The organism is bacterium (assembly GCA_016699995.1).
Classification (GTDB): domain Bacteria; phylum Patescibacteriota; class Doudnabacteria; order UBA920; family UBA920; genus UBA920.
Window position 1 is genome coordinate 1 of record CP064996.1, and the last position, 57,671, is coordinate 57,671.

Sequence of the window (57,671 nt, forward strand, 5' to 3'; positions counted from 1 at the left end):
CAAGTTCCTGGTGATACTATTGTACTTACTTTTAGTGCCGACTTTACCCTAGCTGCAGAAGCTGCCGCGAACTTTGACTTCGCTGTTGGTAACAGCGGCAACTGTACTACAGCATCTTTTACAGAAGAAACCTTAGCCCTTACTGCCAGCGCTACTGAATGGGGTGTGGATGTAACCGGTGATGTAGTAACTTTTTCGCCTGAGACTGATGATACTCACTCTGGTGGCTTGTGCTACCGAATTCGGATGGGTACTGTAGCTACTAGCGGTGGTACTGGTGCTGCCAACACCGTTCAGAACGGCGGCTTAGATGATGATGATACCATAGTGTTTTCCGGCGGCTTTGGTGATACCGGTACAATTTCTTTAGATATCATCAGCAACGATCAAGTTACGATTACCGCTACGGTTGATCCGACAATAACTTTTACTATCGACGATAATGCTGTAGGGTTTGGAACACTGTCTTCTTCTACAGGAAGATGGGCTACTGCCGATGCCACTGGTACAAACGCCTCAGGTACTACTCCAACTGCAGCTAACGTCTTAACGATTGCGACTAATGCCGCAAGCGGATATGCTTTGACCTATAACGGAGCCACCTTGACTTCTTCTGGCGGAACTATTAACGTAGCATCTGTTACTAATGACAGCGACGGAACCCCTGGCACAGAGCAATTTGGGTTATCTATTTCTACTAGCGGCAACGCTACAATCGCCTCGGGTTACCAAAGAGATTCTACGGCAGACTTCGCATTCGTAGCCTCTACAACTACAACTATCGCTTCCGAGACTACCCCTACAGCCACAGAAACCTTTAGCGTTTCGTATCTTGCGAACATCGCTGGAGATACAGAGGCTGGAGCTTATTCAACCACTCTAACCTACATAGCTACTGGTACTTTCTAAACTGGCCACACTCTTCTGGCAAGGATCCGAAGATCAAATTTACCCATATTTAAGCCCCTTTGATAGGGGCTTTTGTTATCATTGTGATATAATAAATCAATGAAAACCCTATGTAATAGATGGAAAACTTCGATTTTATTGTTGCCAATTGGTCTGGTGGTTATGGGTTTTTTATTTTCTCCAACTTTTGCACAAGCCCTCACAGTTACCCCTCGATTGGAGCTAAATGGCGACCCTGGCCAGACTTTACTCACTTTATTAAAAATCACTAACGAAGAACGCCAGTCGAAGACTTTTTATTTACGTACGGAAAATTTTAATGCCCAGGATGAAACGGGGAATCCTAGTTTTAATACCCGAAGAGAAGGGCTTTCGACCTGGATCAATGCACCGTTGTCGGTAACTCTAGGACCAGGGCAAAGTATTGATTTGCCAATGCAGGTTTCTATCCCGGAGGCCGCAGACCCAGGCGGGCACTATGCAGCGATCTTTTTTTTAACCGAACCGCCTGATATCGCCGAAAATGGGTCTTTAGGGATTAGCGCTAAGCTGGGTACTTTGATTTTGCTGCGCGTCAACGGCGATTTTGTATCTGATGCTAACATACTGGAATTTGCAACCGTTGATAAGAAGAGGTTTTTTACTGGTTTGCCTGTTCAATTTTATTACCGTTTTCAAAATACAGGAGATGATCACGTTAAGCCGCAAGGCGATATTGTAATCACTAATATATTTGGTGGCAAAACCAAAATACTTAGTGCCAACACAGTTGATGGCAGTGTGCTTCCTAAGAGCGTAAGAAAATTTTTCTCTACTTGGACTGAGAGAACTGGAGAGCAGAGGCAAGAGCCGGTCATTGATCCTCCTAAGAGCGAACCCCTGCCGTATTGGGACTCTGTGAATTACCAAGCCAGAAATTTTGTAATGGGTAGATACAAGGCAGAGTTAGGGGTGGCATTCGGTTCTCAGGGGCTTAAAAGCGATAGTGAAAAGTTTGTCTTCTACGTGATCCCATGGCAGCTATTAACGGTTGCAATACCTGCTTTGTTGGTGGTTCTGTTTATTTTACGATTCATTTTGAAGCGATATAACCGGTACATTATAAAAAAGGCTCAAAGACAGCTACAAAACGCACAGAGGCGTTAAGACTTACAATATGAAAGCCAATTTAATTGCAATCCTGATGATTTTGTTCCTGCCCACCTTGGCGCTGGCGCAAAACATGAATAGTACCAACTACCAAGTCGAAGGTGGTACTTTTGACGGGGGTGGAGAAAGTAGCAGCTCAACTAATTACACTTCTCGGGAGTCGATTGGAGACTTATCCAGCGAAGGCAGCAACTCGACAAATTTTAATATATTTGCCGGATTTATCCGTCCAGCTTACCCGGGTGTACCAGGTACGCCTACTTTAGTTAATACCGGAGGCACCATGTATGACAGTTTAGATTTTGTTGTCTCCACCGGAGTTGGCCAGCAATCGGATACAATGTATGCAATTGCTATTTCTACCGATGACTTTGCGACAACGAATTTTATTCAGGCCGACGACACTGTCGGGCCAAATGAAGCATGGCAGACCTATACCAGCTGGGGAGGTGGCAGTGGAGAAACTGTTGTTGGGCTTACTCCAGGTTTAACGTACAAAATTAAAGTTAAAGCCAGCTATGGTTCTGGGAGCGATGCCGGCGATACCGAAACTGGTTATTCTCAAACTGCCAGCGCAACTACAGCAGGGCCTAACCTTAGTATTACTTTTTTGGCTGTAGGTGCACCAGATACCGTCGATAGCATTAGCGTCGATACAGATTCCACTACTAATGCCATTGCCTATGGTTCTTTATCGGTAAATGTTCCAAAGATTGCCGCACACGGAATCACTGTAACCACTAATGCAACCGCCGGGTATGCGACGACTCTATTGCAGGATGGCCATTTACGCACTGGCTCAGGGTTGGATATCTCAGCAGTTTCTGGCACTAATGCATCTCCAGCGGCCTGGCCGGGAAGCGTAACAACTGGTGCATTTGGCTATCATGCCAGCGACGACACATTATGTACAGGAACTTCCGGCCGTTTTGTTACTACCAACACGTATGCTGCCCTTACAACGTCTCCAGAGGAGGTGGCATGCAGTGCCGGCCCGGTCACCAGTGAAACTAATTATGTAATTTTTAAATTAGAAATTGGCAATATTCAGCCATCCGGCAATTATCAGAATATTGTCACATATATTACAACTGCCCAATTTTAATCATGAAGAGATATTTACTAGCCTTTATAATATTTTCCCTTACGATGGTTTTGTCATTGCCTAGTATTTTTTTAAATTCAGTTTGGGCGCAATCTGGATCATTGCTCGAAGTTCAGGGATTGCGAATAGATCCTTTTTTAATAGAAGTCGATATGCAGCCTGGCCAATCGCATACCCAGACCATCAATTTATCCAACACTACAGACAGTAACTTAACTTTCGACGTCAGTATTAATGACTTTGTGCCAAAAGAGAATACGGGGCAGCCAATATTTCTAGATAGTGACGAAGAAAGCGATCCCAGGTTTTCGCTTAGCAGCTGGGTATCAGTAACCCAGCAGCCCGAGTTTACAATTCCGGCAAAGGGTACCACTAAAGTGGTCTTTACAATCACGGTTCCAGAGGATGCAGAACCAGGCACTCATTATGGAGGAATCTTATTTGGGCAGTTGGCAGGGGATTTGAATGTTTCGGGATCTGCTGTGGAGCACAAAGCAGGGAGTATAATTCTGGTGAGGTTGGGGAAGTCCCAGGAGCAGATTGCACTGTCTAAATTTTATACAAATAAAAATCTCTATTTAACCGGTCCGGTAGAGTTCGTGGCTAATTTGAGCAACGTCGGCAATGTTCATTCCAAAGCTAAAGGCGACATAGTGATACGCAATATGTGGGGAAAGCATATTGTAGATGTTCCCGTGAATAAAAACGCTCATGTAATCTTACCCCAAAGCACTAGGGAGTATATCCAGGAGTGGCCAGTTCGGTTTGGCTTTGGGCGTTATACCGCAGAGATGGTTTTGTATTATGGGAATCCGAAAATCGAACTCAGGGCTACCACGGCTTTTTGGGTTTTCCCAGTGAAGGGTCTAATTTTAGGGGTGCTGAGCTTGGTTATTTTAGGTATAATAGTAAATATAGGTTTACGTAAGTATAATAATTACATTATTAAGCGTTCTAGGAATGAAAACTAAGAATCTAGCTGTGTTTGCGGTATTAGCGGGTTTGATGCTCGGTCTTATCCCTCAGAGTCTAGCCAGAGCGGTTACCATGTCGCCTGTCAGAATAGAATTGGCGGCTGATCCAGGAAAAGAAACAACAGGTATCATCAAAGTTTACAACGACGATACAGTTGCAAGAACCTTTTACTTAACTGCTGCGAAATTTGAAAATAAGGATGAAAGCGGTGAGCCTTTGTTTGTAGAAGGCAAAGATGGAATCGTGTCTTGGATAAGCATGCAGCCTACAGTCGCAGTTCCTTCTAAGGAGTCGCGTGAAATTACATTTACGGTTAATGTTCCTGTTGGCGCCGATCCCGGAGGATACTACGCAGCGATTTTTGCTTCTGTCCTCCCTCCTGATCCTGGTGCAGGCGATGTAGCTTTAAGGAGTGATGTAGGAACTTTAGTTCTGTTCCGGGTTAATGGACTTTTTGAAGAAGGTGAGACAATATTAGAATTTAATACTAAAGACAAGAAGAAAATCTTTAATCACTTGCCGATCGAGTTTTACTATCGATTTCAAAATGATGGAAAAGATCGAGCTCTCCCAGTAGGGGATATTACAATTCGCAACACCTTTGGTGGTCTCACGAAAATCATTGCTGCTAACCAAGGCAAGGGAAACGCATTGCCAGAGAGTGTCCGTAAATACGAGGTCGCTTGGATTACAGCTGGCGGAGAGGATGTAGAGACCAACTACGAAAAGGCTGTTTACCCGGAGTTCAAGAATTTTGGTGAAGCTGTAAAATATCAATGGGACAATTTCGCTTTAGGCAGATACTCGGCCGATCTGCAGGTGACCGTTAATAACGACTCCAGCCGATCATACGCTCAGTCTACATCTTTCTGGGTAATACCATGGCAGTTATTGGTAGTTATACTGGCAGTGATCGTTCTCTTCTTGCTCTCATTATTGCTTCTCCTGTTCGTCATTTACATGTACTGGAAGCGCAGTCGTCGCAGGGATTACCAGCGGTAATTATAATAAAACTTATAACAAAAACACCGTCAAAATACTGGCGGTTTTTTTTGCAATTTGGCAATTTTTGTTGTTAAGTTATGTTAAATTGTGTTGACAAAAGGCAAATTTTTTGCTATACTAGTTATAAGAAAGGTTGAGAAAAATATATCTCTCCTTCACTAAAGTCGAAACAAAAATACAACTCAATACTAGAAACGAACCTGCCATTTGTGCAGGTTCGAATCATATTTGGGCCAATACACTTTTTTTACGCCGACAAGTGCATAAAGAAAGTCGAAAACAAAAATTAAAACCAAAGTCTGTTACTTTTTATAACTAACGGACGACCAATAATATGACATACAATTCCGAAGATAATGGGTTGCTAACGATCAAACAAGCTGCGAGCTTGATTAATGTTCATCCTAACACCCTCCGCAACTGGGAAAAGGAAGGCAAGATCACTGCCGTGCGCATTGGCAGCCGCCGCGATCGTCGCTACCCAAAACAGCTCATTTGGCAAATGTGTCAGCTCTCCGCACCGTCACTAGCATAAGACCGGTGTTTTTGTGTTTTTAGGGAGCTAAATAGCTATCCGGCAACCATACTGCCATCAAAAAGTGTGGGTGCCACACGTTCGAAACAAAATAACAATTCATGTTCAGTAAACAAAAATTCAAATCAATGATTGCGTACCTGCATATCGGAAAGACTCTCTTTGCGGTCGTTTTGGTATGCGCATACGCAATCGCTTTGAGTTTGTTTACTGGAAATCAGAATACAGCAGAAGCTGCAATCCCTAAGATTATCAACTTCCAGGGAAAGCTGACCGCTGTGTCTAATGGCAATAACGTCGCTAATGGCAGTTATACAGTTGAGTTTAAATTGTACGCGGCCAGCAGTGGCGGCTCGCCGTTATGGACGGAAACCTGGGACGGCTCTCCCGCTCAGTGTCCGGAGCTAACTGTTACCAACGGCGTGTTTAACGCCAAGCTGGGAGAGTGTGAGCCATTAACTTCTGTAGACTTTACTACTGGCAGTTTGTATTTAACAATCAACGTAGAAGGGGATGGAGAAATGTCACCTCGCAAACAGCTAGTGTCTTCCGCTTACTCATTTGTTGCAAATGGAGTGAGTGGCGATGGTCGTGTTAATGTGATTCCTGGGCAATCCTCAATAGCCTTAACTGTTGCGCGTAGCGGTACAGATTACGCATTGCAAGTTGATACAAACACCGCCAGTTCTGTGACTGGTTTGAAAGTTACATCTGCAGCAGCTGGCAATGGTTTGGCTCTAGCGACAATATCCTCCGGTACAAACGAAAATATTTCTATTGATGCAAAAGGCAGTGGCACAGTCTCGATAAATAATACTGCGACTGGAGACGTGCTGTTCGCTGGGGGTAGCGGTTCTACCGGCTGTACCGTCACCAACAGCAATGGTAATTTTACATGTAGCGCCATTGTTCAAGGTTCGACCATCAACGGCACATCTGCTATCCAGCTCAATGGCACAGACATTAACACAGCCGGCACATTAACCAACGTAGCTTATGAGAATCAGGCTAATGTGTTCACTCTGCAAAATCAATTTGCTTCCGGTTCTACTGGTGCACCCGGAATTGCTTTTTCCGTAAACAGCGGCACACAAGGTTTTACAACATACCAATCAGGTACTACTGCAAATGATGCCGTTAAGGCTATGGCTAATAATCTTGGTGCTGGTTTTGGTGTACAGAACTTAAATGGCTCTGGTTTTTCAGGTGTTGAGTATATTGATAACAGCGGTAGTGTTGCTGTATTCACTGGCTATAATAACGGCAGCCCTGGAGAATTTAGATTTAACAATATTGCTTCTGGTGGATTTATAGCCTTTAAGATCGCAGGAACAAACAGATTAGTAATAAATAATACTGGCACCATTACTTTGTCTAGTTTAGCTGGCGGCGGCACACAGTGTGTTAATGTAGACAACTCTGGCGTATTAGGCGTAACTACATGTAGTACAGCCTACTCTCTTTGGACATCCGATACCGACGCAGACGGTTATGACCTTCGTGATCTCTCTAACTTAGAGTTCCAAGGAACAACCGGCGCTCCAGCGGGCAGTGTAGTAGCCATTTTCTCAGACAACACAGGGGACTTGAACATCAACTCCTTAACCGGCAAATCTACAAATATCCAAGTTAACGGTACAGATGAATACAACTTCTCATCTACTACTTTGAACATGAATAGTAATACCATCACTAATGCTGGTACGATCAATGGCTTGCAGATCACAGCTAACACCGGTGTCATTACTACCGGTACTTGGCAGGGAACAGCGGTAGCTGACACCTATGTAGCAGACACCCTAACAATTGACTCATCTTCTTCTGTTCACTGGAATGCTCTAAACAACTATCCAGCAGCATGTAGTGCAGGAAGTGCCATCTCTCAGCTTGCTGACACCACTAACACCTGTACTGCTTTTAACACAGACACTTCCATTACTCTGCAAGATGCCTACGATGCAACAAGTGGTAATACTATTACCACCACCACTGCTCGCAACGTAGCTATTACCTTAGCAGATGTAGCTACTCCTACATCCTTTACTATCGAAAACCAGGATACAGCAGCAACTTCTGCTCAGCGTATCTTTAACTCCATTGCAACAGGCACTGCTACCAACGGACTTCTCATCGAACAAACCGGTGCAGGCACCATGACCAATGCTATCCAGATCGCAGAAACAGCTGGAACTATTACCGATGGTATCTTAATTACCGGTACTCTTGGCAATATCTTAAACTCAAGCTCCATCGACATTACTGGTGCAGGAGCTATTACTGGGGCTACTGGCTTTAATGGTCTAGTTATTACTCCGAATACAGGCGTAGTTACCACTGGTACCTGGAACGCTACTGCCATCGGCGCTCAGTATGGCGGTACTGGCATTAACACTTCTGCCTCGACAGGAGTTCCTTCTATCTCTTCTGGTACATGGTCTGTTAATGCTCAGCTAGGTGTAGCTCTTGGCGGAACTGGAGCAGCTACCCTAACAACCAACGGTGTTCTTTACGGCAACGGCACTTCTGCCATTCAAGCTACTGCTCAAGGCGGAGCTAACACCGTCTTAGTTGCCAATGGCGGTGCTCCTTCCTTCTCTGCTGCTATTACTGTTGGGACTAGTGTTACTTCGCCATCACTAGTAGCAACTACTGCCGTGACAACCCCATCTATTATTACTTCTTCTGGTGCTTTAGGTATTACCCCTGCAGCAGGATCTGGCGTGAACATTTCTCTGTCTACAACAGGGGATTTTGCAGTTAATACTGATGATCTGGTCGTTGATACTAGCGCAGGTAAAGTCGGAATTGGAACTGCATCCCCACATACAAGTGCGTTATTGGATGTAGTAGGCAATGTAGGTATTACAGGGATTGTTGATGTATCCGACACTACACGTTACTTTGACAACAATGTACTCTTTAGTGGCGCTTCTGCTTCCAGAACATGGCTGTTTAACTTTTATGATGGCGGTAATATGAGAATGTCTCTCACTAGAGCAACTGGGCATTTAGCAATTAGCCAAGCAGGTCGATATGGATGGGGGACAAGCGCGGCAGACGCGACCGTAGACACTGCGTTAAGTAGAAACGCGGCTGGTGTCGTTGAAATCAATAACGGAACCGCTGGAACATATAGAGATTTGCAAGTTAGGGCTATTAACCCGTCATCAGGAAATGTAGGCATAGGCGATACTTCTCCTGCTTCTCTTTTGACTGTAGGTTCTGGTGACTTGTTCCAAGTCAACTCTTCTGGTGCTATTGCAGCTGCAACCGGCATCACATCTTCTGGTACTATCACATTCTCTGGCCTTGGCGGCGGCGGCACACAGTGTGTTAATGTAGACAACTCTGGTGTGCTTGGGGTAACAACTTGTTCGACTGCATACTCTCTTTGGACATCTGACACAGATGCCGATGGTTACGACCTTCGTGATCTCTCTAACTTAGAGTTCCAAGGAACAACCGGCGCTCCTGCAGGTTCAGTTGTGGCAATCTTCTCTGACAACACCGGTGACCTTAACATTAACTCTCTAACCGGTAAGACCACTAACATTCAAGTCAATGGTGCTGATGAATACAATTTCTCCTCTACCAGCTTGGACATGAACAGCAATACTATTGTTAACGCTGGAACCATCAACGGTCTACAAATCACAGCCAACACCGGTGTCATTACTACCGGCACCTGGCAGGGGACAGCAATCGCTGATACCTATGTAGCCGACACTCTAACAATCGATTCATCTTCTTCTGTTCACTGGAATGCTCTAAACAACTATCCAGCAGCATGTAGTGCAGGAAGTGCAATCTCTCAGCTTGCTGACACCACTAACACCTGTACTGCTTTTAACACAGACACTTCCATTACTCTGCAAGATGCCTACGATGCAACAAGTGGTAATACTATTACTACAACAACAGCTCGCAACGTAGCTATTACCTTAGCTGATGTAGCTACTCCTACATCCTTTACTATCGAAAACCAGGATACAGCAGCAACAAGCGCTCAAAGAATCTTTAACTCCATTGCTACAGGCACTGCCACCAACGGTCTTCTCATCGAGCAAACCGGTGCAGGCACCATGACCAATGCTATCCAGATTGCAGAAACAGCTGGAACTATTACCGATGGTATCTTAATCACCGGTACTCTTGGCAATATCCTTAACTCTTCATCTATTGATATCACCGGAGCAGGAGCTATTACTGGGGCTACTGGCTTTAATGGTCTAGTTATTACCCCTAATACAGGCGTAGTTACCACTGGTACCTGGAATGGCACAGCTATCGGCGCTCAGTATGGCGGTACTGGCATTAACACTTCTGCCTCGACAGGAGTTCCTTCTATCTCTTCTGGTACCTGGTCTGTTAATGCTCAGCTAGGTGTAGCTCTTGGCGGAACTGGGGCAGCTACTCTAACAACCAACGGTGTTCTTTACGGCAACGGCACTTCTGCCATTCAAGCTACTGCTCAAGGCGGTGCTAACACTGTCTTAGTAGCCAATGGCGGTGCTCCTTCCTTCTCTGCTGCCATTACCGTTGGCACAAGTGTGACTTCGCCGACAATCAATGCCACTACTGCATTGCAGTTTAATGGCGCTGATATCAATACCGCCGGAACATTAACAAATGTTGCTTATGAGAACCAGGCTAATGCCTTTACCATGGCTAACAGCTTCACCGTCCAGTCTGCAACTGCGTTAACAGTTGCCCGCAGCGGAGCAGATTACGCATTGCAGGTGGACACTAATACTGCGAGTTCTGTAACCGGCTTGAAGGTCACCTCTGCAGCTGCTGGTAGCGGTATTGCTTTGGCTACAATTTCTTCCGGTACTAATGAATTCATGACTATAGATGGTAAAGGAAGTGGAGAGGTAAGAGTCGGGGGGATTTCTACAGGCAATATTTTGTTAGGAGGCGGTAGTGGTTCTACTGGTTGTACCGTGACGAATTCGACTGGAGCTTTTGCATGTACGGCTGGTGGGTCATTCACCACAGGTACATTTAGCCCAACTGGTGCTAATAATGTATCTATAACAAATAGTACCGCATCGGGAACAGCGGGTGCTTTGAACATGGTAGTAACTTCCAATTCGGACTTTGTCCCTGCTGCAAAGATTTCAATGACTCAAACTGCGACAGGCTCTCTTAATGCTAGCTACGGTTTGCAAAATAATGTTTTCTCCAGTGCGGTTGTAACTGGGGGAGGAGTTGGCCAAACTCTATATGGCAGCAGTACTGCTGTAGACAAAACTGGTGCGGATACGGCGACAGGCACCTATACAGTTTACGGAGATTACATTACAGCTAGTAATACAGGTCGTACCAATGTTGGTACGGTTGATACTTATGGCTCTCGCGTCATTGTTACAGGAGACACTGCTGGCGCATCCACAACATATGGGTTGCATGTAGCAGCAAGCGGTGCGGATAATAATTACGCCATTATCACCAACGGTGGCAATGTAGGTATTGGTGATACCACTCCGGCGTCGTTGCTGACCGTTGGTAGCGGCGATGCTTTTCAGGTAAACTCTTCCGGTGCAATTGCTGCAGCAACTGGAATCACATCTTCTGGTACCATCACATTGTCTGGTCTTGGCGGCGGGGGAACGCAGTGTGTAAGAACTGATAACTCCGGCGTGCTATCTGCAGCAGCTTGTGGTGGTGCATTAACTCCCTGGACTTCGAATGTAGATGCTGATGGTTATGCATTACAAGACGCTTTGAACATTGAATTTAGAACAGCAGCAGGATCTGCTCCAGCAGGAACAGTAGTAGCGTTATTCCAAGACAACTCAGGCGACCTAACAGCCAATGTTCTTACAGGAAAAACCTTTAACATTGCAGTTAACGGTACTGATGAATACAACTTCTCATCAACTGCTCTTGCCATGAATTCAAACAACATTACAGGAGTAGGCACAGCAATTACTGGTGCTGCTGGCTTAACTCTTTCTTCAACATCAGCCAACCTTGCCCTTGCAACGAATACTTCTGGCAACATTACCTTAGCTCCTGCTTCTACTGGTTCTGTACAGATCACTTCTGGTGTAACTACAGGAACAGGAACTTCCTCTGGTTTGTCTTTAGTCGCTAACTCATTGACTACCGGTGTCGGCATGAACCTTTCTTCTAGCTCGCTTTCTTCCGGGTCGCTAGTCAATTTGGCTGTAACAGGTACAGCCGCCGCATCAAGCACTCAGACAGTCTTAAACGTTTCCACTAGCGGGGCTAATTCAAACTCCGGACAGCTTACAGCAGGAGCAAGATTCTCGAACACTCATACTGGAACCACCTCTAATAACTATGGTGCTTTGTTTGACGCAAGCGGTGGAGATTTTAACTTCGGTAGTCAATTTACTACTAGTGGCGCTGGGACCGCTAATTATGGAATTCGAGTATATGCATCTGGCGCAACAGATAACTATGCAGCCGCATTTGTGACAGGTCAGGTATTGGTGGGAGCCAATTCTAATGTTGGATTCACCGACCAATTATTACTAGTCGGTGATCAGCGTATATATAATGGAAACCTTCGCGTCACGACTACGAACACAACCCAAACAACGACATCTTCCGCAATAGCGCTAAATGCCAACTCCGTTACATCAGGAACCGCTGCTTATATTGCATCGTCCGGCCTAACTTCTGGGAAGCTGTTGGATCTTCAATCTAATGGCACTGCCGCTGCTGCTAGTCAGACTGGCTTGAACATTTCTCTGCAGGGCACCAATGCTACTAGCGGCATCACGACTTACGGCGCACAAATTTCTAATGCTCATGCCGGCACAACCTCAACTAATGTGGCGCTGCAGCTTTCTGCTACCAATGGCACTACTGCTAACTACGCGTTAATTACAAACGGTGGCAACGTCGGTATTGGTGATACCACACCAAATTCTCTGTTTACAGTAGGTTCCGGAGATTTGTTCCAGATTAATTCTTCGGGACAGATTGGCTCGCAGCAAGCTCCGGTTTCTGACTACTTGTTTGCGTTGTCAGGCAACACAACCAACGACAACTCAAGGATTATTGACATTGTGCATGCAAATGACGCTGCCGAAGACTCTGATTCCATTAAAATCGTCAATACGGTAAACAGAGGCACGCTTGATGCCGACCAAGGTATTGTCACGGCCTTTAATAGTACCTTAACTCCAACCGCTACAGTGTCCGGAACCATTAACCAAGGGATGCTCGATGTGTATGGTCTTTCTCAAACTGTAAACACTTCCAATGTTACTATCGGCAGTGACTCTTCTGGTGACGTGTGGTTAAATACAAACGGCATATATAGCCAAGTGGTTGCAGCTCCGACCATTAATGATGCCGCAGGAAGACGGGTATTTACTCCATATCTGCAGGCTTGAACGCTACTGTAAGCGGAGCGCCGACCATAACCAGTATCACCAGCCTGTTCGACATGTATAGCTATGGCGCTCTGTTGAACAATACTACTTCGTCAGCAGGTCACGCATCACTGTTTAACACCGCTTATGGAGTTTCTGCTCTGCAACCGGTAATCTTACAACAACAGGTGGTACGTCTCATTACGGCGGCCACTTCACCGCAAGTGGGACCGCAGACACAAACTATGGTATTTATGCCACAGCTTCCCGGAGCTACAAATAACTATGCGGCTGTATTTGCTAATGGCAATGTAGGAATCGGGGAGACTACCCCAGACGCCAAGCTTCACGTAGTGGGTACGGTGACTACTTCGGGCGCAGGCGCCATTGCCGGCATCTTTACCGAACACACTATGAACAACAGCACTGGGTCTGGCTTCCAGTACGGTAACCGTTCCATCAGCACTATTAGTAGTAGTACCGCCGGAACTCATGTTGGTCAATTCATTCGTATGATCGACAACACCTCGTTAGACAGTGGTCAAAACGTCCGAGGTTTAGAAGTACAAGCATTTTCTGGTACTAACGTTAATGGTGCCAATACCGGTATCGCCAGCTTCTGGTTATACCTTTGGTATTCAGGCTACCACTACTTCACAGGCTGCAGCGCAAGCCTCGCCAGCTGCTATTTTTGCCGACCTAGATAACGGCACCGATTCTACTACCAAAACTCGTGGTAATGCCATTCGTGCTTATACTAACGACGCGACAAGTGCGGATATGGTTTATATCTATCAAGAAACGTCTGCGTACACAGGCAATGCTTTGCTTATGGATTTGGGCAATACTGGTGGTTCGTTTGCATCTGGCAACTTTATTAACCTAAAGAATGCTGGTAAGAAAGCACTGTAACCCAGACTGTATTCGCTATCGAATCCGAACTACAGCAAATGGCCAAGGCGCCGACACGGTTAAAGCTCACTTCGAGGCAGATGGCAGCTTGTTCATCTCTCTCACCAGGCACCCAAACGACCAACGGGTTGTGTCATGCTAATACTGGCCAGAACTAATAACGACGAAATTGTAGACTGTAGCGGCGCTCCTTCGGACGTAGCTGAATATTTTGGCAGCGAAGACCCTACTCTAACTGCTGGAGAACTAGTAGTAGTAGGGAAGGCTGCCGAACAGATTCACTTAGACGGTTATCATACTTCTAAAGCATGGGTCGCTCGATCCTCTAAGGCTTACCAATCTACTTTGATGGGTGTAGTTTCTACAGCTCCAGCAGTAGCATATGGTGATGAAATCTTTGCTCCATCCGAAAATCCAAGACCAATTGCTTTGTCTGGTCGCGTCCCGGTTAAAGGTAAACACAGAAAATGGTCCTATTATGCCAGGAGACTTCTTAACAGCTTCTTCTACGCCTGGTGCGGCCATGAAAGCTATAAAAGCTGGGCCGGTGATCGGTCAGGCTTTAGAAAATTATGAAGGGGGCTTTGGCCAAGTTGGAAATGTAACGTTCTTCGTGAAGGCAGCCAACTATAGTGGTGCATCTATTAGCGAAGAATTACTGGCTTGGTGTTTGATTACCGACACAGATCAAGTTCAAAGCGCAGCTCAAACTTCAGTACAAATCTTAGAACACCTGCTTAGCCAGCTAGCCAGCTTAGACGAAAATAATATTTCTCAAATCCGCACCGATATAGTGATTGCGGGCGCCGAAGTGGTAACCCAAGCGTAACTACTCAAACTTTGAGGACAGACTTCTTATCTTCTGCAACAGCAGAGGTAGGCTTGGCAGTCTCATCCGGTGGCCATCTTCAATGGGGGGTTGCTAGTAGACTCAATCGGCTCGGTCGGAGGACTCCTGAGCTTCACAGGTGATGTAGAATTCTTCGGTACCCCATATTTCACTTCCGATACCGCAGGCTTTGCTGTAGTAAAGGCAGGGGTCCAAGTGGTTGAAGTTAAGTTTACTCGCGAATATCTTGCTCAACCGATTGTGAATGCTTCCTTTAGCTTCGAGCAGGATGCAGATCTAAGTGGTTTAGACGAAGCAACTATAGCTGCAATGCAAGCTGCTCAAGTAGCTAGTGCCCAAGCTTTCTTAGCGGAAGGCGTGACTTACGCTGTTACTAATAAGAGTAAATATGGCTTCACTATTGTATTAAACAAACCAGCCACTACCGACGTGAAGTTTAGCTGGACTGCCTTAGCTGTACGCAATGCTACTACCTTTATGAGCTTAGACGCTCCAGTTAGTAGAGGGTGATGGTTCTGGTGATATTGCTGGTGATTTTAGTCCTGGTTCTGGTGATGAGGTAACTGGAGAGGGAACAGGCGATAGTGATGGCGAGACCCCTCCTTCAACTGAAGAATAGGTAGAGTTAGAAATAACCTTGATAAAATAATTAAAATGTGCTATAATAACTATAAGTTAAAACTTGTAGTTAGCACTAAAGCTAACGTGACTGAAACAAAAATACAATTTAATATAAAAAGCTTGCAAACAAAACCAAAAAACATTTTGGAGTCGCTTTATAAATACAAATACTTAACCTTTGTAGGGGTTTTTGTATTTGTTGGCCTGCTCGCGTTTGGTAGTTTGGCAGGAAAAGCTTCGGCAGACACACAGGGGCCATATAGTACGACAAATGGTTACACAAACATTGTTGGATGTGGGGATAACGGTGATTGGAGTGATATTAACCAAGCAAGCGGTAGTGATGATGCATACGCCAGCTCCAGCTTAAAGTCAGACTGGTGCAGTTACTTTTTATATTTAGATGGTTTTGGTTTTAATATTCCAGCCGGAGCGACTATTGATGGTATCGAAGTGGGTATCGAAAGAAGAGCCGAGTTTGCTGGTGATTTAGTTGAGCAGTATGTGAGCATGCTCGATGCAGGATCACCTGTTGGCTCAAACTATGCCGATTCAAATTACTGGCAAGATTATGACGATACTGTGTATTATGGTAGCTCCTCAGATTTATGGGGTAACAGCTGGAGTCCTGGAATGATTAATGACACTGGTTTTGGTATTATATTGTATGCGCTGGCGGGTACAGAAGGCTCCGATGCATTCATCGACGATGTTTTTATAACTGTTCATTACACTCCCGCTAGTAATACTTGTCAATCTATTTCTAGTGGTAGTGGTAACTGGAATAGTGCTGGTACTTGGACTAACTGTGGCGGGGGAGTACCGGGGTCTGCGGATACAGCAATCATTAATGGAACAGCTAATATTACAGTTACGGCCAGCACAACTGTTGCCAGTCTAAATTTTGGGACTACAGCCGCCGCGGCGACAAATGCCACTCTAACGATTAATAGCTCGCAAACTTTAACTGTTACCGGTGTCACAACCATGACAGGCACGGCGGGAACGGCTACGCAGGGGACTGTTACTGGAAGCGGAACTTTGACGACCACCTATCTTTACATTGGTGCTGCCGTTACACCTTCGTCGACGGTGACAAATAAATTAATCTCTACGATTACCGCATTGAACGTTACTGGTTACGTCACACTTAATGGTTATTCCAATGGCGGTAGTTACAACAACCCCGCTTTTGAAATACAGTCTGGTACTGCAGATATATGGGGGATTAATACCACCTTAGCTCATGCCAGCAATACTGCCACCATAAGCTTACAAACCGGTGCTCAATCGGGTACCCTTAAAATGAGCACTTCTTCTCCGTGGGTGATTAGCGGTACTGGTACCACAACTACTAGTTTAAACGGTACCACCAGCACCGTGGAGTACTCCGGACTTAACCAAACTTTTTTAAATACTACTTATAAAGGACTTAAAGTGAGTGGTAACGCGGGGACAACTGCTCAGAATGTAACGGTTTCTGGAGTTTTAAATGTGACTGGTACACTAAGCCCGTCATCTGGAACAATAGTACTGTCTGGTACCGGCACTCCGTTAACTGTTTCTGGTACTTTTAATCCTTCCACTACCAGCGTTGTTCAGTACACAGGTTCAACAGCCACAGTTACTGCAACAACTTTTAATACTTTAACGGTTGGTGGTACTGGCACCTATACGTTCCCAGCCAGTGGGTGGACCATTAAACGCAATCTTACTATTACATCTGGTGCAACTGTCACTAAGGGTGCAGGAACAATAACTTTTAACACAGCAGGTCAAAACTGTACGATCACTGGTAATGCAACCAACAGTGATTTAGGAACTATTTCTATCGGTAATGGTTCGGAAGCAAAATCTTGTGGGTTGGGCAGCTCAGTAAAATTTACGGCAGTGACGATTACAACTGGAGCTGGGTTGGATATGGTCAGTAGTTATACTATGACCCTAACTGGCTCTGGTACGCCATTAACTGCAACTGGCGCCTTTACTAAAGCTACAGGTACTGTTGAATACACTTCTGCTTCAGGAGTAACTGCATTGTCGTCCGTTGCTATGACTAGCTCGAAAAGTTATTATAACTTGATCATCAACGGCAGCGGAACTTTCTCTATGGGATCTGCTTTTGATGTAGCCAATGATTTAACCGTAACTTCTGGAACATTATCTAGTTCTGCTAGTACCACTACTAATGGGGTAGTGAGTGTAACTGGCACGATGACATATGCTGGATCCTCTACCTTTACTCATAGTACAACATCTTCTAAAAACTTTGGCGGTAACGGCAATCTGAGTTTCTATGCCCTCACGTTTAGCGGTGGGGGAGGTACTACAGTAGCAACCGGCTCAGGAACTGTCACAGTAACAAATGTTTTAACCAATAGCCATGCTTTTAATGCTGGTAGTAAGACATGGATTCTAACAGGCTCAGGTACGCCGTTTAGCGGTGGGATTGATACACCGGGTACTTCTACTTTTAGCTATCGTAGTACAACTGGAGCCACGGTCAATAGTAACATTACTTATAATAACTTAGATATCTCTCCTGCCTCGGGAACTAACCCAACTTTTTTGGTTAATGCGACTAATAAGACCATAAATGGAAACTTAACAGTTTCTGGTGTTTCAGGAACATCGTTGAATTATAATAATATCGTTTCTTATCTAATTTTAGGTGGAAATTTAACTATTAATGCGGGCAACACGCTCGTCGCACCGCCAAGCGGAGCGACATTTACAATTGCTGGCAGTCTAGCTAACTCCGGAACTTTTACTCACAACAGTGGTAATATAACTTTCAGCTCAACTTCTACAGGCAGAACCATCGCTACAAACGGCAGCTCGTTGAATAATGTTATTTTCAATGGTGCTGGCGGTGGTTGGTCTCCCAGCGGTGGCGCCATGACCTTAGCAGGGGATTTGACCATGACTGCGGGAACGCTTTCTGGCTCCCAAAACGTAACAGTAAATGGCGGTGATGTAACAGGTAACGGCACGATTAACATGAGTAGCGGTACTTTCTTAGTAGACGGTACCTCGGGCACTGGCTTTGGTGGTAGCACTAACTGGACGTTTAGTGCCTTAACCTTTGGGGATGGTAGTGGTAGTACTACTATCAGCTCGACTGGTAGTGGTAGTATTACTACTTCGACTCTTACCATAGCAGCTAGCCAGACTTATAACGCAGGTGCAAAAACTTATGTTTTATCAGGCACTGGCACGCCATTAACCGTTACGGGAACCTTTAATTCGGAATCCAGCACTGTTCAGCATACTGGCGCAACAGCTACGGTTAGAGCAACAACTTATTACACTTTGCATTTGGGAATCAGTAGTGGTACCTACACTATGCCCTCTACGACCATAACCATAAAAGGTAATTTAGTTATTCCTAGCGGCGTAACTGTAACCAAAGGCGCAGGTACAATTGTTTTTTCTGGAACTGGTAATCAACTCATCACTGATAGTAATGATACAAAGCAAGATCTAGGTGCGGTGCAAATTTCTAATACAGCCGATAACTGGTGCTCTGCTGGACAATGTAATTACAATTGGCTAAGTCGCCGTAAAATTACTTTTAATAACTCTGATTTGAGTGGTAATTTAACAAACTTTCCAGTATTGGTTTCTTTAACTGGGCTTACAATTGATTACGCTAAAACCAAAAACTCCGGTGAAGACATTCGGTTTGTAGATCCCGACGGTACTGTGTTGAATCATGAAATCGAAAAATGGGATGAGTCTGGCACCTCTTTGGTTTGGGTGAAAATCCCAACATTGAGCAATAATGCGACTGACTACGTTTACATGTACTACAATAACCCCCAGGCTGTAGATATTCAAGCGCCTACAAATGTTTGGGATAGTAATTATAAAGCAATTTATCACTTGCCAAACGGAACGACTTTGAGGGCTCTAGACTCCACTGGTGTAAATAATGCAAATATTACATCAGCAACAGCAACAACTGGAAAAGTTGGTGGGGGAGCTAGTTTTAATGGTACTTCCGCTAAAATAATTGCTCCAGCTACTTCAAGTTTAGATGTCAGCTCTGGTGCTGGAATTACTGTTGATGGATGGTTTAATCCTACCGACATGACTGGTATGAGACCTTTAATAGAATGGGGAAATAGTGGCGCGTATGGTGTTCATATGTGGAATTATCCATCAAGCGGGAAAATTTATGTGAATGTTGTTGAGTCCAATGGAGCTAATCATACTTTTCAAACAACAGGGACCCCTTTGACTCTTAGTACTTGGCAACATGTTGCTTTTACCTACAATAAATCCACTGGTGCGGTTGCCTTGTATTATAACGGGGTAGCCCAGTCTTTGGACACAGGAAACATCGGTGCATTTACACCTAAGACTAACCTCGATTTCAATATCGGACATCGGCCGAATACTGGTGGAGTGTATTATTATAATGGATCTCAGGACGAAATTAGAGTCTCGAATGTTGTGCGAACAGCCGACTGGATGAAGGCTTCATATAACTCTTCGAACAGTAGTATGAATAGTTTTGGCAGCGAAGAGGTTTATGGTGGCACGAGCGTGGCCATGGGGTCGCCCTTAAAAATGACTAGCCTGACTATAGATTCTGGCAGAACTTTTGGAGTTAATGGTTCCAATACCCTAACCTTAACAGGCAATGGAGCTTCGGTATTTGTAGTCTCTGGCAACTTTATTGCCTCTACAGGTACTGTTGAGTATGTGTCCACGGCCACAACCGGAACGACTGTAGCTTCTACAACTTATTATAATTTAGTAGTTAACAGGGCTAGTAATACTTTTACCATGCCAGGAGAAATGTACGTTAATAATAATTTTACTATCAGTGCCGGCAACTTCTCCATCACAGCAGAATCATTAATTTTGGGTGGGGACTTCACAAACAATGGTACTTTTACACCAAATGAGGGTAGTGTTGTTATGCAGCCGTTAAATAGTACAAAAACATCACAGATTTTAGGTTCATCAAATACATCACTTGGTTACTTCCAAGCGATGACCCCGGGGAGTACTATTAAATTCCAAGCCGGACGAACATATACTTGGCTTGAGCTAACAGTTGTAGGGTCTGAAGCAGAACCCGTTACATTTTCTAGTACTTCAGCTGGTTCGCAGTGGAATGTAACTTTGACAGACACAAATTACATTCAATACTTAAGAGTAAAGGATAGTGCCTGTGTAGGTGACACGTATACTTTTCCAAGGGACAATCCTGATTTATACAACTTAGGTAATAATGGTACTTGCTGGGGGTTTATTGTTCAGGTTGATCCTGGTGGTCCTAGCGGTGGTGGTTCTGGATCAAGTGGAGCTTCTAGTTCGACCTCTCAAATCTTTACAACTTCTGGAACATGGACTGCTCCAGTGGGGATCACATCTGTAGATGTTGAAGTATGGGGCGGCGGTGCAGGCGGTTCTTACTACGGTGGCGGCGGCGGAGGCGGTGGAGCATATTCCAGAAAAAATTCTATAACAGTAACTCCGTTTAGTACTTATACGGTCACAGTCGGTGCTGGCGGCAACGAGGCAGTCGGTGGTGACTCTTGGTTCCTTTCTACGGGGACAGTCTTAGCCAAAGGCGGTAGTTTGGGAGTATATGGTTTTGGGGGCGGCGGTCCGCCATGTACTGGTGGTACTGGTGGGGCAACAGCTGCCGGAGTTGGTGATGTTAAGTATGCTGGAGGAAACGGTGGTACAGGCCAGTGTTATGGTGGTACTGGTGGCGGCGGTGGTGCAGGTGCTAGTAGTACTGCAAATGGCGCTAATGGTAGTGGCACAACTGCTGGTGCAAGTTCTGGACAAGGCGGCCGGGGTGGTACCGGTTCTGGGTTTGATATATCTCCTCCTGCTGGTAGTTGGGGTGAAGCCATTGGCGGCGGTGGCGGCGGTTGGACATGGTATGAACCTTCTATTCATCCTCGAGGTGCTCGCGGAGAGGTGCGAATTTACTATAACGGTGCTGGTGGTGGTAGTGGCGGTAGTGGTAGTTCGGGTGGTAGTGGCGGTAGTGGTGGTGGAAGCAGTTGTACAACCACAGCAACGGGTACGGTAGACATGGAAAACGATAGGGTTGCTGGTGTGACTATAGTTTGTGGTGGCTCAGGCTACTCTTCGGCTCCCACAGTGACTTTCATTGGCGGCGGCGGTAGCGGCGCATCTGCTACAGCTGTATTAACCAACGGAGTCGTAACTTCCGTGACTATTAATTCAGGCGGCGAGGGGTACGATTTACCTTCAGTCACATTCTCTGCACCTGGCCAAGGTGGCGGCGGCGGCGGAGCTTCTCCTTAGATAAATTATAAATAATAAAGGTGACCCTTGAACGGTCACCTTTTAAACGTTAAACTAAAGATATGTTTGAATCCGATAACTCCAGACCACCTAAAATTCGCGTATCCCAGACTGATCATCGCCCGACGAGAGATAAGTTGGGTAATCTAATGGAAGAAGTGGTCCGAAACAGAAATAAACCCAGTAATCGTAAAATGTGGATTATTATTGCCATATCAGTCGCTGTAGTCGCTGTTATAGGTTTTTTTCTAATCCGAGCTCAGATGCAATTGAAGGAGTTGCAAAATGGAGCGGATACAGGTTCTCAGAATGATCCAGCTGCTCAGCTGCAAGAAGACAATAAAAAACTAATCGAGCAGGTTCGCAAGCTGATAATTTTACCGGATGACGAAGAGCCAACTATTGCCACGGTTAATGATTTAAGCAAGCTCCAAGGTCAGCCGTTTTTTGCCAAGGCGCAACTTGGCGATAAGGTCTTGATCTACAATAAAGCGCGTAAAGCGATATTGTTCCGGCCGAGCGATAATCAGATTATCGAATTGGCGCCTTTGGTGGATCCTTCGGCTTCTTCCCCTGCGGATGGTTCAGCAGGCCAAACGCCGGCATCTGGCCAGTAATGGCTTCAATTTTCGGTGTTGTGATACTAATCTAGTCGATAAAAGATACTAATGAAACTAAAACCAGAAAAGTGGACGCATAATCATTCGCATCGCCTGTACCATATGTCGATGGGTGTTTGTTTTGGCTTTATTTCTCTTGCTGTAGTCGGCGTAATGGCGACTGTCTGGATGAACGCTGGCGCAGAAGACGTTAACATCACAGCGTTAGTAGAAGGCGTTAATCCTGGGCCCATCATTGGCGGCGGCGGAGGACCTGCACCTGTGCCAACTCCAAACCCAACTATTAATATGGTCGCCGAGCCGCAAGGGCAGATAGCACAGCGGCCTATCAATACGCCAGAAGGTTTACGAGCAGCTGACGTGTTTCCGGGCAGGCCAAGCTACTCGGGAACTACCTCTGTCGGCGGAGGTTTGATTTTCATCAGTGTGTCTGGGACAAGCTCGTTCAATAGCACAGCTCAGGCCGATGCAACAGGTAAGTGGCTATGGCAATCTCCCGTCGAGCTCATAGAGGGCACGTATTCGATTACAGCTTCCGTGTATGATTCTTACGATTTAACTCGTTCCGGATCTACAAAGAGGTATTTTATAGTAGAGTTTCCTAAGGAGCCGGTCCCAGTAGATCCTGGCCAACCCGGACAGCCTGGGCAACCTGGCGGACCAGGAACGCAGCCTGGAACTGGAACAGGTACAGGTAAGCCTTCCACTCCGGGAGGCCCTTCTATTCCAACTCTTCCTCCAGTGGAAGTTCCGGCCGGGCCTTCTCAATTTGGAATATTTATTTCGATTGTTGATGATTATCGGTATGTTAATGCCGGGGAAAAAGTTATTGCCAGATTGATGTTGGTTAGTAGTACCGGCCAGCAAGTAGTGGCGCAGGATATTGATTACAAAATTATTTCGCCCGCAGGCAAAGTTATCTTAGAGACTACAGATACAGTATCATTTAGCAAGCAATCTCAATTCCTAAAGACCTTTACCACTGCCCCAGAAACTCCGGCAGGAGAATATACCATACAGGTTTCTAGCCGGCACAATGGCATTACTTCTCAGGCGCAGGCAAAGTTTAATCTGCTAGCCAATCCGGCATCGGCCGGTACGGTGCAGCCCCAAGGGCCGGTTGTAATTTGGTCTTTGTTGATATTACTGTGGCTGCTATTTGTCGTGCTGTTGATCATTGCCTATAGGCAGGTCATGCACCATCACGAGGAGATAAAAAATAATCCCACTTACTAAAACCGCTTAATTTAAGCGGTTTTTTGCAGTTAGAAATTAAGCTCAGCCCATCGGTTAGGCTGGCCCCGGGCCTATTGTTCTGGCCAATGTGCAACCATTAACTGTTTTTCGTTAACTAAGCCTTCGGATGTCAGCTCTTGCCACAATACTTCTGTTAGGAACGGCATATATGGGTGTAGCAATTTTAAGCTTGTTGTTAACACATGCAGTAAAATTAGCTGGGTGTTTTGCTTTTGCTCCTGGTCTGCCAGTTGAGCCTTGGAGGCCTCTATGTAGACGTCGGCAAAGTCGCGCCACACGAAGTCATATAAGCTTTGAGCCGCCTCGTGCAAACGAAACTTCTCTAAGTGTTCATTTACAGCTTTAATCGTGCTTGTCAGCTGCTCTAATATTATTCTGTCGGCTTCAGTAATAGCTTGAGGTGATTTGTATTGGTCCTCAGTAATCGCTTCATCTAAGCTCAGCAGCGCATATCGGGTAATATTCCATAACTTGTTCCCAAAGTGCTTCATGCCTTTTACTTTTTGTTCATCGAACAGCGTATCATTGCCGGCGGCGGCATTGAATACCAACGCTAAGCGTAAAGCATCGGTTCCGTATTTATCCGCCATTTCGATCGGGTCAATTCCATTGTTGAGTGATTTGCTAAATTTGCGTCCTTGCTTGTCGCGAACAATACCGTGCAAATAGATTCTTTGGAAAGGTATTTGTCCAAGGTGGTAGCCAGTCATTAAGATCATGCGTGCTACCCAGAAGAATAAGATTTCGTAGCCCGGCGCTATTACGGAAGTTGGATGGAAGCTTTTTAAGTCCTCAGTTTGGTTTGGCCATCCTAACGTAGAGAAAGTCCACAAGCCAGACGAAAACCAGGTATCCAGAGTATCTTCGTCCTGCACCCATTCGTTTGCGTTGTTCCTTCCTGCGTTTTTGTCCGGAGCTTCAATCCCACAGTACTCATCTGTCATGCCGGTGCTGTTATCGGTGCGGTACCAAACAGGGATCTGATGGCCGAACCATAGCTGGCGGGAAATGCACCAGTCGCGAAGGTTATCGATCCAGTGGAAGTAAGTCTTAGAAAAATGTTCTGGAATAATTTCGATCTGACCGCTTTGGACTACGTGACGCATCAACTGTTTTAGAGTTACTTCTTGGCCGGTTTTAATGCCTTTGATTTTTGAATCTCTCACTAAAAATGGCTTATTTACAGCCAAAAACCATTGAATTTTAGGCAGGGGTTCTATTATTCCGCCCGAACGTTCGGCAGTGGAAACATTTTGCTTGATAACTTCTTCCTTCTCGATTAACTCGTTTGCCTTCAGCCAGGCCACCACCATTTCTCTAGCTTCTGTGGTTTTCTTCCCCTTGAGATCTACTCCAGCTTGGTCGCTCCCAACTGTCATTCTGGCGAACTCATTTATTACCGGCTTGGTTTCCAAATTATGGCGTTGCGCAATTTCGGCATCAATAGTGCTGTGCGCCGGGGTAACGCCAAGTGCGCCAGTACCAAATTCTTTGTCTACGCTTTCATCTGCAATAACCTTAATATGAATTGGCACTCCAGCAAATGCAATATCGTATTCCTTGCCAACAAATTCTTTATAGCGCTCATCGTCGGGATGGACCGCAACAGCTGTATCACCAACCTTGGTTTCTGGGCGAGTTGTAGAAATTGCGATAGGGAAATCTTTGCTGTACTTAAATGTATACAGTACAGCTTCGCGTTCCTGGTAGATGATTTCATCATCAGAAATAACAGTCTGCCCTTTAGGATCCCAGTTTACTACTTTGTAGTCGCGATAGATCAGGCCATCGTCGTACATAGCTTTAAACGCGGTGCGTACTGCCAGGCTTCGGGCTTCGTCTAATGTGTAAGCTTCGCGGCTCCAGTCTAGCGAAGCACCCATTCTTTTAAGCTGATTGATGATCGTATCGTGGCTGTCTTGTGCGAATTTGTTTACGCGTTCCAAAAATGCCGCTCGGCCCAAGTCGGTTTTACGTTTTCCTTCTTCTTTCTCTAAAATTTTCTCAACTTTGCTTTGGGTGGCAATTGCGGCATGGTCTGTTCCTGGTAGCCAAAGGGTTCTACGTCCCTGCATTCGCCGAAAACGAATCAGAATATCCTGGATAGTGTCTTCGAATGCATGCCCTAAGTGCAGAGTGCCCGTTACATTCGGCGGCGGCAGGATAATTGTAAAAGGCTCGCCGTTTTTATTTGGCAAATTATCCGGGTTAAAGTACCCGGAATCCAGCCAGAGTTTGTATATGTCGGATTCGTACTTGGAAGCGTCATAGGATTTGTCTAGTTCTTTCATGTGATTTATGTTAATTGGTTTTGAGTCTACGTGCACATCTGTCTGGGATAGCGCCGTGCCAAAAATAAAAAACACCCGCCATTGCTGGGGTGTCTAGAGCGCTGCCAAGCTGGTGAGCACGCCGCGCGGTACCATCTAGATTTATAGCTTAATTATGCCTATTTTCGGAGGCTCCGGCAGGTTCTACTAGCATCAGCCAGTGCTTTTCGCGCTTTGAGCGAGGCGGCAGCTCTATGCTTTCTTCCTGCGCCACTGCAGTGACAGCTGCAGTATTGGCTTCGATTAATCAAAGTATAAGACAAAGTCATCAATTTGTAAACATCTTCTCGCTGGAACTGTTATAGAGGGTTGTCTCTCAACTTGAGCTTGTATCCACTGTAGGCCATGATTGGCTGGGCAATCAAGGTTAAAATTACTCCAGCAACAACAATGCTTAACGACTCCAGCCCTAAAGCATAAAAAATTATGCCGGTTAGTATAATCGAATCACCATGATCAACTATTGGAACATACTGGCCGCGGGGAATATTGAATCGGCGCTTAGTAAAGCTTCCTAATGCATGGCCGGCGTATACTGCGAGACCTTTAAGCAGGCCAATCTCTGGAGTGCTTAAAAAGCTTTCGATTATTGCCCCGGAAAGCAACGCTATTGGCAATCCGACCCAGGTGGTCGAATTGCCTAGTATGCGATAACCGTCAAAAAAGTTTTTGTTTAGATCCAGTGCCGCGTCATATTTAAGAATTTTTGGATAGCGCATTTTGAGCAAGTACCATAAATTCAGAGTGACGTTAATCAGCCAGCACGGAACCGTATAGCTTAAAAGGTGAATTGCGAATGTCATTGCTCGTCCTGGATATTACTGATGAAAAATGTCTGCGCGCCCGACTTTTGGATAAGCCTTTCGATTATATTCAACGGCCTGGGCCCGCACGGGCGCATGGCCATTCTAACTTTGTAGCTGTGCCAGTCCTTAACCATGCCTTGTTCGTTGAAAGCTAAGTCGATAAACCTACTGTTAGCAACTCTATCTTTAATAGGCTGTACTGTAAGCAAGTCAAATGTGCTTTCTTTGTATTCGTTCATTGGCAAGCAGTTGTACCAAGGTACTTTTACCGGACCGATGTTGTCCAATAAATTATTCTTATCAATTAATTGTTGAACGGTAAAAGGTTCCTCGGTTTTGTATTCGTAGATTTTTAGATCCTCGATCTGCTCAATTAGCTCATAGTGCTCCGACCTCACTTCTTTTAAAACTCCCACGTAGGCAGGACCTTCGCTTATTGGCTTGTTAGCTGTACGGTACATGTTTTTGGCGTGCGAAACCGGCCAATATAACAACAGCGCGCACATGATGATCAATAATATCCCACCGCGGTTGACCTTTCTTATCGCTAAATAATATAGCATCGAGCCCAGTAATGCTCCTAAGGTCAAACCCTGAAATATTAGCGCCCACTGTTCTGACCACGGGAGGCCCTGACTAAGGTTAATTAACGAGACTATTACAAAGTATCCTAAAACAGGGGATAATCGCCATAATATCCCTCTTTTTGTGTATCTGGTGGGGTCGATAGGGAACATTATAAATAGCAGAGCCGCCAAAGCGAACGGGGTTTCCCGATTTAAGATTCCTCCGTCTATAAAATTTTTCACCAAGCTAAAGCTAACAATACTAAATAGAAGGACATACAGAACCTGCCATCGCCCCGGCGTTTGATTTTTGAATAGCTCTTTGTATTTGTGCAGAAATAGCAAAACCATTCCGCTAAAACTGGTTCCAACCAGAAACAATCCAACAACTAAGATTATAGGATGAATCAGACCGATGTAAGCCAGTCCCCCATCCACATTTTCCAAAACTCCTACGCCCAACCATTGCAGAGCTGCGGCAATTATCCCTTTGAGGACATGGATATGCTTGATAGTTGTGGTAGAGAGCTCCTGATTATTAAATATTATGACAAAGTCGGTAAGCTTTAACCCTAAATTTTTTATAAGAATGATATGGACCAATAATCCATAACCATAGGTTGCTAAGATAACTCCAGTTAAAGTCTTTAAGTATTCGAATTTAGGTCTAAGAGGCTGAATAAGTAAGAGGCAAAGCATTGCAGTATACAAAAAGAAACCGAAAATCTTCGCAATACTACGACCGCTGGCAAAAAGATTTACTAATTCATGAACCAGCAGCTCTAAAGGCGGAAAAAATTTGATAGCAAAACAAAACGCCAGCATTAGGCCAGCGGTAAAAAGCAATACTTTTTTTTGAGTAATAATACCCATTTATAATTTAGAAAGAATTTCCTATACTGTAAGTTTTAAAGCCGAAAGTCGGCACCCCTTTGTATGTTGAGGTGTAGTCTGTATCTGCCACTTCCATAACTCCGGCAAAAACTGCATAGTGGCCGTTAAGCTGGGCGTTGGTTAAGGGGCATCCGTAATTTTGACACAGACTAGCTACAGTTGCAGGGGGGTTGTAATAAATCATGGCCCATCGGCCTGAAGAGCCATCTCCTGTGTTACAAGATTGGCCGCAGGGGTCTGTAGGTAGTTTTGTCAGATAAGGCTGCAATTCTGCCTGGAGCGCGGCCCATTGTGTAGGCTTGTTTACGCTCGTTACGCATCCACCTGGGTCAGTATTGGTGGAATTACAGTTCAGCGCTCCTACATATGGCGCATGGCCATTGTCATTGATATAGAATTCTATGGCGCTGTTCAGCTGGCGCAGGTCTGCTGTGCGCTTAGCATCACGGGCAAGCTTACGCACGCCGGTAAAGGTCGTTAAGACGATTCCCGATAGTAGGCCGATAATGGCCACTACTACCAGCATTTCCATTAATGTAAACCCTTGTTGTTTGGATAACGCTTTAATCATATAAATTAGTTCTGGGTTGTTGCGGGCGCAGTTGGCTTGGCGGGCTCAGGCGGGCGGGTGAGCATGTAGACTGCAATTTGAATAATAACTAAAATTACTATAATTGTCCCATAAATATAGTATTTGCGTTTAAGTTTTTTGTTTTGTTTCGCTTGTGCAGAACCATCATTTTTGGGCAAATTAGCCTTGTTTTTCTCAAAGAACTTGCTAAAGTCTGCTTCTTGGTCCTGTGGATTGTAATTAGGCATTTGGTAACCTTATTGTTGTTACTATTATACCAAATTTCTAGTGAATTTCCCAAGCTGGGTCGGCCTTTACTCTCGCTGGCAAAACGGCTTTACCTTTGTTGTATAAACGAAAGTACGCGGCTAAGGCTATCATTTGGGCGTTGTCGGTGCAAAGTTCGAAGTCGGGAACTATAAAGTTTATTTTTTCCGCCTGGCAAACGCGGCTAAGACTTTCTCTTAGCGGCCGGTTGGCAGCTACGCCGCCCGATAAAGCTACCGTTTTGCACTTGTATTGTTTACAGGCTCTCAGCGCCTTGGTTGTGAGCACATCAACCACCGCATTCTGGAATGACATTGCTATGTCTGCCTTGTCCTGAGTATAAAGGGCAACTTTTCCGTTTTTGGTTTTCTTGTCTATGTAATAGAGTACCGCCGTCTTTAACCCCGAAAAGGAAAAATCGTAGTTTGCCGCACTCATCATCGGTCGTGGAAAGTTTAAATCGGTTTTTCCTCTCAAAGCCAATTTAGATATTTCCGGGCCTCCGGGATAGGGAAGCTTGAGCAGCCTGGCAATCTTGTCGAAAGCTTCTCCAGCGGCATCATCGACAGTAGAGCCAATTACTTTGTAGTCTTTGTAATTGCGCATAAGGACAAGCATAGTATGACCGCCGGATACTATTATAGACAGCACTGGGAATTTAATCTTTTCTGGGTGGAGACTAAAAGCAGAGTACAAATGGCCTTCCATATGGTTCGTGGGAAGAAGCGGTTTGCCCGTGGCCATAGACAATCCTTTGGCAAACTCTGTTCCTACTATTAAAGACACCACTAATCCAGGGCCAGATGTAACAGCAATATAGTCCATATCTGTTAATTTCGCTTTGGCATCGACAAGAGTCTTATTTACTACCGGCATAATGCTTGTCATGTGAGCTCGGGCTGCAACCTCCGGTACCACGCCGCCGGTTTTTTTATGAATAGCGATTTGCGATTTAACAACGGATGATAGAAATCTATAGTCTGGCTTTGCGCTGTGAGGGTTGCCAATTAAAACAGCGCCAGCAGTTTCGTCGCAGCTGGTTTCTATGGCTAATATTTTTACTTTGCGAGAGCGGCTAGGCAGCTTACTCATTTTGTGCTTTTTCATAATTCAAAGTATAGCTAAATTTGGGGAAAACAAAAACCGCCTGGGATAACGCCAAAAGCGGCTTTGCGTATTTATATAAAATTACATGCTAGATGAGTTGCTGCTGCCTTTCATGCTGCCAAACGCAACCAAAATAGCGGACAAGCCTACTAATACGTAGATGATTCTTTCTACAGCTTCCATGCTGCCAAAGATGGCATCTACAAGGTTGAAATCGAAAGCGCCGACTAAGCCCCAGTTAAGGCCGCCAACAACTACCAAAATCATTGCTAAAGTGTTGATAAATTTCAATGCACTCACCCCCTTTCGGGTATAATTTTCCTGCTTTGATTATACCATCAATTGGCAGCTTAAAAAAGCGAACTAAGAAAAAAATACAAATAAAAAAGGGGAATGATGAGTTGTGTCGTGTATAATGTATATATGAAAAAACTATCAATTCTAGTTGTAGCTTTTGCTCTCTTAGCTGCGGGATGCAACAGTACAGAAACAACTATCACTCAAGACAGCAGCACAAACAATAATCAAAGCACAGAACAAACCGCTACTGGTTATACTATGGCTGATGTATCAGCGGCTAATTCTGGGTCAAAGTGTTACTCTGCAATTAATGGATCCGTATACGATCTAACAGAATGGATCCCTCTGCATCCGGGCGGTGCGGCAAAGATTCAGGCTTTGTGCGGCAAGGATGGAAGCAGTTTCTTTAACGGGCAGCATGGCGGTCAGGCGCAGCAGGAATCAGCTTTGGCAAAATATAAGATCGGTACATTACAACAGTAATTATAAAAAGCGTTCTAAAGAGAACGCTTTTTAATTTAACAACTTGCTAGTGGCCTGGGTTCTTTGGTTATCTCACACCCGCACGACCAGCAGTGAGTGTGATTGTCCTGGAAACCAGCTCCGCAGGCGCAACAGTTTTTAATAACCTGTTTCTTTACGCCACAGTTAGGGCAAAAATTGTGGGACCGTTCAAATTTATGCCCGCAAAACCCGCAGTATGTAAGAAGCAGCAGAGGAATCCGCACTCCAAAGATTACTTTGTTGCCGTCAAAATCTGCAGAATTATTCCGATTTGCCATTTGTGTATTCCTCCTTTTAGAATCTATGTTCTGCCGCTCACTTCAAGCGGTGGTTATGAAAGGATCGCAATCACAGCTATCGTCAGTATATGAAAGATTTGGTCTACTATGACGTTTAACCACCAATCATTTTTGATCGACTTTTCGCTGCTTCGCATTATTTTCCTTCTCCACCAGATAATAAACGCCCGGCGATCCAACACGTAATGTGTCGCGAAGATCCAGACTATCCACCAGTAAGAAGCTCCGCACCACGCAATCGCCAAGCCCACGCACACCGTGTATTTAACGACATGAATCAGTAGCGCCCAGTTAAAGAAGCTTCCCTTCGGTTTATTGCTCGCCTCGTATTCGGTCTGGATCAGGTAGTCTCCGACTAAGTGGGCGAGAAAAGCAAAGATAAACAATTCAATATTCATATTTTCTCCTTTATAAGCTCTAGGTTTTTGACCCCCAGCTATTCTCAAAGATCCACCTCTATGATAATCTAGAACAGGGGTTTTTACATTAAAAAATGACTAGTTTTTCGTCACTTTTTAAAAGAAATATTGCTTATATTTATCAATGAAATCCGATTTAGTATCTAAAATTGAGTTACTGGGCTTTTCCCAACGGGCTGCGCAGATGTACTTAACTACTTTGAAGCTTGGAGGTGGCGTAATGCAGGATATCGCCAAACATAGCAAGGTGCCTAGAACCAGCTTATATTACACGCTTGAGGAGCTTCTTAGCGCCGGGGCGTTGGTTGAGTCCAGGCTGGGCAAGCGCAATTATTACCAGGCTGTGCCACCTCGCCAGTTAATTGCCATTTCTAAAGACCGCTTAAGCGAAGCGGAAGAAAGTTTGCCTGACTTAGAATTGGAAGCCGGAAGAGGCAAGAGCTCTAGTGTAGAAATTTTACATGGGCCACAGGGTTTTAAGGTTGCCTGGGAAGGTTTGCTGCAGGCCAAGGATAAAGAATTTCGAATCATAACTTCTGGCGAATCCTTTTTGGATTATGTGCGCGAGAAGTACGTTATAAAAACGATTATCGGCCGCAAAAAGATGCTAAAGGTAAAAAGCTATCAGCTTATTCCCGATACTGCTTATGCCAGAGAAATAGTGAGTAAGGATAATCAGGAAAACCGTCAATCTAGATTTTTGCCAGCCAGCGTGCAGCTGCCTTATACAATAGTTTTTTCCAAAGAAAAAGTTTTAATGATTTCATCGCGAAGCGAAAATGTAGTAACGGTTTGGAATAGTCCTAAATTGTCTATGACGATGCGTTCGATGTTTGAAGAATTATGGAGGAATAGCGAGTCGTAAAAATCTTTCGAGTAAAAAACACCGCGGAACGGCGTATTTTTATTTTTCGCTTTTACAGGCCCAGTACTACTTTCGGGTCCATCCAGGCACTGAGCGCGGCTTTGCCTTGAACGTAACCGCGGATGTCGACGCTTGTACCGACATGAATGCTTAAATGAAGATGTTTGCGTTCGTTGCTGGTTTCATTTGAATATCCGGTTCCTAGAACTCCGATTTTTTCACCGGCTGTTAGAGTGTTGCCTACTTTCGCACTGATGCTAGATAGGCGCATATGCCCATAGACGACAGTTACTGCTTTGCCTTCAATGTTGCATGACTGTAGAGCATAACCTCCGTATCCCGTGGCAGTAGTCTTGCGCAGCAATTCGCCGTCGCAAATAGCATTAACATCTACATCGGTATTCGCTTCGGTATCAAAAACTTCAAAGTCCGCTCCTGTATGATATCCGGTGAATACTTCGGGACTAACCGGCGAGTTTTGCGGCGTAACATAAGTCCCATAAGATTTTTTTGTTATTCTCTGCTCGGCTTGGGAAATGGGCATGGCAATTTCTGGTCTTGTCGAACTTTGCGTCGGCTCATTTTCGGGTGAGGGTGAGGTGGTAAATTGGTTTTCTTCTGTTGGGGCAGCTTGGTTAGTGGCAATGCTCTCTAATGGGTCTGGGCGTGTTTGAGAATACACCAGATAGCCCAGAAGTGCCGCTAAAACCACAGTTAAAATTATGATATTTCCCTTGTTCATATTGGTATTATCCCTTTGTTAAATGAATCGCGTTGCTAAATTAAAAGTTACAGAAAACCAGCGTTAAGCTGGTTTTTTTGATGTTTTTGCGCGACGCTTATGGTAAGACGGTTTACTTTGTTTATTTTTCACTCGGTTATCCTGCGGGTCAAATATAGAAGCGGGCACTTTTTGACCGGACAGATGCTGGGAGATCTTCGAGCCGCCATAGATAGATGGCAGCAGTCCCACTCCATTGCAGCCCAAGTTATAGTAGAGGATAGGATTGCATGGTTCTGGTCCAATTAGCCGCACCCCATTCGGGGTAAAGCCCATTAGGCCATGCCATAAGAACTTGTAGCTCACCTTGTCCTTTGGCGCGTGTTTGTACGTGTAGCGGAGAAAGTTATCGATCTGTGTTTTAGCCTCGTCTGGGTAAACGTGTTCTGGATTGTAATTATTAGTATCATCCATTAATGCTTCCGGTCCGCCCACGCAGATTAAATTATGTTTGGTATGAGGCTCTTCGTTATACGGCCGTCGGGTGAGATAAAAGTATGGTTCTTCATCAAAAATATCTTTGCCATGAACGGATTTTTTAGGGAGGTAGCTAATTTCTACAGGCGGTTTGCTCATTTCTTCCGTGTATCCTGCCATATAGCCGACTATTCCGCGAACTAAATGGTGGAATTTTTCATTTACCGAAGGGCCAGCAGTGTTCACTATATTTATATTTTCGAAGCCGTTCGTGCAGAGAACGATCTGTTTGGCACTGATCTTTTTTCCCTTGCCTACATCTAGTACGCCGTGGTTCTCTTTTAAAACTAATCGTCGAACTTTGGTATTTTCGGCCAAGGTAAATCTGTCGGGGTATGCAGCGAGCAGGTAGCCAATAAGTTCTTCGCAAAATACAGCGCTGTTCATGCAGCCTTTTCGTTCGGGGAGGATGGCGATGTAATCTTCGTTCTCGGTTTCGAGCAGATTTAAAATATCCTGCTTGGGAAGAATAGAATAAAGGTCCTTGTAAATCTCGGGAATATCGGGCAATCCTGGAGCCTCTTCGGAAATCATCATCGGTAAAGAAGATAAGCCTGCTTTAAGTTTGAGTGCATTATTTTCTAAATGAACCAGAACCTCTTCCATGGTTACGCAAGCAGCGTAGCCGGTAAATTGCCACATCGGCGTTTGTAGGTTGGCTTCCTGGCGAATCTCGTCTAGTAGAGTCCAGCTGGATTCCATTGCCTGTTGGCCGCTGGCCGCTTGTTTCAATCCAAATTCTGCAACCAAACCCGAAAAACTGCGTTCAAAATAACTAGCTAAAAAACCGCCGTTGTGTCCAGTGGCGCCGTGGGCAATCTTATCAGCTTCAACTAAAATTATTTGTTTGTCTGTATTTTTTAGTGCGTAGTAAGCAGTTGCTGTGCCGGCTATGCCTCCGCCGATAATCGCGACATCAGTGTGATGGTCGCTTTCGAGCAGAGCTATTGGCCGTTGCCTGTTTAATTGATGAATCCAAGGGGAGTGATTAGAAAGCATTTTATTCATTATATCATTAGCATTGACTCAAACTGATAATTCCTCTATTATATAAGGTAAAAATTTAGGAGGAAATATAAATGTCTGCACTAACCTTGGCAACAAGCAACGGCCAGTTTGTCGGTTTTGATCCGGCTACAATACCGCAAAGCTATCTCCGACAGCTGCGCATAGAAATCATCCAGGAAATAGTTCGTGACGGAGCGAACGAAGCTTCGATTAAGCTTCGTTCAGAAATGACCGAAGCGGAAAACTCAGATCCCGTTCTTCAATTTGTGATGAAGCTGATCGTAGAATCGTGGCTCATCTCTCATGGCTACAGAATGATCCCGGACGGCTCTGTAAGTTCATCAATCCGACTGCAGATGGAGCAGCAAGCCAAGCGGCGCAATTCTAGCATGTGGGTTAGGGTCATAGACGCTATTCGTGAGACAGGCGAAAAGACCCGCACCGAACTCATCGAGCAGAACGAAGCCCTGGCAGCTATAAACGAAGCTTTAAAAACTGAAAACTCCCGCTTAGAGCTCGATAATGCAGCCTCAAGGGCTCAGGCAGCCGGTATAATCAATACAGCATCCGAAAAATCTACAGATATTATTGCTAATGCTACAGAGAAGGCGGATTCGATCCTTTCTAAAACACGAAAGGAAAGCAGCGCCATTATATCCACTGCCCAGAGTTCGTCTCAGCAGCTGGTAGCAGGCGCAATGCAAAATCGTCAGATGATTTTGGAAGAAATAACCAGGCTGGAAGATAAATTGCTAAATCTTAAAGCGGAGGTTGGGCAAAAGCAGAATATTCTCAGCGACCTAGATGCCAACCCAGAGGTTGTTGCTGTCTATCAACGCCTTAATTCGAATGATTCTGGTATCAAAGATGTTATTATGAGCCAGATTGAGAAGATTAAGTATGATTTTCAGAATATACCAGATGGGTATTATTCCGCCCCGAGAAATTTGGAGAGCATTAAACTTAAGGTGGTTTTAGTTTCGCTCTACGGTTTTCAGCAGAACATTTTGATGAAGCTTTGTGAATACGAAACTATCCACGGGGCTGCAAAAAGAGTATTGCTTATGCCTAGTATCATCACTGGGCTAGCAAAAGCATCGGGCAGTTATGCGACATTGCGGGTAGGCAAGGCGACATTTAGCAAGACTGTATTTAGCCGCAGTCTGCGGTGTCTGCTAGATGAAAACCAGTCTCCCAACGAACTGCTTTTGAGATTTAATGATCTCAGCGGGTCTGTTTGGGCTGATCCATCCGTTGACCCGAATGATAATAGGTTTATTACCATTTTTGCCAATTTGGAAAAGCTGACTAAATAACAAAACCGAGAAAATATTCTCGGTTTTTATTATTGTACAGTGAATTGAACCACGAACTTTTCGTCATAGCATTTGCAAGTCTGGCTGTATAATGGCAAAATTTTGTCTTTAGTTTTATCGAAGATGCGGTCGCCATCGTCTTCGTATAGCTGGCCGAAGTAAGTTCCCTTTTTGAAGGCAGTTGTGTCAACAATGTTTTCGTAGTAGCGGCCTGGATCAATTATGCCTAATACTTCGGACAGGACATTATTAGGTTCGTCATTTTTGACATCGGAAAGAATGATGAAACCGCTCTTTTCAAAAAATGCTCCCTCTATTTGCAACCCGAATCTAGTCACGTCTGCTGATGTCTGATCTTTAATATAGAGGGAGTTTCGGTTTTCGGTATCAAAAGCATAGTCGGAGCGGGGGATGGCCGGCGCCTGGGGTTGTTCCGTTGGTTCGGTAAGTGGAATAGTGTTGCTGTCCTCATATACAGGCTCCGCTTGCGGTTTGGTGGAGTTATATAAGTATACTCCGGAGCCGATTGCCCCCAGGATAATGAGTATAAGAAGGACGCTGTATTTGCTCATGTCTAAAATAATTAATTACTCTATACATATGGTAACGCTTGCTGGCGGAAAAAGTAACAGTTGACAGAGAGAATTACTTGATATATACTTTACTAGTCAAGTAATTATCAAATATATGAAGAAGTTGAGCAATAAATTGGAGTTTTTAATGAATTTATCCAAAGCACAGGCAATTATTTCCAGAAAATTGCACGGACAGGGATTGGGTTTTGGTGATTTGGTGGTGTTAAATGCAATCAGCCAGGCGGACGGTGGAAAAATTCGTCGCGTAGATTTGGCCGAACAGGTGGGCCTAACTGCCTCCGCTGTAACCCGTATACTCATACCGTTAGAAAAGATCGGTGTAGTTAAGCGCGAGAGCGGCGAGCATGATGCGCGAGTCGGGTACACTAGCCTCACTACTGCCGGAAAAGAACTATTCGAAGACACTATAAAGTGGACCAGCTTAAAATGTGAGGATCTGCTGTCGGGTCAGAATGAAAAGGATCTTGCGCAAATGTCCGAAGTACTGAAGACTATTAGCTAAATATTAATTTAAGCAATGTTATGAAAATACATGAATTAGGCCATGTTGTGTTGTATGTTACAGATTTAGAACGGTCAGCCAGTTTTTATAAAGATATATTGGGTTTCCGTCAGATTGCGCGTCGTACTGGGATGGCGATTTTTTCCGGAGGCAGGACTCACCATGAAATGCTATTAATCGAAGTTGGCGGTGAGGTGCGTGCTAAAGGAGTTGAGCCTGGGCTTTATCATATCGGGTTTAAGATAGGCGATTCGCCTCAGGATATAAAGGATGCCTACCGGGAATTAGTTGCTAAGGGTGTGCAGATAATCGGGGCTACCGATCACCATGTTACTCACAGTTTGTATATAATGGATCCAGACGGTAACGAGTTAGAGCTGTACGCCGATGTTAACGACGAATGGAAAACTGATCCTGAAGCTGTATTGGCGCCGCCTAAACCCCTAGCCTTGTAGGGGTTTTTTGGTTATAATTCTAAAATCATTAAGTTATTATCCCAGAATGGAAAAAGAGAATGCAATAGTTATAGAGAACTTAACCAAATCTTATAAAGACGTGGAGGTTCTTAAAGGAGTTAACTTGGCAGTAGAAAAGGGCACTATGCTGGCTCTGCTTGGCCCGAATGGTGCCGGAAAAACTACTATCGTTAGAATCCTTTCGACCTTGCTGAGCAAGGATGGCGGCAATGTTAAGGTGAACGGTTACGACGTAGATAAGGACAGCTCCAGGGTACGTGAAAGCATCGGTTTGACCAGCCAGTATGCTGCACTGGACGAATTTTTGTCTGGCCGCGAAAATTTAATTATGATGGGACGTTTGTTTAAGCTCAGTAAGGAAGACGCCAAGAAGCGTGCCCAGCAGTTATTGGAGCAATTTGATCTAGTGGACGCAGCAGAACGAGCAGTAAAAACTTATTCTGGCGGTATGAAGCGTCGTTTGGACTTGGCTGTAAGCTTAATTCCAACCCCACCGATTATTTATTTGGACGAACCAACTACTGGACTCGACCCGCGCAGCCGTTTGGCGATGTGGGATGTGATAAAAAAGCTGGTAGAAGCTGATGTAACCATTTTGCTTACCACACAGTATCTTGAGGAAGCCGATCAGTTGGCAGATAAAATTGCCGTAATCGACGGTGGTAAAGTCATTGCCGAAGGAACGGCGGATGAGCTCAAGAAAAGTGTTGGGACTGAGCGCTTAGAGCTTGTCTTAAAGACTCCAGAGGATTTTAACAAAACTGCGGATGTGATGAATGGTTACAGTTTGCAAAAGAACGAGAAGAATCACAGCGTGAGTGTAGCCGTGAGTGATGGTGTGGGTGAAATTTCCAAAATCTTGCAGCTATTGCAGAGCAATAATGTGTCGATCGACTCGTTATCGCTTCATAAGCCGACCCTGGACGATGTATTTATGCAATTAACAGGGCATCATGCCGAAATGCCTGGAGAAGAAAGCGAAGAAGATACGGGTTCTGCCGGGAGCGCAACACAGAAAGGAGCTAAATAACATGACACAATCACACGAACACTTGGAGACACTACAAGACACAGCTTTTGTAGGAACTATTAAGCCGCAGAAGCACTCTGCTGTTGGAGGCGTCTTAAATGACGCCTGGGTTTTCATCTTACGCAGCTTAAAGCTGATCTTTAAGAGCCCGGATCAATTGATCGGCTTGATTGTCCAGCCGATTATGTTTATGCTCCTATTCCGCTATGTGTTTGGCGGGGCGATTAACACCGGCAGTACCAGTTACGTAAACTTTTTAGTGGCTGGTATCTTGGTGCAAATGGCAGCTTTCGGCGCATTGACTACGTCTTTTTCTGTGGCAATTGACATGCAGAAGGGTGTTATTGACCGGCTTAAGTCTTTTCCGATTGCCAGCTGGGCTGTATTGGTCGGCCACGTAGTCGGTGACTTGGTGCGCAACGTATTGTCTTCTCTAATTTTGATAGGCGTGGCGATGGTGGTTGGGTTTCGGCCGAACGCCGGTGTTAAGGAATGGATCTTGATTACACTGATAGTCTTGTTGTTTACCTTTGCCGTATCGTGGGTGTCTGCCATCTTAGGGTTGATTGCTAAGACCGTAGAGGCTGTGCAGTGGATGGGGTTCTTCCTAGTTTTTCCGCTAACATTCGCCAGCGCTGCATTTGCGCCAACAGAAACTATGGCCAAGGGTATTCGCGTGTTTGCCCAGAACCAGCCTGTGACTCATGTAATCGAAGCGATTCGCGCATTGATGATTGGCACTCCGATCGGGAATCACGCCACGCTTGCAGTTATTTGGTGCGTGGGAATTATAGTAGTGGCTATTCCTTTGGCTGCCTATCTATTTAAAAAACAAATTACAAAATAATTATTTTCTGATCTCAAGAATACCTTTGACAGAAAGTGTTTTTTCTTTACCAAAAGTCGAGTACTTATTAAAGCCATCTTGAACACACTTGTGTAAATATTACTTTACGTGGGCTGGGCCAGTAGTGGTAGAAATGGATCACCACCCTTTCGTAGCGGGTGCAACTCCCGTCCAGTCCGCCACTCTTGTAAGAGAGTTCATATGCATGGTATGATATGCATGGTGATCCGTTTCTAGAAAGCCACTGATGGCTCGAAACAAAGCCGCCCAGACGGGCGGCTTTCACTTATCCACTTGCGCGGTGCTTAGGCTGATGGTATCTTTATAAAAATGCGTAGTCACATAAACAACTTCAACCGCATTCCACGAGCGGGGCAGCAATTGTCTCCGCGAGTAATATTTAGTTTCTAACTTCCCGTTTGGGAAGTTTTTTTATAAGTAACGAACTGTTAGTTTTTAATCCGGCACATAGTTATTATGTCTGGCGGCGACCGACAGTTCGGAGAAAGAAAGCATATGATTAATAACTATCGAGGAGCCGAAGATTCCGTCCTCTATAGCCAGGTAGTAACCAAGCTGCGCCAGTTCTTTTTGCAGCGGGGATATACCGAGGTCCATACTCAGGACCGCTTGAGCATTTTGGCGGCCTGCGAAGATCCCTCGACTATTGCCACCTTTAACTATGGTGGGGAATTGTGGCCATTGCCGCAGACTGGCCAGATGTGGCTTGAATATGAGTTGTTAACAAAGCCGGAATTGCCCGGCGTTTTTTGTGTCTCTACCAGTTACCGCAACGAACCGAATCCGATCCCTGGACGGCATAAAATTTTGTTTCCGATGTTTGAGTTCGAGTCGCGCGGGTCTATAGATGATTTGCGCAAGCTGGAAGAAGACATGTTGGTGCACTTAGGATTTGGTTTGCCGGGCACCTTCGTTCATAAAACGTATGACGCTATGGCTAATTTTTACGGGACCTCAGACTTAATGAGCGCGCATGAAAATAATATGAAGATCGACTTTGGCAATGTCGTCTTCCTCGAACGTTTCCCGCAGCATACTTCACCCTTTTGGAATATGAAGAAAGATGGTGATTATGCCAACAAGATTGATGTGATAATTAATGGTCAGGAAACTATAGGCAGTGCCGAACGTAGCACTAACCCAGAAGAAATGCGCGAATTATTCCATACAATCAGCGAAGGCGACTATGCCGGCAAGCTTTATGATTTATTTGGAAAAGAGAGGGTAGAGAAGGAACTGGAAGAATTTTTATCTCTTGATTTCTTCCCGCGATTTGGTGGCGGCATAGGGTTAACCCGATTAATGAGCGCCATGGCGGAGTTGCAAAAAGTTCCTGTAATGCAATAAGCCAGATTTAAACAATTTCGGAGGGGGAATAAAGATATAGACATCCAAGAAGAACAAGAGTTATCTGCAAAGAGGGAGAGAAAAATTAAGCGATTGGAACAGGAAGCTTTCTGGGAGTGTGAGAACAGCGGCTTATTGGGAGCTTACTTAGAAGCTGTGTTCAGGCAAAATTCGGAAAAGTTGGGTAAAGAAAAAGGTTCGATTTATTTAGCCGACTTTCTTTAGGAAAATGCAACGAGCCAAGATGCCAGATAAGGCGTATAGATTTTTTCTCCAGCAGTATTGCGGGGTTCTAGAGTTTTTTGAATACCGCGACGTGATTTTGATTACTGCAAATGGCGAACCCAAAGCATTTTGTCCAAGAAAGGAATTACTTAATTGGGAAAAGCTAGGTACACCTTTGGAACAACAGCATAACCAAATCAGGGCCCGATCTTCTGAATTCGAAAACGAATCCTGGTTGGAGAAGAGGCCGTTACGGGTATGCCCCTGTTAATTCAAAGTTGTTTAAAGAGGAGCTTCGCAAACCGTCGAAAGGCGCTTTCGATTTAGGTTGATATGAAATAAACCGCACCATGTACAGTGCGGTTTTTATTATGTTTACGTTGCAGGCACAGGTTCTGGATTATTCGGCTTGTCTTTGAGCATATAAGACAAGATCGGCGGCGTGAGCAGGGTGGTAAGGATAACCATGATCAGGATTACAGAGAATACGGTATCTGGAACCACGCCCAGCTGTTTGCCGATGGTGGCAAAGATCAGTCCTACCTCGCCTCGAGGCACCATTCCGAATCCGACCAAAGATTTACTCACCTTGCCGGCAACTGCACCGGCGATAATCTTTCCGGCAAAAGCCGCAATGGTAATGCCTAGCCCTGCTAGCAGGATCTTAGGATCAAATAGGGTTTCCAAGTTTACGCTCATACCTGTCATCACGAAAAACACAGGAACTAGGAACACTGCAACCGGCTCTATCAGCTCTTCGATATGCTTGTCGCTGTGATGCTTGGCTTTAGCTAACAACTTTTCTTTATGACTGTCATCGCTGGAAGATTCCGCATACTTGGCAAGGTCGGCCGCTGCAGCTGGCTTGGAGAAATAGTCAAAATGGACCGGGTCCAATACCAGACCGGCGGCAAAGGCTCCCACAATTGGAGCCAGACCGATTAGTCCGGCCAGCGCGGCAAATACCAAAGCAAAACTTATGGCGATAGTAAACTTCATGCCAATTCCGGTATGGATCTTGGACATGAACTTTCCTATATATGGAGCTATCAACTGTCCGACCACTATTGCTCCAACCAGGAAAGCGAGAGACTTTCCAAATATAATAGCCACCGTGGCTAAACTCACACTACCGGATGACACCAATGCAGAGACTACTGCCAGGATGATTAATCCAATAACATCGTCGATCACAGCCGCACCTAAAACAATCTTTGCTTCTGAGGTGTTAAGCTTGCCCATATCCTTAAAGACCCGTGCGGTAATACCTACGGAAGTTGCTGTGAGAGCTGCTCCTAAAAAGAGGTAAGTGTTATTCTCGAGACCTGGCAACAGCCATGGGCCGACCACCCAGGTTCCTAAAACGAACGGGGCTACGACTCCAACGATAGCAACTAAAAAAGCGCGCCATCCTACTTTACGCATCTCAGAAATGTTAGATTCTAACCCAACCTGAAACAGCAAGATGATTACACCAAGCTCCGCTAGGAATGGAAGAAAGGTGTCCGTTTTGATCGGATCAAACAGATGGATTCCCACCAGCGCTAAATTTCCCAAGACGATACCGATGATCAGTTCTCCTAATACTGCCGACTGCCCGAACCGTTCTACTAAGCTTGCCAGCTTCGCTGCTATCAAGATTACTGCCAGCCATAACAAAGTCATTACAGCTCCGTGGGCTCCGCCTTCACTCCCGCCTCCGGCAGCTTGCACAACAGGGGATAGTGCCAAAATTATAAGTCCCATAAAAGCGATGAACTTAACGCGCAGTTTGGGCAAATTGAAGTTCGGCAGATTCAGAATGTTTTGCAACATAAATATTAAATTTTCCCTCCGACTTAATTGGATATTAATTTTTCGACTAAAGTATTGTAGCTGAGCAGGGTATTTTTTTCAATCTACTTTGTAAGGAGTATTAATTATCACGCAGGTTACTATCTATTGGGCAGGACGTAAAAGTAACTGGAATATCCTGTTAGGGAATAACAATAAATATATATTGACAAACGATAAATAGGCATTTATACTAATATCGGTTAATTACATGTTTACTAAGTTTATTCAAAATTAATTTTTTTATTCGGATACTTATGAAGAAGGGTTCAACTTTGTTTCTTAAGCTGGTTATCATTTTTATGGGCTTAGTGGCTCTGGGGGTGATTGGGGTCGCTATACCTATCGCCTTTATAACGGGCGAACGCACGAATGAATACGTGCCGTTTTGGATTCTGATTTATCTAACAGCCATCCCGTTTTTTATGGCCTTATTAGAAGGAATGAGATTGTTAGGTTTCATCGATAAAAATACTGCCTTTTCCAATAATTCTGTGGCAGCCCTGGGTAAGATTAAAATTTATGCCATCGTAATGACCGTATTGTATTTAGCATGCTTGCCATGGGTGTTTAAAGCAGCGGATGCGGATGATTCTCCTGGTATGGTTTTAATGTGGACCGCATTTAGCTGTGCTCCACTCGTGATCGCCGTGTTTGCGGCATTGTTAAAAACTTTGCTTAAGAATGTGATCGATATCAAAGCAGAAAATGATCTAACTGTTTAAGGAGAAATATGGGAATTATTATCAACATCGATGTCATGCTGGCTAAAAGAAAGATGAGCGTTACAGAGCTTACCGAAAAAGTGGGGATTACGATGGCAAATCTTTCTATTTTAAAGAATGGCAAGGCTAGAGCAATTCGATTTTCTACTCTGGAAGCGATCTGCAAGGCTCTGGATTGCCAGCCTGGAGACATTTTAGAATATAAAACTAAAAAATAATTAACCAATAATTATGAATTTTACGCTATCGAAAACTCTATACACCTTACTGGCCAGCCTCGGCCTGGCCATAGTCTTTAACTTTTTGTTTTTTTACAACCAAGTGGGAATTTCGGTGTTTATTTTTGTGGCAGTCTTGCTTGGGGTGGTATTTGTGTTCGGCCGCAGCCAGCAGCTCGTAGCTAAGGATGCTCTGCAAAACAGCTGGTGGCTGATTGCGTTGATTGGGCTCTTTTCATTAATGCCGGCCGTAAGAGCGAACGGTTTTCTGGCATTCCTAAACATAGTAACTGTGTTTGGCCTGCTGATGGTGCTTGCATATCACTTAGTTGGCGTACCGGCTTTCATGATGAAGCTGCGCGATTATGTAGTACTAGCTATGTTGGTGCCATTTAGGATGTTGGCTAGAATGTTTGCTTCCATCTCCTTTATCAGCCAAGTGCGCAGCAATGTAAAGCACCGCGACGTTTGGATCCGGGTACTTAAAGGCATAATCATGGCTGTGCCAGTTTTGATTGTATTTGCCCTGCTATTTTCTAATGCGGATTTGGCTTTTTCCCAATTTCTTAACAGCGTAATTGATATCCAGGTAGAAGAGGTGACTATGCAGTACCTGGCTTTGTTGGGTTTTGCTTTCATAGCCGGTTTGAGCTATTTGTCTTTTATTTTTTTCCCTAAGCCTCAGGCCAGCCCTATTGCGCAGCCAGCAGATAGTGCGGCTAAAGAAGGCAAGGCGGTCGAAGTAATGGTCTTTCTCGGCCTTATTGCTACTTTGTTTATAGTATTTATCGGCTTTCAGGTTACCTACTTATTTGGGGGAGAAGCTAATATCATCAACGCGGGGTTTACTTACGCGGAATATGCCCGACGGGGTTTTTGGGAGTTACTGGCCGTATCTATCATATCCTTGGTTGTGTTGTTTGCGGCAGAAAAATATTCTGGCAGCGAGCGAAAGCGACATAGCCGTTTTTTGGTCCCGGCTCTTATATTGATCGGTGAGGTGGTGATTATTATAGTTTCCGCGTTTAAGCGTCTGTCGCTATATATAGATGCTTATGGCATTACTACCCAACGTTTTTATGTGGCGAGCTTTATTGCTCTGCTGTTGGTGCTATTTGTATTGCTTGCTGTAAAATTTGTCAGGTCCAAGCGTGAGCAATTTTTTTCTTTCGGTGCATTGCTAACCTTCGCTGGTTTTCTGGCTGTAATAAATATTATCAATCCTGACGGGTTCATAATGAAGTCTAATATTAAGCATTATGAAAAAACCGGCAAGGTTGATGTTCTTTATACAGAAGAGCTTTCTGTTGATGCTCTGCCTTATAAGTTGGAACTGTACGACAGGCTCCATGGAGAAGAAAAGGAAGTGCTAAGGAATTCCATACTGAACCATAAAGCTGGGTTATCTAGTGGCAGCTCCGAGTGGCAGGCCGCAAACCTTTCTCGATCTCAGGCCTTAAATATACTTAGAGATTTTTAGCGATCAGCTAAGACTGTTGGCTAATAATGCGCGAAGTGAGTTGCAAAAATCTAATTAACGGATTGCGCTTTTTCCATTGATCGTAATTTTGCTCTTGCGAAAGTTCCAGGTCTTTGACAAAAATATCAGAAAGCTGCTGAGCGAGACCGGCATCGAATATAGCCATGGCGTTTTCTTCATCCAGTCGGCGAGAGCGCGAGTTTAAATTAGGAGAGCCGATTACAGACATTTTGTCGTCTACTACAAAAAACTTGCTGTGAAGGAAGGTAGGCTGGTATTCGTAAACTTTAACTCCGGCTTCCAGCAAGTCCTGGTAGTAGTTTTGCGCTCCCCAGCGCACCATTTTATTGTCGATGTTTTTACCGGGCAGCATTAATCGGACGTCGACACCGTTGTGCGCCTTATGCCTAAGAACTTCCATCAGGTCGGTATCGCCGACAAAATAAGGCGTGGCTATATATAATTTTTCTTTTGCCGCGAGCATGGGCAGGAGCAGGAATTTAGGCATGGGTTGGGAATCGTCAGCGGGGGAGCTGGCAATATGCACGAACTTAATTTCTGAACCTGGTTGTTCGAAAGCAGTCGGATAAATATCTTCTCCTAGCAAAATTTCCCCAGAGGAGCTGGCCCAATGGTCGACGAAGGCGTCCTGCAGGCTGCGAGCCATAGGGCCGCTAACTTTAAACATCATATCTCTCCAGTGCTTCGGGCTTTGGGCATTTCCCAGCCACGAGTCGGACACGGCCATGCCGCCCGTGAAGCCGACTTTTCCATCTATCACTATCGAACGCCTATGGTTTCGGCGATGGTAGCGGGTAAGTTTGCCGAAAGTCGCCGTTCGGTAGCTCTCCACTTTAGCGCCGGATGCTTTTAGCTCTTCGAAGAGATCATCAGGCGCGTTTTTGCTGCCTAATCCGTCTAGCAGGACCCGTACCTGCACTCCCTGTTTTTGCTTTTCTAGTAATACTGGCAGGATCATGTCGCTGGCTTCGCCGTCTTCCCAAATGTATACAGAAAAATTGATGGTCTTCTTAGCATCCCGGAAGCTATCTAACAGCGCCGGATAGAAGCCGTCTCCGTTATTCAAAATTTCCACAGAGCCACCTTCTTCTAAGCCGGCATTAACCGTGTGAGCCAGATTGATAGGGAAGTCTAAGGAATCTACAGCTGGTACCGGGCCGTTGGTGTAATGGTATTTTGGACTAGAACCCTTGGCAAAGAACAACGCCCCGATAATGCTTAGTACGCTCACGACGCCGATGATAAAAAACGCAACTTGCCACCAACGGTAAGCAGTCAAAGCACTCGCCGCATATTGGAATAAATTTTTCATGGTCTTTATGAATTTTTTCATAGCATTCAGTTATAAATTAAATATAAGCGGATTTGTATTTTGAGTATAACAGCTGGGAAGGAAGTTTTCACTTTTAAAACCAAACTAAAAACCCCATTCAGGGAATGAGGTTGTTAGTGGTAGCGCTACGGGGAATTGAACCCCGGTTTGGCGGATGAAAACCGCCTGTCCTAACCACTAGACGATAGCGCCATAATGTTATGGAAACGAATTTAACTTTCAAATTTTAACATAAACCTGGAATTTTTTCAAGCTCTAACGATAGCCAAAATTGATTTAAAATAACAAAAAAACAGCAATAAAAAAGAAAACTGCTCACTATGTTTAGTGGGCAGTTTTAATATTCGGCGGCTATGCTAACTCTTCGTTTTCATGGCCGTGCGACTTGGTGGCGAACCAGGCTCCGAATACCACCAGGGCTAGCAATACATGCTGCCATTTAAGGTGGCTGGCTACTCTTCCGATCTCTGATGCATGGGCGATCACGATGACCGCCCCGACAAAATGATGGGCGTAGCTCTTAGTATTGTGCCGTAATTTGCGCAATACTTTTGAAGAGATGAACATAGCATCCTTTCTACCTGCGATATATCCGCAGGATTCCTCCGTTAATTTTCCGGTTGTTCTAATGCCTCTTTGGCATTCGGAACGCTCCGGACGCTACGGTATACTCCTAAATAAGGGTTTTGTCAAGGGTGTTTGGGGTGGGAGAGAATAAACATTTGACATGCTAGTGATGAGGGGATAGTATAAATAAGTACCCCCCCATGGGGGGTTATAATAATCAATATATATGGCAAAATCAATTACCGATGCACAAATCAATATTATTAAGCGCATCAAAACTGCTCAGGGTCACTTAGGCGCCGTGGCCAAAATGGTCGAAAAAGACAATTACTGCATGGATATTATCAATCAAAACCACGCGGTTATCGAAGCGCTCCGCAAAGTTAACGAACTCATCTTGGAAGGATATTTAGGGGAGTGCGCTTTGGATGCCGTAGCGAGCAAAAGCGCTGCGCGCCGCAAGGAAGCCGTAAAAGAGCTATTAAAGATTTATTCGAAGAAGTAACAATCATAACTGCTGTAGAGAAGCTTGCGTAAGCTGGATATCCGCTTCAGCAGATAAAAAGAAAGGTAAGTATGAACGAAACACACAAAGTTATTATCATCGGCTCCGGTCCAGCCGGTTTAACAGCAGGATTATATGCTGGTCGGGCAGAGCTCCAACCACTATTATTTGCAGGCAGCCAGCCTGGCGGGCAGTTAACTATTACCACAGACGTCGAAAACTTCCCTGGTTTTCCGGAGGGTATTCAGGGCCCAGAATTGATGGACAAAATGACTAAGCAAGCCGAAAGGTTTGGCACAAAAGTTATTCAGGAAAGCGTTACTAGCGTGGATTTTTCTTCCAAGCCTTACAAAGTTAAAACCGAACAAAATGAGTACCAAACTCACAGCGTTATTATTGCTACCGGTGCAGAAGTTAAATGGCTGGGGTTGGAAAACGAAAGCCGGCTCCGCGGCCATGGGGTCACTGCGTGCGCAACCTGCGACGGCTTCTTCTTTAAAGGATTGGATGTTGTAGTTATTGGCGGCGGCGATAGTGCTATGGAAGAAGCTACTTTCTTAACCAAGTTTGCCAAGAGCGTGACTATTATTCACCGCCGTGACGAATTTAAAGCATCGAAGATCATGCTTAAGCGTGCACAAGAGAATGAGAAGATTAGTTTTATTACCAATGTAACAGTAGTAGATATTTTAGGTGAAGATTCTATGACCGGCATAGTGGTAAAAGATAATAACACCGGCGAAGAGCGCACTATAGAAGCACAGGGTTACTTTGTGGCTATTGGTCATGCGCCGGCGGTTACTGTTTTTAAAGATGCTGGCGTAGAGCTGGACGATAAAGGCTATATTGCGCAAAAGCGTTTTACCGAAACTAATATTCCTGGAGTGTTCGTGGCTGGCGATGTGCACGATCACCGTTATCGCCAGGCGGTCAGTAGCGCAGGAGAAGGCTGTAAAGCTGCACTGGATGCAGAAAAATACTTAACCGAAACTTTAGGAGAATAAATATATGACAAACAATCCATTCGAATCAGCTAAAGCTCAATTGGCGCAAGCCGCTAAAGTTGCCGGTCTCGACTTAAAAAAGGTTGATCAGCTTAACAGTCCGGACCGTTATATAGAAGTCAGTATTCCTGTACAGATGGATGACGGCTCTCAGCGCATCTTTACCGGTTTTCGCAGTCAGCACAACAATGCGCGCGGTGCATATAAAGGCGGCATTCGTTATCATCAGGATGTAAATTTAGATGAGGTACGCGCCTTAAGTTTTTGGATGACATTTAAAAATGCAGTTATCGACGTGCCTTTTGGTGGCGGCAAAGGCGGTATTATTGTTAATCCCAAAGAACTTTCCGAAGCCGAATTGGAGCGCTTGTCTCGCGGCTATATGAAGCAAATGTGGCGTAATTTCGGTCCGGAGGTGGACGTGCCTGCACCTGACGTAAATACTAACGGCCAGATTATGGCATGGATGCGAGATGAGTTTGAAAAGATCACAGGCACCAGCGCTCCGGGTGTTATCACTGGCAAGGCAGTGGAAAATGGCGGCAGCGAGGGCCGTACAGAGGCAACTGGTTTTGGTGGTGGTTACGTGCTGCGTGAGGCGTTGAAAGCCGGATTAGTCGCCGGCGCCACGGAAGATAGTGGCCGCAAAACAATTGCGATTCAAGGATTTGGAAACGTCGCAACTTATTTGGCTGAATATGTCAAAGAACACGGGTTTAAGATTGTGGCTCTGTCCGACAGTAAAGGCGGTGTGTACAGCGAAGATGGGATTGATGTTGGTGCAGCCGAAGCGCATAAAAAGAGCAATGGTAGCTTGGCTGGCTTAGAGGGTACAACAGAAATTACTAATGAGCAATTGCTAGAATTAGATGTGGATGTGTTAGTTCCTGCAGCATTAGAAAATGTGTTAACCGCTGATAATGCAGAAAAGGTAAGAGCTAAATTTATTTTGGAAATGGCCAATGGCCCAACTACTCCGGAAGCAGATGAAATTTTTGCAAAGAATGGCGTTGCCGTGGTTCCTGACATCTTGGCAAACAGCGGAGGGGTATGCGTGAGCTATTTTGAATGGTATCAAAACCAGAACAATGAGAAATGGAGCAAGGACGATGTCCTTAAAAAGCTGGATGAACATATAGTTGCTGCGTTCAAGGCTGTGAGAGAAGCGCAAGAAAAGTACTCGACCACTATGCGAACCGCGGCTTATATTGTGGCTAGTCAGAGGATCATAGAAAAGATGTAAAAAAAGAAGCGCACAAGCAACTGCTTGTGCGCTTTATTATATTGATGACGGTCATGGCTAAATAATGCCGCCATTATAGAATCTCTTCGACCTTCTAAAGCCCCCTCTGGCTTTAAATGCCGTTCGCTGCTGGATGGTTCCGCAGGTAGACTGCTTCATGGCTTGGTCAGCGATAGCGACTTCTTCGTCGTGCTTTGTTTGCTCACTGGTTCTCTGATTTTTACCCTGGGTGTCCTCGGTTTTATGATTCATTGGGCCTCCTTGTAGGTTCAGAAATAATAGCTTATATAAGCAAATAAATCAACCCCATGATATAATTACCCTATGTATGACACTATAATCATCGGCGCCGGCCCGGCTGGAATGACAGCAGCGATCTACACGGCGCGTCGAAAATTAAAAACGTTGGTGATTTCAAAAAATATCGGCGGGCAGATGGTTTGGAGTGCGGATGTAGAAAACTATAGTGGCTTCTCAGTGATCGCCGGGGCCGATTTGACTTTAAAATTTGAAAAGCATATGGAGAGCTTAAAAGATGATTTGGAGATCAAGCTCGATACGGAAGTGGTTCATATAGAAAAGAATATCACCAGCTTTAATGTCACCGATAAATTTGGCAATGTTTATTATGCAAAAACTATAATCATCGCCGCAGGAAAGGAGCCTAAGCACTTGGGTGTACCGGGGGAGAAGGAATTGTTTGGTAAGGGAGTGGCTGTATGCGCTACTTGTGACGCTCCTTTATATAAGGATAAAAGGGTGGCTGTGGTAGGAGCGGGAAATTCCGCCATGGATGCTATTTACGCTCTTTCAAAAGTTGCCAAGCAAGTGTTTGTAATGAATATCAATGAAGATTTTAGCGGAGAAGAGGCTTTAAAGGATAGAATTTTGAACATGCCGAATGTGAAGTTATATCAGAATACTAAAGTTACAAAGATTGTGGGCGACAAGAAAGTAAAGGCCATTGGCATTGCCACTTACGGAAAAGATGAAGAAGAGCTAGCAGTAGATGGGGTTTTTATAGAAATAGGCTACGAGCCGAGCGTTGAGTTTGCCGACCTCGTAGATAAGAATGATAAAAATGAGATTAAGGTAAATGGCGATTTGGCGACAAATATCCCTGGAATCTTTGCTGCAGGTGACATTAACGACGCATGGGGCGAGCAGATCATCATTGCCGCCGGCGAAGGCGCTAAGGCAGCCATGGCCGTAAGTAATTATTTAAACAAGATAAAATAATGTGTACACCAAGCAGTTTAAGGACGAGCTTTAATCCGCTTCCAAGAGTTCTTGGTACATTCTTAAGAGGTTTTGACTTTACCACCGGCTTGTTGTAGAATACACAGTTACAGGAGGAAATATGAATTCGGAAAAAGATTTAAATACTGCTTCGGATTGGCATGGCCATCTTTATAGGTATAGAGGTCAGTTTTTAGTTTCATTCGCCCTCTCAATGCTGCTTATGAATTTCATAGCATTCGGAGCATATGCCGCCAGATGGAACGTGCTGTTTTACGCTTTTGCCTTTCTCTGTTTTGTAGGTATTGCCAATAAGATCAATGAGGTTATGGCTAATAAGCATGGGGCTGTGATAGTCCATGGCTATGTTTCGGTTTTTCTCACCGGCCTTATTATTCTAAGCTTCGTAATGTTTGGCAGCAGTGATTCGCCGCTGCTGAACACCTTCATTTGGTCCATACCGGCTTCCGGGTTTGCAATCTGGGTCTTTACCTGTGTTTCTCACAAAAGAGTATCAGTAAAATAAACTCCTCGTTTAGAGGAGTTTTTTATATTGCTTTAACTGAATTATGAATTTACGCGTTCGACATAAGCGCCATCTCGGGTATCGATTTTAACCACTTCGCCTTCTTTAATGAACATCGGAGCTTGCACTACTAATCCGGTTTCTAATTTGATTGGCTTAGTAACATTGCCGCCGCTGTTACCAGTGATCCCAGGAGGGGATTCAACAACTTTAAGATCGACTTTGATTGGCAATTCTATGGATACCGGCTTGCCGTTAAAGCGCAAAACCATAACCTTGGTACCTTCTATTAAAAAAGGTTCCTGTTCGGCAGTGATTTCTTTGGCAAAGTCGATGGTCTCGAAAGTTTCGTTGTTCATGAAGTGGGTGCCTTCTGCGTCGGCGTACAAAAAGTTGGCGTTCTCTCGGGTCACATCGGCAGCTTCGACTTTTTCTCCAAACTTGAAGTTGTACTCCAGTACTTTGCCGGTAATGACATTGCGAAGCTTGGCTTGCATTACTGGCTTGCGTTGAGCAGTGCGCATGCGGTTAGACCAGATAACCTGGAAAGGCTCTTTGTTTAACAGCACAACTGCCCCTAATTTTACGTCGTTTAAATCCATGTGTGTTTATGTTAATTCAATAGCCGCGCGGGAACCGCGCGGCTGAGTGTTAAGCTGCTACGAAAGGCAACAGCGCCATGTGGCGTGCGCGCTTGAGAGCAGTAGTGATCATGCGCTGGTGCTTAGGGCAAGAACCGGTGCGGTTGCGGCCCATAATCTTGGCATGAGGGGACATAAAGCGTCGCAGAGTCTGCGCATCTTTGTAGTCTACGGTGCTAATTTTGTTGGAGCAAAAGTAGCAAACCTTCTTCATAACTGGAGCGTCGTTGCGCTTGTCGTTACGGCGGTTGTTATTTTCTCTTGGCATTAGATAATTAGTGATTAGTTATTAGTGAGCCGCTGGTTGATAGGCGGCAGGGGATTAAAAGGGAATGTCGTCGACATTAATGTCTTCGCCTTGTTGAATAGTAGGTAGTTCTTCGGTAGGGAAGGACTGGTCGTTTGTGTTGGCTGCCGGGCGGTTGTAACCGCTGGCCATTGGGTTTCCAGCGTTATTGTTTCCCTGGCTGCTATTGCCGCCGCTTCCGCCGTCTAGCATGATCATGTTGTCGGCGATAATCTCGGTCTTATAATTCTTTTTTCCAGTTTGCTGGTCGTCCCAAGAACGGGTCTGGAGGCGGCCTTCGATGTATACGCGCTGGCCTTTTTTAAGGTACTGCGCTGCGATTTCACCCAGCTTACGCCATAAGACAATGTTGTGGTATTCGACATTTTCTACTTTTTGGCCAGTCTGTTGATTGTTGTAAACGAAGTTAGTCGCTAAGCCTAGCTGGCACACGCTGGCTCCGGCTGGAGTGGTGCGCAATTCTGGATCACGGGTTAGGCGGCCAATGATCATTACTTTGTTTAAGTCCATATTTTTAGTTTAGATTCTGCCGCAGTCATCCTTTGGCTATTTAATAATAATTCGAACCTCTACTTTTACTGAACTTCTTCGCTCAAAGCCTTTTCGATTTCTTCATCAAGCTGCTCGTTGCTTACTGGAGCAGTCTTTTTGGTTGGCTTTGGTTTGCTTTCGGCAGTTGGAGCTGCGACAGTTTCTTCCGGAGGGCGGCGCTTAATTTTAGACTGAACAACTCGATCTTTTTCCAGTCGTTCCAAGTGCTCATCTATATTGATAACTAAATGGCGGATAATAGTATTCTTCTGGGTGCGAATCTTAGCTTCTAAAGCAGCTAAGTCTTTGCCTTCCATATCGAAATTGATCACGCCATAGTGACCGTTGCGAGTCTTACCAATTTGGTAAGCTAATTTTTTCTTACCCAACAATTCGTGGTTAAGATTGTTACCACCGAAGTCAGAAACAGTTTGTTCAATCTGTTTAGAGGTTTCGGGTACCTGATCGTCAGATACGCTAGACGCGAGAATATACATTAACTCGTATCGCGGCATAAGGATAGGCTCCTTATCTCTATACCCCAATCGGCATAGAGAATATTAATAATGATTTATTCTTTTGAGATCTCAGGCTTATTCTATATGTGTTGGCATCAAGGCCAAGTAAAGAAAATACCAGTTTTCTTCAAAATTTCCTTAATTTTAGCTCAAATAGAGGAATTTGGCAAGGGCTAGTTGGCGAACCGAAAATGAACCACGTCGCCATCTTGGACGACATATTCTTTGCCTTCCACTCGCAACCAGCCTTTTTCTTTGGCGGCAACGTAGCCGCCGGCCTCTAACAATTTGTCCCACTGGATGACTTCGGCGCGTATGAACCCATGTTCAAAGTCGGTGTGGATGACGCCGGCGGCTTGAGGAGCCTTTGTGCCTGCTGGGCATGTCCAGGCCTTGCTTTCCATTTCTCCGGCAGTGATGAAAGTGATCAATCCTAAAGTTTTGTAAGCAGAGGTAATAATCTTGTCCAAGCCGCTGGCAGTGAGGCCAAGCTCTTTTAAGTACTCATCTCGATCTGCATCATCTAGCTGGGCTAATTCCGTTTCTAGCTTGGCATCAACCAAAATAACATCTCCAAAGTGAGTGTTAGCTTCGGCGTTGTTCAGTATGTCGGCGGTAATTTCCTTTCCGTCTTCGCTTTCGTACTTTTTGGTAGAGATGTTATAAGTAGAATTAGCGGCAAGCAGGAATGGCTTGGTGGTTAACAGCTGAACATCTTTGCTGGCTTTTTTTTCTTCGTCTGTAAGCACAACAGTATTGGCCATTTTACCAGCTTCTAAAGCAGCCTTGTATTTTTCTAAAACTCCCTGTCTAACTTTCGCATCGCGGTCGCCGCTCTTTACCATCTTTTCATTGCTGACTAAGCGCTTTTCTACATTTTGCAAATCTGCTAACTGCAATTCGATACCAATAGTTTCGATGTCGCGCTTGGCATCCACAGAACCATTAACGTGAATGATATCATTATCGTTAAACAGTCGAGCGACTTCTAAGATAGCGTCGACTTCTCGGATGTGAGATAAAAATTGATTGCCTAAGCCTTCACCCTTGTGAGCGCCACTCACTAATCCGGCAATGTCTACGAATTCTATAGTTGTAGGCACGATCTTTTTGCTTTTCTCTTGCTCGGCTAATTTAGCTAAGCGATCGTCTGGAACAGGTACCACCCCGACATTAGGATCGATAGTCGCAAAAGGGTAGTTAGCAGCCTCGACAGAGGATTTAGTTATAGCGTTAAATAGGGTAGACTTGCCTACATTCGGCAAGCCAACGATTCCAATTTGAAATGACATAAGCTATATTGTACTGTATTTGACGGATTCTGTCGATTGGCATAGAATCTGGTTAGCTCAGCAGTTTGAGCGATCCCAACAAAAAAGAGGTACATACAAAATATGACAGTTAACGGCGGCGGACCCAACGGGTCCAATATTTTGACCACTCATCCAAAGCGAAAGAAGCTCGGGTTTGCAGACAAGCAGCCTAAGAAAAACTTTCTTCCTGAAAAGGAGGAAGTTGCAAATTCGCAGGAATCCAGTTCCAGGGAACGAGACCGAGTATATAGGCTCGCAGATCTCCCGGCAACTGTAAGAAATGCGTTTCTGAGCAATCTTATCGATGCTCACAGTCATCGCATTGACGATATAAACTCCGAAGACATTGCAACGGCTTTTAAATCGTTGCCAGATGTTAGGGGTTTGCCTCTCAAGACCAAGGATGAGAACAATGCGCCAATCGTAATTGTTCGCCTTGCCGATCGCAAGGCAAAAACGATCATAACTGTTGAAGACACGCTGCAGTACTTGCAGTAAGAATAAACACCGCGCCAGGCCAGCAACACTGGACGCGGTTTTTTTATGCAGGATCAACCCTCGCGTCTTCTGATTGCTAAGATGGTATAATAAAAGAAAGTCTTGGAGGAGACATGCACATACCCAAAAAACTGAACCCTAATTACACCCCTGTTGTCGATTTTTTTAGGATTGTGGAAGACGGAGAAGGCGAGTACGCAGAAAAAATGCGCCGATTGGCCATTGATATCGGAAACTCTTTATGGAAAGTTAGCCGCAAGCCTGACAAGTGGCTGATGAGAAACCTCAAAAAATTCTTCCTAAAATCCCAATGGTTTAGGAAGGTTCGCATTATTCGTCGACGCTTGTATCTGTTTCGCCGCAAAGGCCGCTTCGCTATTGTTCTCACTCGGGGACAGATTTATAATCTTAAGCTCATGGCTAAAGATGCCAAGCAGGAAGCGCGGCAAGCCCGCGAGCTCCGCCTGCAAAGTGCGTAAAATTACGCACTTTTTATATTTGCTATAATACGTATACACATTTGATAAGTTAGAAAATTTTATGAAAGTCACTAATTTTAAAAAGCTTAAACCAAAGAAATTATTTGTGTTCGACCTTGACGATACTTTAGCCGAATCCAAGACACCTATGGATGCGGAAATGGCCGGGCTGATTCAGGAATTATTAAAGAGCCACAAAATGGCAGTAATCGGGGGTGGGAAATATGAGATTTTTAAATGGCAGTTTATAAAAGAGCTCAAGGCTCCCGCGAAGCTGCTTAAAAATTTGTATTTATTCCCAACCTGCGGCAGCGCTTTTTATAGATACAATAGCGGCTGGAAAAAGGTCTACGCGCACTTGCTGTCTACTAAAGAAAAGCAGCAGGTTCGCAAAGCTTTTGATGATGTCTACGAAGAAATGAATTATAAGCATCCGAAAAAGGTTTATGGGGAAATTCTAGAAGATCGCAAATCGCAAATGAGCTGGTCGCCGTTGGGGCAAGAGATAGCGACGGTACTAGGTAAGAAAGGCGTACAGCTGAAAGCGCAATGGCGTTCTAAGTATGATCATGTGCGCATGGAAATGGCTAAACGCCTTGCTAAGCACCTTCCTAATTTAGAAGTCCGTGTTGGTGGCATAACTACTATCGACGTAACAATGAAAGGAATCGATAAAGCCTACGGAGTAAGGCAAATGGAGAAGCAGCTCAAAGTAAAAGTAAAAGACATGGTCTACACTGGCGACGCAATTTTCCCTGGCGGTAACGACTATTCCGCTTTAAAGACTGGAATCGATTATATCAAAGTAAAAGGCCCAGAAGACACCAAAAAAGTTATCCGTGCCTTATTAGAAAATCGATAATTAGGTATAAATAAAACCGGACTAAAGTAGTCCGGTTTTTTCTTTAACTTCGAGCATGGTCTGCTCCGCCAGCTGGCGGGCTTTGGCTGCTCCGTCGGCCAGAATTTGAGCCAGTTTGGCCTTGTCATCTAACAGCTCTTTCTTCTTGGCTCTAAAATCCGCAAAGTAGTTAGCGATGCTGTCGGCCAGTGTAGACTTTAACTCGCTGTACTTGATGCTGCCGTCTTTTATCGCGCCTCGGAATTCGCTGGCTACCGCTTTATCTCCGAACTGTTCTAGCAAGTAGATGAGATTATCCACGCCTGCTCCGCCTTCGCCGCCGCTGGCGGTTACAGCCTTCTTGAGTTTCGCCTGTATTTCGTTGGGTGAGTCGTCCATATAGATCGGATCGTCGCCTGTCTTGCTCATTTTCTTAGCCGGGTCCTTTAGGCTCATGATTCGCAGCGGCTTTCTTACAAACGGTTTTGGTTCCGGGAAGGTTTGCCCAAATTGTTTGTTGAATTTGCGAGCGATGGTGCGGGATAGTTCGATATGCTGAACTTGGTCATCGCCAACCGGTACGAAGTTTGGCTTATACAGCAAGATGTCTGCCGCCATCAAAGCAGGGTAGGTGAGCAGTCCTGCGTTTACGGCATCCTTTTGGCTTCGGCCTTTGTCTTTGTATTGCGTCATTCGTTCCAGCTC

General features: G+C 44.8%; 54 protein-coding genes and 1 tRNA gene (1 of these 55 running past the window's edge). 33 read left to right on the plus strand and 22 right to left on the minus strand.

All coding sequences use genetic code 11. From position 1 onward, the window contains the following. Positions 1 to 165 precede the first annotated feature (165 nt). The 14 genes from IPM19_00005 to IPM19_00070 all read left to right on the plus strand — a co-directional run bounded on the left by IPM19_00005 (position 166) and on the right by IPM19_00070 (position 23,569). Positions 166 to 909, plus strand: coding sequence for a hypothetical protein (locus IPM19_00005; protein QQS22945.1), 744 nt, complete (start codon positions 166 to 168; stop codon positions 907 to 909). 99 nt (positions 910 to 1,008) lie between these two features. After that, positions 1,009 to 2,055 (plus strand): hypothetical protein, encoded by a 1,047-nt coding sequence (locus IPM19_00010; GenBank protein ID QQS22946.1) that lies wholly within the window; start codon positions 1,009 to 1,011, stop codon positions 2,053 to 2,055. A gap of 10 nt (positions 2,056 to 2,065) precedes the next feature. Next, entirely contained in the window at positions 2,066 to 3,163 is a 1,098-nt protein-coding gene (locus IPM19_00015; GenBank protein ID QQS22947.1) for a hypothetical protein, read from the plus strand. A 152-nt stretch (positions 3,164 to 3,315) separates the two neighbouring features. Next, positions 3,316 to 4,134, plus strand: a complete 819-nt coding sequence (locus tag IPM19_00020; GenBank protein QQS22948.1) for a DUF916 domain-containing protein — start codon at positions 3,316 to 3,318, stop codon at positions 4,132 to 4,134. After that, on the plus strand, positions 4,124 to 5,140 hold the full coding sequence (locus IPM19_00025; GenBank protein ID QQS22949.1) for a hypothetical protein: 1,017 nt from the start codon (positions 4,124 to 4,126) through the stop codon (positions 5,138 to 5,140). Before IPM19_00020 ends, IPM19_00025 begins: the two co-directional genes overlap by 11 nt. Positions 5,141 to 5,477: 337 nt before the next feature. Next, positions 5,478 to 5,678 (plus strand): helix-turn-helix domain-containing protein, encoded by a 201-nt coding sequence (locus IPM19_00030; protein QQS22950.1) that lies wholly within the window; start codon positions 5,478 to 5,480, stop codon positions 5,676 to 5,678. Positions 5,679 to 5,779: 101 nt separating this feature from the next. Next, complete coding sequence (locus IPM19_00035) at positions 5,780 to 13,051, plus strand: hypothetical protein (protein QQS22951.1); 7,272 nt, start codon at positions 5,780 to 5,782, stop codon at positions 13,049 to 13,051. After that, complete coding sequence (locus IPM19_00040; GenBank protein ID QQS22952.1) at positions 13,048 to 13,737, plus strand: hypothetical protein; 690 nt, start codon at positions 13,048 to 13,050, stop codon at positions 13,735 to 13,737. The genes IPM19_00035 and IPM19_00040 overlap by 4 nt, the downstream gene beginning before the upstream one ends. A 340-nt stretch (positions 13,738 to 14,077) precedes the next feature. Next, a complete protein-coding gene (locus IPM19_00045) occupies positions 14,078 to 14,518 on the plus strand; it encodes a hypothetical protein (protein QQS22953.1) in 441 nt (146 codons plus the stop codon). Continuing rightward, positions 14,466 to 14,771 (plus strand): hypothetical protein, encoded by a 306-nt coding sequence (locus IPM19_00050; protein QQS22954.1) that lies wholly within the window; start codon positions 14,466 to 14,468, stop codon positions 14,769 to 14,771. Before IPM19_00045 ends, IPM19_00050 begins: the two co-directional genes overlap by 53 nt. A 90-nt stretch (positions 14,772 to 14,861) precedes the next feature. Next, complete coding sequence (locus tag IPM19_00055; GenBank protein QQS22955.1) at positions 14,862 to 15,302, plus strand: hypothetical protein; 441 nt, start codon at positions 14,862 to 14,864, stop codon at positions 15,300 to 15,302. Between the two features lie 231 nt (positions 15,303 to 15,533). Next, positions 15,534 to 21,713: a DUF2341 domain-containing protein gene (locus IPM19_00060; protein QQS22956.1), complete on the plus strand. Its 6,180-nt coding sequence runs from the start codon at positions 15,534 to 15,536 to the stop codon at positions 21,711 to 21,713. Positions 21,714 to 21,775: 62 nt separating this feature from the next. Beyond that, positions 21,776 to 22,330 (plus strand): hypothetical protein, encoded by a 555-nt coding sequence (locus IPM19_00065; protein ID QQS22957.1) that lies wholly within the window; start codon positions 21,776 to 21,778, stop codon positions 22,328 to 22,330. Positions 22,331 to 22,381: 51 nt separating this feature from the next. Then, a complete protein-coding gene (locus IPM19_00070; protein ID QQS22958.1) occupies positions 22,382 to 23,569 on the plus strand; it encodes a hypothetical protein in 1,188 nt (395 codons plus the stop codon). Positions 23,570 to 23,640: 71 nt separating this feature from the next. On the opposite strand, the gene IPM19_00075 is transcribed toward IPM19_00070, so the two are convergent. The 7 genes from IPM19_00075 to IPM19_00105 form a co-directional block, all read right to left on the minus strand. Continuing rightward, the gene (locus IPM19_00075; GenBank protein QQS22959.1) at positions 23,641 to 25,881 is read right to left on the minus strand and encodes a valine--tRNA ligase; all 2,241 of its coding nucleotides are present in this window, start codon (positions 25,879 to 25,881) and stop codon (positions 23,641 to 23,643) included. 338 nt (positions 25,882 to 26,219) lie between these two features. Then, positions 26,220 to 26,723: a CDP-archaeol synthase gene (locus tag IPM19_00080; protein ID QQS22960.1), complete on the minus strand. Its 504-nt coding sequence runs from the start codon at positions 26,721 to 26,723 to the stop codon at positions 26,220 to 26,222. Then, on the minus strand, positions 26,720 to 28,165 hold the full coding sequence (locus tag IPM19_00085; protein QQS22961.1) for a hypothetical protein: 1,446 nt from the start codon (positions 28,163 to 28,165) through the stop codon (positions 26,720 to 26,722). The genes IPM19_00080 and IPM19_00085 overlap by 4 nt, the downstream gene beginning before the upstream one ends. Before the next feature lie 7 nt (positions 28,166 to 28,172). Then, the gene (locus IPM19_00090) at positions 28,173 to 28,757 is read right to left on the minus strand and encodes a prepilin-type N-terminal cleavage/methylation domain-containing protein (protein ID QQS22962.1); all 585 of its coding nucleotides are present in this window, start codon (positions 28,755 to 28,757) and stop codon (positions 28,173 to 28,175) included. A 5-nt stretch (positions 28,758 to 28,762) separates the two neighbouring features. Further along, positions 28,763 to 29,005: a hypothetical protein gene (locus IPM19_00095; GenBank protein ID QQS22963.1), complete on the minus strand. Its 243-nt coding sequence runs from the start codon at positions 29,003 to 29,005 to the stop codon at positions 28,763 to 28,765. 37 nt (positions 29,006 to 29,042) lie between these two features. After that, positions 29,043 to 30,116: a tRNA (adenosine(37)-N6)-threonylcarbamoyltransferase complex transferase subunit TsaD gene (tsaD, locus tag IPM19_00100; protein QQS23406.1), complete on the minus strand. Its 1,074-nt coding sequence runs from the start codon at positions 30,114 to 30,116 to the stop codon at positions 29,043 to 29,045. 96 nt (positions 30,117 to 30,212) lie between these two features. Continuing rightward, the gene (locus IPM19_00105) at positions 30,213 to 30,422 is read right to left on the minus strand and encodes a DUF378 domain-containing protein (protein ID QQS22964.1); all 210 of its coding nucleotides are present in this window, start codon (positions 30,420 to 30,422) and stop codon (positions 30,213 to 30,215) included. 132 nt (positions 30,423 to 30,554) lie between these two features. On the opposite strand from IPM19_00105, the gene IPM19_00110 reads away from it, so the two are divergent. Beyond that, positions 30,555 to 30,914, plus strand: coding sequence for a cytochrome b5 domain-containing protein (locus tag IPM19_00110; GenBank protein QQS22965.1), 360 nt, complete (start codon positions 30,555 to 30,557; stop codon positions 30,912 to 30,914). 352 nt (positions 30,915 to 31,266) lie between these two features. Here IPM19_00110 and IPM19_00115 read toward each other — a convergent pair whose 3' ends face one another. Continuing rightward, the gene (locus IPM19_00115) at positions 31,267 to 31,632 is read right to left on the minus strand and encodes a DUF3307 domain-containing protein (GenBank protein ID QQS22966.1); all 366 of its coding nucleotides are present in this window, start codon (positions 31,630 to 31,632) and stop codon (positions 31,267 to 31,269) included. A 145-nt stretch (positions 31,633 to 31,777) separates the two neighbouring features. Here IPM19_00115 and IPM19_00120 point away from each other — a divergent pair, with 145 nt between their 5' ends. Next, positions 31,778 to 32,518, plus strand: a complete 741-nt coding sequence (locus tag IPM19_00120) for a hypothetical protein (GenBank protein ID QQS22967.1) — start codon at positions 31,778 to 31,780, stop codon at positions 32,516 to 32,518. 52 nt (positions 32,519 to 32,570) lie between these two features. Here IPM19_00120 and IPM19_00125 read toward each other — a convergent pair whose 3' ends face one another. Together IPM19_00125 and IPM19_00130 are read right to left on the minus strand one after the other, a co-directional pair. After that, entirely contained in the window at positions 32,571 to 33,260 is a 690-nt protein-coding gene (locus IPM19_00125) for a M23 family metallopeptidase (protein QQS22968.1), read from the minus strand. 63 nt (positions 33,261 to 33,323) lie between these two features. Next, the gene (locus tag IPM19_00130; protein QQS22969.1) at positions 33,324 to 34,784 is read right to left on the minus strand and encodes an FAD-binding oxidoreductase; all 1,461 of its coding nucleotides are present in this window, start codon (positions 34,782 to 34,784) and stop codon (positions 33,324 to 33,326) included. A gap of 71 nt (positions 34,785 to 34,855) precedes the next feature. Here IPM19_00130 and IPM19_00135 point away from each other — a divergent pair, with 71 nt between their 5' ends. Continuing rightward, a complete protein-coding gene (locus IPM19_00135; protein ID QQS22970.1) occupies positions 34,856 to 36,100 on the plus strand; it encodes a hypothetical protein in 1,245 nt (414 codons plus the stop codon). Between the two features lie 29 nt (positions 36,101 to 36,129). Here IPM19_00135 and IPM19_00140 read toward each other — a convergent pair whose 3' ends face one another. Continuing rightward, a complete protein-coding gene (locus IPM19_00140) occupies positions 36,130 to 36,672 on the minus strand; it encodes a hypothetical protein (GenBank protein QQS22971.1) in 543 nt (180 codons plus the stop codon). Between the two features lie 115 nt (positions 36,673 to 36,787). On the opposite strand from IPM19_00140, the gene IPM19_00145 reads away from it, so the two are divergent. From IPM19_00145 to IPM19_00165, 5 genes are all read left to right on the plus strand, one after another. Further along, entirely contained in the window at positions 36,788 to 37,198 is a 411-nt protein-coding gene (locus IPM19_00145; GenBank protein ID QQS22972.1) for a winged helix-turn-helix transcriptional regulator, read from the plus strand. Positions 37,199 to 37,218: 20 nt separating this feature from the next. Continuing rightward, positions 37,219 to 37,653 (plus strand): VOC family protein, encoded by a 435-nt coding sequence (locus tag IPM19_00150; protein QQS22973.1) that lies wholly within the window; start codon positions 37,219 to 37,221, stop codon positions 37,651 to 37,653. A gap of 46 nt (positions 37,654 to 37,699) precedes the next feature. Next, entirely contained in the window at positions 37,700 to 38,704 is a 1,005-nt protein-coding gene (locus IPM19_00155; GenBank protein ID QQS22974.1) for an ATP-binding cassette domain-containing protein, read from the plus strand. A gap of 1 nt (position 38,705) precedes the next feature. Then, entirely contained in the window at positions 38,706 to 39,551 is an 846-nt protein-coding gene (locus IPM19_00160; protein ID QQS22975.1) for an ABC transporter permease, read from the plus strand. 516 nt (positions 39,552 to 40,067) lie between these two features. Then, entirely contained in the window at positions 40,068 to 40,919 is an 852-nt protein-coding gene (locus tag IPM19_00165) for a transposase (protein ID QQS22976.1), read from the plus strand. Positions 40,920 to 41,519: 600 nt separating this feature from the next. On the opposite strand, the gene IPM19_00170 is transcribed toward IPM19_00165, so the two are convergent. Then, on the minus strand, positions 41,520 to 42,809 hold the full coding sequence (locus IPM19_00170) for a cation:proton antiporter (protein QQS23407.1): 1,290 nt from the start codon (positions 42,807 to 42,809) through the stop codon (positions 41,520 to 41,522). Positions 42,810 to 43,234: 425 nt separating this feature from the next. Between IPM19_00170 and IPM19_00175 the strand changes: the two genes are divergently transcribed. Genes IPM19_00175 through IPM19_00185 form a run of 3 tightly spaced genes read left to right on the plus strand, consistent with a single transcriptional unit; the run spans position 43,235 to position 45,400 of the window. Continuing rightward, positions 43,235 to 43,702 (plus strand): DUF2975 domain-containing protein, encoded by a 468-nt coding sequence (locus IPM19_00175; protein ID QQS22977.1) that lies wholly within the window; start codon positions 43,235 to 43,237, stop codon positions 43,700 to 43,702. A gap of 8 nt (positions 43,703 to 43,710) precedes the next feature. Beyond that, complete coding sequence (locus tag IPM19_00180) at positions 43,711 to 43,920, plus strand: helix-turn-helix transcriptional regulator (GenBank protein ID QQS22978.1); 210 nt, start codon at positions 43,711 to 43,713, stop codon at positions 43,918 to 43,920. 13 nt (positions 43,921 to 43,933) lie between these two features. After that, positions 43,934 to 45,400 carry a DUF4173 domain-containing protein gene (locus tag IPM19_00185; GenBank protein ID QQS22979.1) on the plus strand — a complete coding sequence of 489 codons (1,467 nt, stop codon included), beginning with the start codon at positions 43,934 to 43,936 and terminating at the stop codon, positions 45,398 to 45,400. A gap of 7 nt (positions 45,401 to 45,407) precedes the next feature. Here the strand turns inward: IPM19_00185 and cls are convergent, their stop codons facing one another. The 3 genes from cls to IPM19_00200 all read right to left on the minus strand — a co-directional run bounded on the left by cls (position 45,408) and on the right by IPM19_00200 (position 47,321). Further along, the gene (gene cls / locus IPM19_00190; protein ID QQS22980.1) at positions 45,408 to 46,754 is read right to left on the minus strand and encodes a cardiolipin synthase; all 1,347 of its coding nucleotides are present in this window, start codon (positions 46,752 to 46,754) and stop codon (positions 45,408 to 45,410) included. Between the two features lie 117 nt (positions 46,755 to 46,871). Further along, positions 46,872 to 46,946 (minus strand) — tRNA-Glu (locus IPM19_00195). Positions 46,947 to 47,105: 159 nt separating this feature from the next. Next, the gene (locus IPM19_00200) at positions 47,106 to 47,321 is read right to left on the minus strand and encodes a hypothetical protein (protein ID QQS22981.1); all 216 of its coding nucleotides are present in this window, start codon (positions 47,319 to 47,321) and stop codon (positions 47,106 to 47,108) included. A gap of 226 nt (positions 47,322 to 47,547) precedes the next feature. Between IPM19_00200 and IPM19_00205 the strand changes: the two genes are divergently transcribed. From IPM19_00205 to IPM19_00215, 3 genes are all read left to right on the plus strand, one after another. Further along, positions 47,548 to 47,826 carry a metal-sensitive transcriptional regulator gene (locus IPM19_00205; GenBank protein QQS22982.1) on the plus strand — a complete coding sequence of 93 codons (279 nt, stop codon included), beginning with the start codon at positions 47,548 to 47,550 and terminating at the stop codon, positions 47,824 to 47,826. Between the two features lie 71 nt (positions 47,827 to 47,897). Beyond that, positions 47,898 to 48,830 carry a thioredoxin-disulfide reductase gene (gene trxB, locus IPM19_00210; protein ID QQS22983.1) on the plus strand — a complete coding sequence of 311 codons (933 nt, stop codon included), beginning with the start codon at positions 47,898 to 47,900 and terminating at the stop codon, positions 48,828 to 48,830. A 4-nt stretch (positions 48,831 to 48,834) separates the two neighbouring features. Continuing rightward, entirely contained in the window at positions 48,835 to 50,073 is a 1,239-nt protein-coding gene (locus IPM19_00215; protein QQS22984.1) for a Glu/Leu/Phe/Val dehydrogenase, read from the plus strand. A gap of 57 nt (positions 50,074 to 50,130) precedes the next feature. Here the strand turns inward: IPM19_00215 and IPM19_00220 are convergent, their stop codons facing one another. After that, positions 50,131 to 50,325 carry a hypothetical protein gene (locus tag IPM19_00220; GenBank protein ID QQS22985.1) on the minus strand — a complete coding sequence of 65 codons (195 nt, stop codon included), beginning with the start codon at positions 50,323 to 50,325 and terminating at the stop codon, positions 50,131 to 50,133. Positions 50,326 to 50,397: 72 nt separating this feature from the next. Between IPM19_00220 and IPM19_00225 the strand changes: the two genes are divergently transcribed. Together IPM19_00225 and IPM19_00230 are read left to right on the plus strand one after the other, a co-directional pair. Further along, a complete protein-coding gene (locus tag IPM19_00225; protein ID QQS22986.1) occupies positions 50,398 to 51,312 on the plus strand; it encodes an FAD-dependent oxidoreductase in 915 nt (304 codons plus the stop codon). Positions 51,313 to 51,433: 121 nt separating this feature from the next. Continuing rightward, the gene (locus IPM19_00230; protein QQS22987.1) at positions 51,434 to 51,838 is read left to right on the plus strand and encodes a hypothetical protein; all 405 of its coding nucleotides are present in this window, start codon (positions 51,434 to 51,436) and stop codon (positions 51,836 to 51,838) included. Between the two features lie 41 nt (positions 51,839 to 51,879). Here the strand turns inward: IPM19_00230 and efp are convergent, their stop codons facing one another. The 5 genes from efp to ychF all read right to left on the minus strand — a co-directional run bounded on the left by efp (position 51,880) and on the right by ychF (position 55,127). Then, on the minus strand, positions 51,880 to 52,440 hold the full coding sequence (gene efp / locus IPM19_00235) for an elongation factor P (GenBank protein ID QQS22988.1): 561 nt from the start codon (positions 52,438 to 52,440) through the stop codon (positions 51,880 to 51,882). Between the two features lie 49 nt (positions 52,441 to 52,489). Then, positions 52,490 to 52,747 carry a 30S ribosomal protein S18 gene (locus IPM19_00240; protein QQS22989.1) on the minus strand — a complete coding sequence of 86 codons (258 nt, stop codon included), beginning with the start codon at positions 52,745 to 52,747 and terminating at the stop codon, positions 52,490 to 52,492. Between the two features lie 54 nt (positions 52,748 to 52,801). Continuing rightward, positions 52,802 to 53,296: a single-stranded DNA-binding protein gene (locus tag IPM19_00245; GenBank protein QQS22990.1), complete on the minus strand. Its 495-nt coding sequence runs from the start codon at positions 53,294 to 53,296 to the stop codon at positions 52,802 to 52,804. A 65-nt stretch (positions 53,297 to 53,361) separates the two neighbouring features. After that, positions 53,362 to 53,832: a 30S ribosomal protein S6 gene (gene rpsF / locus IPM19_00250; GenBank protein QQS22991.1), complete on the minus strand. Its 471-nt coding sequence runs from the start codon at positions 53,830 to 53,832 to the stop codon at positions 53,362 to 53,364. A 176-nt stretch (positions 53,833 to 54,008) separates the two neighbouring features. After that, positions 54,009 to 55,127 carry a redox-regulated ATPase YchF gene (ychF, locus tag IPM19_00255; GenBank protein ID QQS22992.1) on the minus strand — a complete coding sequence of 373 codons (1,119 nt, stop codon included), beginning with the start codon at positions 55,125 to 55,127 and terminating at the stop codon, positions 54,009 to 54,011. Between the two features lie 102 nt (positions 55,128 to 55,229). On the opposite strand from ychF, the gene IPM19_00260 reads away from it, so the two are divergent. The 3 genes from IPM19_00260 (at position 55,230) to IPM19_00270 (ending at position 56,987) form a co-directional block, all read left to right on the plus strand. Then, positions 55,230 to 55,646: a hypothetical protein gene (locus IPM19_00260; GenBank protein QQS22993.1), complete on the plus strand. Its 417-nt coding sequence runs from the start codon at positions 55,230 to 55,232 to the stop codon at positions 55,644 to 55,646. A gap of 113 nt (positions 55,647 to 55,759) precedes the next feature. After that, a complete protein-coding gene (locus IPM19_00265; protein QQS22994.1) occupies positions 55,760 to 56,125 on the plus strand; it encodes a hypothetical protein in 366 nt (121 codons plus the stop codon). A gap of 61 nt (positions 56,126 to 56,186) precedes the next feature. After that, the gene (locus IPM19_00270) at positions 56,187 to 56,987 is read left to right on the plus strand and encodes an HAD-IIB family hydrolase (GenBank protein QQS22995.1); all 801 of its coding nucleotides are present in this window, start codon (positions 56,187 to 56,189) and stop codon (positions 56,985 to 56,987) included. Between the two features lie 21 nt (positions 56,988 to 57,008). Here the strand turns inward: IPM19_00270 and trpS are convergent, their stop codons facing one another. Continuing rightward, a protein-coding gene (gene trpS, locus IPM19_00275; GenBank protein ID QQS22996.1) for a tryptophan--tRNA ligase crosses the window boundary here: on the minus strand, positions 57,009 to 57,671 show its 3' portion. It continues 312 nt past the right edge of the window; 663 of the gene's 975 nt are visible here — the last part of the coding sequence; the start codon falls outside the window, past its right edge; its stop codon occupies positions 57,009 to 57,011.

Coding starts and splice junctions, on each gene's coding strand:
- cls (QQS22980.1), bottom strand. CDS start 46,754: ATGAAAAAATTCATAAAGACCATGAAAAATTTATTCCAATATGCGGCG.
- IPM19_00245 (QQS22990.1), bottom strand. CDS start 53,296: ATGGACTTAAACAAAGTAATGATCATTGGCCGCCTAACCCGTGATCCA.
- IPM19_00095 (QQS22963.1), bottom strand. CDS start 29,005: ATGCCTAATTACAATCCACAGGACCAAGAAGCAGACTTTAGCAAGTTC.
- tsaD (QQS23406.1), bottom strand. CDS start 30,116: ATGAGTAAGCTGCCTAGCCGCTCTCGCAAAGTAAAAATATTAGCCATA.
- rpsF (QQS22991.1), bottom strand. CDS start 53,832: ATGCCGCGATACGAGTTAATGTATATTCTCGCGTCTAGCGTATCTGAC.
- trxB (QQS22983.1), top strand. CDS start 47,898: ATGAACGAAACACACAAAGTTATTATCATCGGCTCCGGTCCAGCCGGT.
- IPM19_00135 (QQS22970.1), top strand. CDS start 34,856: ATGTCTGCACTAACCTTGGCAACAAGCAACGGCCAGTTTGTCGGTTTT.
- IPM19_00075 (QQS22959.1), bottom strand. CDS start 25,881: ATGAAAGAACTAGACAAATCCTATGACGCTTCCAAGTACGAATCCGAC.
- IPM19_00130 (QQS22969.1), bottom strand. CDS start 34,784: ATGAATAAAATGCTTTCTAATCACTCCCCTTGGATTCATCAATTAAAC.
- IPM19_00160 (QQS22975.1), top strand. CDS start 38,706: ATGACACAATCACACGAACACTTGGAGACACTACAAGACACAGCTTTT.
- IPM19_00025 (QQS22949.1), top strand. CDS start 4,124: ATGAAAACTAAGAATCTAGCTGTGTTTGCGGTATTAGCGGGTTTGATG.
- IPM19_00215 (QQS22984.1), top strand. CDS start 48,835: ATGACAAACAATCCATTCGAATCAGCTAAAGCTCAATTGGCGCAAGCC.
- IPM19_00125 (QQS22968.1), bottom strand. CDS start 33,260: ATGAACAAGGGAAATATCATAATTTTAACTGTGGTTTTAGCGGCACTT.
- IPM19_00150 (QQS22973.1), top strand. CDS start 37,219: ATGAAAATACATGAATTAGGCCATGTTGTGTTGTATGTTACAGATTTA.
- IPM19_00045 (QQS22953.1), top strand. CDS start 14,078: ATGCTAATACTGGCCAGAACTAATAACGACGAAATTGTAGACTGTAGC.
- IPM19_00010 (QQS22946.1), top strand. CDS start 1,009: ATGAAAACCCTATGTAATAGATGGAAAACTTCGATTTTATTGTTGCCA.
- IPM19_00200 (QQS22981.1), bottom strand. CDS start 47,321: ATGTTCATCTCTTCAAAAGTATTGCGCAAATTACGGCACAATACTAAG.
- IPM19_00265 (QQS22994.1), top strand. CDS start 55,760: ATGCACATACCCAAAAAACTGAACCCTAATTACACCCCTGTTGTCGAT.
- IPM19_00065 (QQS22957.1), top strand. CDS start 21,776: ATGTTTGAATCCGATAACTCCAGACCACCTAAAATTCGCGTATCCCAG.
- IPM19_00140 (QQS22971.1), bottom strand. CDS start 36,672: ATGAGCAAATACAGCGTCCTTCTTATACTCATTATCCTGGGGGCAATC.
- IPM19_00155 (QQS22974.1), top strand. CDS start 37,700: ATGGAAAAAGAGAATGCAATAGTTATAGAGAACTTAACCAAATCTTAT.
- IPM19_00015 (QQS22947.1), top strand. CDS start 2,066: ATGAAAGCCAATTTAATTGCAATCCTGATGATTTTGTTCCTGCCCACC.
- IPM19_00080 (QQS22960.1), bottom strand. CDS start 26,723: ATGACATTCGCAATTCACCTTTTAAGCTATACGGTTCCGTGCTGGCTG.
- IPM19_00170 (QQS23407.1), bottom strand. CDS start 42,809: ATGACTTTGTTATGGCTGGCAGTAATCTTGATAGCAGCGAAGCTGGCA.
- efp (QQS22988.1), bottom strand. CDS start 52,440: ATGGATTTAAACGACGTAAAATTAGGGGCAGTTGTGCTGTTAAACAAA.
- IPM19_00175 (QQS22977.1), top strand. CDS start 43,235: ATGAAGAAGGGTTCAACTTTGTTTCTTAAGCTGGTTATCATTTTTATG.
- IPM19_00240 (QQS22989.1), bottom strand. CDS start 52,747: ATGCCAAGAGAAAATAACAACCGCCGTAACGACAAGCGCAACGACGCT.
- IPM19_00115 (QQS22966.1), bottom strand. CDS start 31,632: ATGAATATTGAATTGTTTATCTTTGCTTTTCTCGCCCACTTAGTCGGA.
- IPM19_00090 (QQS22962.1), bottom strand. CDS start 28,757: ATGATTAAAGCGTTATCCAAACAACAAGGGTTTACATTAATGGAAATG.
- IPM19_00145 (QQS22972.1), top strand. CDS start 36,788: ATGAAGAAGTTGAGCAATAAATTGGAGTTTTTAATGAATTTATCCAAA.
- IPM19_00085 (QQS22961.1), bottom strand. CDS start 28,165: ATGGGTATTATTACTCAAAAAAAAGTATTGCTTTTTACCGCTGGCCTA.
- IPM19_00030 (QQS22950.1), top strand. CDS start 5,478: ATGACATACAATTCCGAAGATAATGGGTTGCTAACGATCAAACAAGCT.
- IPM19_00205 (QQS22982.1), top strand. CDS start 47,548: ATGGCAAAATCAATTACCGATGCACAAATCAATATTATTAAGCGCATC.
- IPM19_00110 (QQS22965.1), top strand. CDS start 30,555: ATGAAAAAACTATCAATTCTAGTTGTAGCTTTTGCTCTCTTAGCTGCG.
- ychF (QQS22992.1), bottom strand. CDS start 55,127: ATGTCATTTCAAATTGGAATCGTTGGCTTGCCGAATGTAGGCAAGTCT.
- IPM19_00165 (QQS22976.1), top strand. CDS start 40,068: ATGATTAATAACTATCGAGGAGCCGAAGATTCCGTCCTCTATAGCCAG.
- IPM19_00185 (QQS22979.1), top strand. CDS start 43,934: ATGAATTTTACGCTATCGAAAACTCTATACACCTTACTGGCCAGCCTC.
- IPM19_00050 (QQS22954.1), top strand. CDS start 14,466: ATGAAAGCTATAAAAGCTGGGCCGGTGATCGGTCAGGCTTTAGAAAAT.
- IPM19_00260 (QQS22993.1), top strand. CDS start 55,230: ATGACAGTTAACGGCGGCGGACCCAACGGGTCCAATATTTTGACCACT.
- IPM19_00220 (QQS22985.1), bottom strand. CDS start 50,325: ATGAATCATAAAACCGAGGACACCCAGGGTAAAAATCAGAGAACCAGT.
- IPM19_00020 (QQS22948.1), top strand. CDS start 3,316: ATGCAGCCTGGCCAATCGCATACCCAGACCATCAATTTATCCAACACT.
- IPM19_00270 (QQS22995.1), top strand. CDS start 56,187: ATGAAAGTCACTAATTTTAAAAAGCTTAAACCAAAGAAATTATTTGTG.
- IPM19_00230 (QQS22987.1), top strand. CDS start 51,434: ATGAATTCGGAAAAAGATTTAAATACTGCTTCGGATTGGCATGGCCAT.
- IPM19_00070 (QQS22958.1), top strand. CDS start 22,382: ATGAAACTAAAACCAGAAAAGTGGACGCATAATCATTCGCATCGCCTG.
- IPM19_00225 (QQS22986.1), top strand. CDS start 50,398: ATGTATGACACTATAATCATCGGCGCCGGCCCGGCTGGAATGACAGCA.
- IPM19_00035 (QQS22951.1), top strand. CDS start 5,780: ATGTTCAGTAAACAAAAATTCAAATCAATGATTGCGTACCTGCATATC.
- IPM19_00180 (QQS22978.1), top strand. CDS start 43,711: ATGGGAATTATTATCAACATCGATGTCATGCTGGCTAAAAGAAAGATG.
- IPM19_00120 (QQS22967.1), top strand. CDS start 31,778: ATGAAATCCGATTTAGTATCTAAAATTGAGTTACTGGGCTTTTCCCAA.